This is a genomic window from Gilliamella sp. B3783 (assembly GCF_026536125.1).
GTDB lineage: Bacteria > Pseudomonadota > Gammaproteobacteria > Enterobacterales > Orbaceae > Gilliamella.
Map to the genome: position 1 here is coordinate 1 of NZ_JAFNOU010000012.1, position 57,671 is coordinate 57,671.

Genomic DNA, 57,671 nt, shown 5'->3' on the forward strand with positions numbered 1-57,671 from the left:
AACCGTACAATGTAATTACGCAATTTTCTCCCCATGAAAAATATCAAACATTAAAAGATTTTATTTCATTACCCAAATTTTACCCCGCAGGTCGACTGGATACTGACAGTGAAGGATTATTATTACTGACCAATGATGGTAAGTTGCAGTCAAAAATCAGCTCACCAAAATTTAAATTACCAAAAACTTATTGGGTACAAGTTGAAGGCGTAATTAGTCAACAAGCTATAGATAAACTCGCTCAAGGTGTTCAGTTAAAAGAGTTCTATACTGCCGCAGCTATAGCGACTAAGCTGGAAGCGCCGACTAATCTATGGCAACGCGTTCCCCCTATTCGTGAACGTAAAGCTATTCCTACTTCTTGGCTAAGTTTAACTATTACGGAAGGAAAAAATCGTCAAGTTAGAAGAATGTGTGCTGCGGTTGGTTATCCTTGTTTACGTTTAATACGTGTTCAAATTGGCAATTATAATCTATTTACTCAGCATCTGCCGTTAGGTGAATGGCAATCTATCAGCGTAAATGATCTTTAGGCTTAAATAGATCACATTAATAAATACTAAATCATCACTTATTATCATTATTTTATAATAATATAACTCAATAATATTATTCACATTTATTGAATCATTGGGGTTTATTCTAAAATAAGATAAAATGATTATCAGTTATGCTCATGGGACAATTTATTTATGGTTGAACAAAAAAAAGAAGGTTTCTTTGCTCGTTTAAAAAAAGGTCTTTTCAAGACTAAACAAAATATTGGATCGGGTTTTTTAAATTTATTCAAAGGCAAAAAAATTGACGATGAATTATTTGAAGAACTAGAAGAACAACTGATTATTGCAGATGTAGGATTTGATACTACACAAAAATTAATAAGCTCATTAACACAACAAGCCTCAAGAAAAGAGTTAAAAGATGCAGATGCACTTCATGAAATTTTAAAACATGAAATGAAGTCTATTTTAGACGGGGTTGATCAACCGCTTGATATTGAAAGTCATAAACCATTTGTTATTTTAATGGTAGGGGTAAATGGTGTTGGTAAAACAACGACAATTGGTAAATTAGCTCGTCAATTTCAACAACAAGGTAAATCAGTGATGCTTGCTGCAGGCGATACCTTTCGTGCAGCAGCTGTTGAGCAATTACAAGTTTGGGGTGAGCGAAATAATATCCCCGTTATTGCACAGCATGTTAATGCCGATTCTGCCTCAGTTATTTTTGATGCAATACAAGCAGCAAAGGCAAAAAAAATAGATGTCTTAATTGCCGATACAGCAGGTCGTTTACAAAATAAATCACATCTAATGGATGAATTGAAAAAAATAGTTAGAGTGATTAAAAAACAAGATGAGACAGCTCCACATGAAATCATGTTAACAATAGATGCAGGAACAGGCCAAAATGCTATTAGCCAAACTAAATTATTTAATGAAGCTGTTGGTGTAACAGGAATGACATTAACTAAATTAGATGGTACGGCGAAAGGTGGTATTATATTTAGCATTGCTGATCAATTTAATATTCCAATCCGTTACATCGGTGTTGGTGAAAAAATTGAAGATTTAAGACCTTTTGTTGCTGATGATTTTATTAATGCGCTGTTTGAACAAACAGATGAATAGAGAGAACTCATGATCCAATTCCAGCATGTAAGTAAAGTTTACTCGGGTGGAAAGCCCGCCCTTCAAAATATAAACTTTACATTATTATCCGGAGAAATGGCATTTTTAACAGGTCACTCTGGTGCAGGTAAAAGTACTTTGATGCGTTTAATTTGTGGATTAGAAAAAGCTAATGACGGCAAAGTATTATTAAATGGTATCAATGTATCTAGCTTGAAAAAACAAGATATGCCGTTTTTACGCCGCACAATTGGGATGATTTTTCAAGATCACCAATTATTAATGGATCACACCGTTTATGATAATGTGGCTATTCCATTAATTATTTTAGGAAAACCTATCGAAGAAATTCGTAGGCGTGTTTCGGCCGCGCTCGATAAAGTCGGTTTGATAGATAAAATGAAATTCTATCCTATACAGTTATCAGGTGGTGAACAACAGCGCGTGGGAATAGCGCGTGCCATTGTTAATCGTCCAAGCGTCTTATTAGCCGATGAACCAACCGGTAACCTAGATGATAAACTTTCGAAAGATATTTTAAAGCTATTTGAAGAGTTTAACCAAGCAGGTGTCACCGTATTAATGGCAACCCATAATATGGGGCTTATTCGTCGTAAACACCATCGAATACTAAATTTAAATCAAGGGCGTTTAGAGGAATAACATAATGATAAACGCTAACATTAACACTATTAAGTCAAAATCGAAAAATAAAAATAACTTTTTATCCCGATGGAAAAGACAAATTAGTTATGCATGGCATAACGTATTTAATGATTTTCGTCAGCATATTTTTGCTTCAATATTGACAATTTTTGTCATTGCAATTTCAATAACATTGCCAACGATTAGTTATTTGTTGTGGAAAAATGCAAATCAAGCAGCGCATCAATGGTATCCAACTCCAAACTTAACTGTGTATATCAACAAATCACTTACGGCAGAACAAACTAAAGAATTAATCAGTAAATTTAAAACATACTCGGAAGTTGAGAAAATAGATTATCTTTCACGAGATGATACACGAGAAGAATTTAAAACTTGGTCTGGTTTTGCAACAGCACTTGATCTGTTAGATGAAAACCCTTTACCTGCTGTTGCTATTATTTTTCCTAAAGAAGAGGCTAAGCAAACTAGCATATTACATGGATTACAATCACAAATCATGAAAATAGAAGGGGTTGATGATGTACAACTTGATGATAGCTGGTTTACGCGATTAATGGCATTGACAGACATGGTAAAATCAATAGTCTGGACAATTTCGATTTTCATGATTATTGCTGTATCACTTGTTATTGGCAATAGTATTAGATTAAGTATCTTTTCCCGTAGACAAACGATTTTGGTGATGCAATTAATTGGTGCTACTGAAGGTTTTATATTAAGACCTTTTTTGTATAATGGGATTTTTATTGGGTTTATCAGTGCAGTACTTGCATTAATATTATCCAAAATATTCATTTGGCAAATTGACTCAATTATTTTGCACGTTTCAACTGTTTTTGGAACAAAATTTACTTTAGAAGGACTGTCATGGGATGAAAGTGTATTAATTATTTTGTTCTCAATAATTATTGGATGGCTTTCAGCCTTGATCGCGACTAAAAAATATTTGAAAGTAATGTACATTACTTAATTACAAAAATAAGATAGTTACTTATTGTTAAAAATTTTATTAAAATGTGAACTAATTGACTTTTTTGTAGTCTAATATAACAGTTAGAATTTAAATTGTTGCATACATAAAATTATGCAACAAAATCAGTTTAAATGAAGGAGGGAATTAAATGAGTACTGATTTAAAAATGCCAGTAAGTGCTTTAATCCCACAAGGCAATATAGAATCATACCTTCGTATGATTAACACCTATCCGATGTTAACAGCAGAAGAAGAAAAATCGTTAGGTGAAAAACTTTATTATCATGATGATGTTGATGCTGCACGACAATTAATCTTATCTCATTTGCGCTTTGTTGCGCATATTGCTCGAGGTTATTCTGGGTATGGTTTACCACAAGCAGATTTGATTCAAGAAGGTAATATTGGATTAATGAAAGCTGTACGTCGTTTTAACCCTGAAATGGGGGTTCGATTAGTTTCTTTTGCTGTACACTGGATAAAAGCTGAAATTCATGAGTATGTGCTTAAAAATTGGCGAATTGTTAAAGTTGCAACCACAAAAGCACAAAGAAAATTATTTTTTAATTTAAGAAAGAATAAACAACGCTTAGGTTGGTTTAATAATGCAGAAGTTGATATGGTGGCAGATGAACTTGGCGTAACACCTAAAGATGTCCTTGAAATGGAATCGCGAATGTCTGCTCAAGATATGTCATTTGATGTAGATAGTGATGACGATGATAATTCTATTGTTGCTCCAGCACTTTATCTAGAAGATAGTAATTCTGATTTCTCAAAATCAATTGAAAATGATAATTGGGAAAATGACGCAACAGATAAATTGCATGATGCTTTATCACAATTGGATGAACGAAGTCAGGATATTATTAAAGCACGTTGGTTAGATTCCGACGATAGTAAATCAACTTTGCAAGTTTTAGCTGATAAGTATAGTGTTTCTGCTGAACGTATTCGTCAACTCGAAAAAAATGCAATGAAAAAATTACGAGTTGCAATCGAAGCATAATTTTTTTTCGTTAATGTTAACTTCCTGAACCTTACTTGTAACAAAGTAAGGTTTTTTTATAACTAAATTTTACTCACTATTGATTTTGCTATTTTATTTTAAATAAATATTAAACGATAAAAAATTATCGTTTCACTTTAATTTATTATTGTTATTTCTATTTTTATAGGCTAGACTGTGCTCAATCTTTATAAAAAAGGAAATAAATATGAACACAACATTAGCTCGATCAAACTTACGCTTAAATCAATATTGTCGATTTATGGTACTATTAACAACCCTTATTATCATAGTTATGTTGATTGGTGCATTATCGCCACTACTTTATTACTTTTTTAATATTGAAAATATTGGATTAGCATCAGGAGGATATTCTTTTTTTATATCTAACAGTGTTGATGTTGATCCAACTGAACTCGAGCCTTGGCAGGCTTTTTTAGCAACGTTAATTGATACTGTAGAAATCTTTATTTTAATTTATGCATTTTATCAGTTGCGATTACTTTTTTTAAAATACAGTCAATCTGATTTCTTTTCAGAAAGGTCAGCTAATCACTGCTATATTTTTGGTAAAATGTTAGTCATCTGGTCTATTGTTAGTATTTTATCTGAGCCTTTGTTAACTTTAATTTTAAGTTTCAACCAAGCTGAACGTTATTTTTCTTTTTCGTTTACAAGTGATGATATTATGGTATTGTTCCCAGCTATCAGTATTATGGTTATTGGACAAATATTAAAAAAAGCATGCCAACTAGCGGAAGAAAATCAGCAGTTTGTATAGGGGAATTAAACATGCCAATTACTATAAATCTAGATGTAATGCTCGCTAAACGAAAAGTAAAATCTAAAGATTTAGCTATGGCTATCGGTATTACGGAACAAAATTTATCTTTGCTTAAACAAGGTAAAGTGAAAGGTTTTAGATTAGCCACACTTGAGGCAATCTGTGAATATTTAGATTGCCAACCTGGTGATATTTTGGAATATATTAACGATACTAATGATAATGCTTAGTGACTTATTGCTAGCATAGCGGCGGCTTCTGCATGAATTAAGGCTGTATCAAAAAAAGGGATATTTCGATCTGATTGTGATATTAATAAACCAATTTCTGTGCAGCCTAAAATCACACCTTGTGCTCCGCGTTCAACTAATTTATCAACAATTGTTAAGTAAGCTTGTTTAGATGCAGGTTTAATAATCCCTTTACAAAGTTCATCGTAAATAATTTGGTTAACAACATTTCTATCTTCTTGATCCGGTATTAATACTATTAAGCCTTGGTCAATCAATTTTGATTTATAAAAATCTTGCTCCATTGTGTATTTAGTCCCTAACAATGCTACAGTTTTAATACCTTGTTGAATCAATTTTTTAGCTGTGACATCTGCAATATGAATAATTGGAATAGTAATTGCTGCTTGAATCTGATCTGCGACTTTATGCATAGTATTGGTACAAATGACAATAAAATCTGCACCTGCTATTTGTAATTTTTTGGCTGCATCAATTAAAATCAGTGCACTTTTATCCCACTCACCATTGGCTTGGCATAATTCAATTTCTTGAAAATCTACGCTATATAATAGCGTTTTCGCTGAATGTAACCCCCCTAATGATTTTGCTACCATTTGATTAATTACTTGATAATAGGTAACGGTACTTTCCCAACTCATACCGCCGATTAAGCCAATTGTTTTCATTTAAAAATACCTTATAAAAACTTATGATTTCATTGAAAATTTAGTTAACTAATTGATAATATTATATCATCTGTAAAGTTAATTAATATCAACTTTTGATCGTTAAGCGAGGGTTCACGCTATTTATTTAACATGGTTATTGTTTTTATTTAAAAGTAGATAACATAAAGCAGTTTATTTATTTTTTACATTACAACCATAAAATTTATAAGGAAACCGCTTTCAAGTTATCACATTAAGCTATATGGTTAAGCGTAAACCAATGTTGATTACCTTACTATTTACTTGGTGCTTCTCTTTTTGTCGACTGGTTGGCAAATCAATTCAAAAATGAGGCGTTATTGATCCCATGATGCTTTCATTTGGTGAGGATATTGGTCAATATTAGCTATTTCACATACTAGTTAGCAATCTATTTAGAACTAGACATCATAGCAAGCGCTAACCACAGCTTTGAAACTTTTCCTAATAATGGATATGTTTTACCTTTTGGCTTAAATATGGCTATTTTTTATAATTATGTCAATTGAATGCGCTATAATTTGACTGATAAAATTTTACAAATTGTATGAAATGTCGACTCGCATTAACTTTAAAATAATTATAGTATAATCAAGAAAATCAATGTACTTATTATAATGATGAAAAATACCTTTATTGGTCAAAACGGTGTTACTTAGCGAAAGAATAAAATCTGGAAAGATACATTGATTAAACAGAATGCTGCCGGTATGCTGAAATGTATTTCTTGCAAAGTGATGTATAAAATTTAGTTATAGTTAAATATGAAATTGATGAGGAAAGTATCAATTATGAACAAAATTAGTCCTTATTTATGGTTGATATCATTCTTATCGTTTTTTTTATCTTTTTCATGTTTAGCCGACACAAAAGTTATTCATGTTCTGGTCGCATTATGTGATAACAAATATCAAGGTATAGCGCCAGTTCCAGCTGCGATTGGTAATGGTCAAGATCCCAAAAATAATCTCTATTGGGGCGCGGCTTACGGTTTTAAAACCTATTTTGCTAAGCAAAAAGAGTGGCAAGTTATACAAGTTAATAAGCCTAATGATGGTAAAATATTAGAAGAGATAATATATAAACATCAAAATCAAGATGTTTACCTTATTGCTCAAGCCTATGATGGTAAATATATTGATGATACGGTAAATGATTTTATTGACTATTCTGCGGGAAAAAATTCGCTGTCATTATCAGTAGATAAAAAACAAATCAATGCTGGTGGTAACGCTGATCTTGTTGTTTATATTGGGCATAACGCATTAATGGAAACGCCATCTTGGCGCAGTTATTTACCAGGTAGTTGGCGTTGGAGCACATTATCTAAAACTCAACGAGAAAAGCAAAAATCGCGTTATGCTGCTGTATTTGCTTGTAAAAGTCAGAAATATTTTACTCCACCACTATCTCATTTAGGTATTAATCCATTGATCTTAACCTTGCACCGTATGGCGCCAGAAGCTTATAGTATTCATGCTATGATTAACAGTTGGTTGGATGGTGAATCAAAAGATGAAATAAGGCTTAAAGTAGCAAGTGCTTACAGCCAATATCAAAAATTAAGCCAACCAGCCTTACATATATTTACCACCGAATATAGCCAATAATCTTTTATATCCTAGTAGATTATTTAACTTATCAATAAAAAGGAAAATAGATATGTTAAAAACGCCCAAAATTGTCATTTTAACAGGGGCTGGCATTTCAGCCGAATCGGGGTTATCAACCTTTCGAGCCCAAAATGGATTATGGGAAGGTTATGATGTTAATGATGTTGCCACTTATGAAGGTTACCGTCGTGATCCCATTGCGGTGCATAATTTTTACAATATGTTACGAAGAAAATTGCAAGATCCATCGGTAAAACCGAATCAAGCTCATATTGCACTGGCTGAGTTAGAACAAAAACTCGGTTCAAATAATGTATTGGTTGTAACTCAAAATGTTGATAACTTACATGAACAAGCTGGATCGAAAAATATTATTCATATGCATGGCGAATTATTAAAAGCGCGTAATGAAAAAACCGGAGAAATTATTGACTGTTTCAACGATATTAATTATCAACAAAATAAATTAATACGGCCGCATATTGTTTGGTTTGGTGAAATTCCATTACAGATGGATCAAATTTATGATGCATTATCACAAGCAGATTATTTTATTTCAATTGGCACATCGGGCAATGTCTATCCTGCTGCCGGTTTTGTTCAAATTGCTAATCAATCCGGTGCTAAAACGATTGAACTTAATTTAGAGCCAAGCTTAGGCGAAAGTTTATTTCAAACTAAAATTTATGGCCCAGCAAGTCAGGTGGTACCCGAATTTATTCAGACATTAATTTAAAACAGTTTTTACTCCATCTGTTTTAAATAATTTTTACCACCAAGATTAGCCATTTGCGCTCGAATCCATTCTGCTTTTTTTTGGACATAGTTTGTGGGGGTGGCTGGGCTCCATTTTCTTGGATTAGGTAACGTTGCTGCAAGTAAACTCGCTTGATAAGGCGTTAATTGATTTGCACTGACATTAAAATAATAACGAGATGCTGCTTCAATGCCAAAAATCCCCTCACCCCATTCTACACTATTTAAATAGATTTCAAGGGTTCTTTGTTTTGACCAAATTAACTCAATCCAGATAGTAAACCAAGATTCTATTGCTTTACGTAGCCAACTTCGTGATGGCCATAAAAAAATATTTTTAGCTACTTGTTGGGTAATAGTGCTTGCGCCACGAATTTTTTTTGCATTTTGATTATGTTTCAATGCTCGATTAATTGCATCAAAATCAAAGCCCCAGTGTGTTGCAAAGTTCTGATCTTCTGAAGCAATAACTGCGATTTTAATATTGTCTGAAATTGCATCCCAATTTTTCCATTCCCGCTGTTGTGTGATGCCCCAATTAACAATTTTTCTTTCCACCATTAACATTGAGCCAATCGGATCGATCCAACGCATTATTAAAATGAGAAAAATAGATAACAGCATTAATCCAATAACTACGTTTCTTGTTTTGATTAATATCTTTTTTAATAATGGATGCATATTGCTTAAATCAGGATATAGCTAAAGGTTAGCTATATTAACATATCATTTACATTGTTTTATTTAATGTTTATAAATTTTTGTTTGGAATATCAATCTTTCATTTTTCAATTGGCTATTTATGTTAAACAAGCTAGTAAATGAGTTACATCGCTATAAAAAATTAACTTTACTAAATGAATGCTATTTTATTACCAATAAAAATAATAAGTTATTAACGAATAATCAATTCTTGCCAATAAGAACATCATCATTAGATCAGTTAAATAGGTAATCGAGTATAAACTTCACAACTTGTTGTGGTTGATTGATATCTAGCAATGGAATCGATATATCTAATTGGTTATCACTGGCGATAGCAAGCGTAAAGTCATCGATAAAAACGGGATGACTAATGGTTTGACGATGACAGATAATTTTAGGTATTTTTTCGTGTTTAAATCCTTCAATTAATATGATGTCTACATCTGTAAACTGATTTATCAGTGTAGTCAGATCTGCTGGTTTATTGGGCGTTTCATGAATAATTGCATAACGATTATCGCATACGATGGCTGTTTGTACTGAGCCGGCCTTACGCAATTCATAACTATCTTTACCAGGGATGTCTAACTCGATGTCATGATGGGCATGTTTTAATGAGCCTACATTAACGCCCTGTTTAATAAGTAGTGGAATAACCTGTTTTAACAATGTAGTTTTGCCACTACCGCTATAACCACAAATTCCGATAATCTTTTTTTTATTCATCACTAGTTTATGTTAATGTACCATATTCGATAGATAAACAATATTACATGATTTTTTGCAGCAGATGTTCAAAAAGAGAATAATATGAACGATTTTTTGAATGATTACAATCAAACTGTTCACCCCAGTTTGTTAGAAAGTTTTATTGCTATTAATAATAAGAAATTAGCGGGTTATGGTTTAGATGAATATTGCAAACAAGCTATAACAAATATCCAAAAACGATTACAATCTCCTCATGCTGATGTGCATTTTATGCCTGGTGGCACAATAACCAATCTAACGGTCATTTCACATATTTTAAAACCCTATCAAGCCGTAATTGCCGCGAATACCGGACACATCAACGTGCATGAAACCGGAGCGATTGAAGCGACAGGGCATAAAGTAATCTCGGTGCCAACAGCTGATGGAAAACTTACGCCGGAATTGATAGAACCTGTATTATTTCATCATAGTGATGAACATATGTAAGCTTATTTACATCTCTAATACCACTGAATTAGGCACAATATATAGTCAGCAAGATCTTAAAAATCTTTATCAATATTGCCAAAAAAATCGCCTTTTTCTCTATTTAGATGGTGCCCGCCTAGCGATGGCATTGGCAGCAAAAGATAATGATCTGACTTTGCCTGATTTAGCTAAATACACTGATGTATTTTATATTGGTGGAACCAAAGTCGGGGCGTTTGCTGGTGAAATGGTTATTTTTAATAATCTATCTATTAATCAAGACTTTCGTTTTAGTATGAAGCAAAAAGGTGCAATATTAGCAAAAAGCTGGATTGTTGCTGTACAGATGAATGAGTTGATGCAAAATGATTTGTACTTCCAGTTAGGGCAACACAGTAATAATATGGCCGATAAACTAAAAATTGTTTTTGAAAAAGCTGGATTAACATTTGCCAGCAAACCACAAACTAACCAACTATTTGTTAATTTTCCCAACCAACTGGCTGAAAAGATTATTGCTCATTATGCGGTTGATAATTTAGGTCCTATCGATGACCATAACTGCTGTTTACGTTTTTGTACTTCATGGTCAACTCAAATAGATGAAATTGATAGGTTAGATAGACTATTGCATTCATGGTTATCGTAAAATTTGATTTAGGATAAATGTGCGTTGGCTAATTCGTCATAGGTATTAATATTCACAAAAGATGTTGGCGTATCACTAAAATCTACGGCTTTAGCTTGTACTTGCTGCAAAAATAGCATTAGTTTGCGGTTCCCTAGTGCTAAATATTGTTCTAATTGTACAAGTACACAACGATGTATAAGTAAAATCGTTGGATGAGCGTATTTGCCATCAAAAGGGTAGATAGCGCTATAATTGGTCGTATATTTTGCTAAACGGGCAATTAAATCCTTGGGTAAATAAGGGGTATCACAACTAACAAATAAGTTCCAATCGGTATTGGTCCGACGTAATCCGCTATAGATGCCCGAAAGTGGTCCTAAAAAACCCTCTAAATCATCACTAAATATGGCATAACCTGCTTTTTGATATTGATCTAAATGACGATTGCAATTGATCATTAGTGTGCCGACTTGAGGCGCAATGCGATCAATAACATGTTGATAAAGCGCTTTGTCATTTAATAAGATTAAGCCTTTGTCTTCACCATTCATGCGTGAGCTTTGACCTCCAGCTAAAATGATTGCGGTAATAGCGCTTTTCTGCATAAATTATTTCTCTTTTACATTGCCAAAACACAAAATAACATTACTATATAGCAAAGTTATTTTAAATCGTACAATTTATAACATAGTCTTCATACTTAGATTAAGTAATCAAGTGTTGTAATTGGAAAATGAAATATATCTGTAATGGTTTTTCAGGTATGGAATAATTGATAAATTCAATTAAACATGTTTACATCATTTATTTTGATAAATTGTTTTTATCAATAGTGTTATGCTTAAACTAATGAGTAACACAATATCAAAATAAAATATTAAATCATCATCTTCAATGGGTTTGAAGATTCAAAAAAGGTATAATTTATGAAATGTCATCGTATTGATGAAGTAATGGAATTATTAAAGTCAGCTTGGGAAAATGATTCAGATCTCAGTTTGTTACAATTTTTAGTTAAACTCGGTCAGGAAGCTGGCTTCGAGGGCGATTTAAAAGATCTGGGCGATGAAGTGTTAATCTATCACTTAAAGATGCGCGATGCTGATAAAAGTGAAGTCATTCCCGGACTAAAAAAAGATTATGAAGAAGATTTTAAAACCGCACTATTAAAAGCTCGCGGCATCATTAAAGAATAAGGAGAATTAGTTAAATGAAAAAAACGCTTATTGCTATGGGAGTATTACTGTTTTCGGTAAATTGTTTTGCTGATGAAGCGCCTTCTAATGCAAAAACAGACGCATCGCAAACAGCCGCTCCGGCGACGACTCAAGCTCCGATTGAAGTGGATAAACAATATATTGTATTACCCACTAATCCATCGCCAGACAAAGAAGTGATCGAATTTTTTTCGTTTAATTGTCCTAGTTGCTATAGATTTGAAAACCAATATCATGGTTCACAAGTTATAGCTAAAGCTATCCCTCAAGATATCAAAATTAAACGTTATCATTTATTGGATTTTGGTCCACTTGCTCAAGATTTAGCTCAAGCATGGGCGATTGCTAATGTACTTGGTATTGAAGATAAAGTTTCACCAGCACTGTATAATGCAGTACAAAAAGATCGTAGTATAAAAACGCCAGATGATATTAAAGCTGTATTTGCTGAACTCGGTGTGGATTCTGAAACTTATGATAAAACCAAAGACAGCTTTTTAGTTAAAGCTTTTATGGCGCAACAAGCTAATGCTATTAAAGAAATGCAGCCAACATCCATACCAACTTGGATTGTTAACCGTAAATTCTATATCAATACTAAAGGGTTAGATGTGTCAAGTGATGATGCATTTATTAAAGATTATGCGAGGGTTACAGCCTTTTTAGTTGGTTTAGATCCGAATGTCAAAGCTCATGATAAACAAGCAAACAGTAATGAGTAATTTATTACTGTTTAAATAATTGATAGATACATAGCAAATATTCATTGCATTAATCAATTAGCGAGCTGTAAATTAATCAATCCCTTTGTTTGAGTTATTTCAGCAAAGGGATTTTATTGGAGTATTATTCACGTTCTAGTGCATAAATTGGATCAAGTTTTGCCGCTCGTTTGGCAGGAAAATAACCAAAAATAATACCAATGATACTTGAACAACTAAATGCCGCAATAATTGAAATGATTGAAAAACTCATAGCAAATAAAGAGACAAAATAATTGAAAATCAGCCCAACCACAAATGATAGTATAATTCCCAAAATACCACCAATTAAACAGACTAACACTGCTTCAATTAAAAATTGTTGAAGAATATCACTAGAGCGAGCACCAACCGCCATTCTTACCCCAATTTCTCGCGTTCTTTCTGTGACTGACACCAGCATAATATTCATTACGCCAATACCGCCAACCAACAGTGAAATTAACGCAATAGTTGAGATTAATAATGTTAACACCAATGTTGAAGAATTCACGGTTTCACGAATACTATCGGAATTAAATATAAAAAAGTCTTTAGTGCCATGGCGTTGTAGCATAATCTTATTAATCGCTTGTTCTGCTACGGATAGATCAACATTATCATTTACTCTAACAGTAATGCTTTTTAATGATGTTTGCCCAACCATGCGATTGATCACTGTGGTATAAGGTAACCAAATATTCAGGCTTTCATTACTACCAAAGCCTTGCTGTTGTTTAGTTGCAATACCAATGACTTTAACTGGTAGTTGCCCAACCATAATAATTTTACCAATTGGATCTTGATTATTAAATAAGCGATTAACGGTATTTTCATCGATGACAGCATCTTGCGCGGACGACAGAACACTTGCGTGATCAAACGCTTTACCTTTAGTTATATTATAACCACGTACAGTAAAATACTGTTCACCAACCCCATTAACCGTTCCTGTTACTGCCAAATTATTAACGCGAAAATAGACACTAGTTGAAAGGTTAGGCGTGGTACTATGGACAAAACTTTGTTTGGCTAAAAAGTCAGCATCAGAAGATCGCAATGTTGTGATTTTATCGGCATTACGATCACCAAATCCATTACCAGCATAAATTTCTAAGGTGCTTGTTCCTAATGAATTAATGTCAGACAGAATTTTTTGCTTGGTTCCTTGCCCTAATGCCACCATTGACACAACAGAAGCGATACCAATAATAATACCAAGCATGGTTAAAAAAGTACGTAGTCGCTGCGATAACATAGATAATATTGCCATATTAAATGCATCACGAAAACGATAGTATTTGGCTAACCAGTTATCTTGTGTTTTGGTTGTTTCTATCTGTTTTATTTGTCGATTATCATCATCATCATGATAGTTAGGATTACTAGCATCTGAAATAATATTACCATCACTGATTTCTATAATGCGCTGTGCACTTTGGGCAATATTGCTATCGTGAGTCACAATGATGACAGTATGGCCTTGTTTATGAAGTTCGCGCAATATTGCCATAACTTCTAAACCGCTTTTACGATCTAGCGCGCCGGTTGGTTCGTCGGCTAAAATCACTTGCCCACCATTGATTAACGCTCGCGCAATACTGACTCGTTGCTGCTGACCGCCAGATAATTGATTCGGCTTGTTATTGATTTTATCTTCTAACCCTAATCGCGTTAAAATTTCAACAGCACGTTGTTGCCTAAATTCATTAGATGCGCCAGCATAAATTGCTGGAATTTCGACATTCCCTTGCGCAGTAAGGGCACTTAATAAATGATAACGTTGGAAGATAAAACCAAAATGTTCACGACGTAATTCGGCTAATTCATCGGGGGATAATTGATTAGTGGTTCGACCTCCAATAGTATAAACCCCCGAACTGGGTTTATCTAAACAACCCAAAATATTCATTAAAGTTGATTTGCCCGATCCTGAAGCGCCAATAATGGCAACCATTTCACCAGCATTAATCGACAAATTGATACCTTTAAGCACTTTTATGGTTGAATCGCCAGCAGGGAATTCACGTACTATATTTTCCAGTTTAATCAGCGGGTTATTATTTGTCATATTAGAATCTTATCCTTGGGGTCCGTCCATTAGGATTGAGTTGTGCACCATTGATACTACTTACAATGACGACTTCTCCTTCTTTAAGCCCTGATTTGATTTCAACATTAACATTATTATTGACACCTAAACTGACTTTTCGCTCTTCAATATCATTATGTTGATTAAGTACGTAAACAATAGCTTTATCGTCATCTAAATTCTTTTCAATAGCTTGTGATGGAATCGTAAGCACATCCTTAGCTTGTGATAACACTATATAAACTTGAGCTGTCATCGAAATACGTAAAATGTGATTTGGATTATCAACATCAAACAAACCATTATAGTAGATGGCTGTTTTAGTCGTTGAAGAGGAGGTACTTGAGTTAGATGAACTTTCGGTATTAATTGAGTCTGGTGCAGGCTCGATTGCTCGTAGTGTTAATCCCTCAAAACGTTTATTGGGCTGGCCTAATATTGTAAAATAAACAGGCATGCCTTTTTTTACATTAATCACATCTGCTTCAGAAATTTGTGCCTCAATGGTCATTTTATCCAGTTGTGCAACTTTGACTATTGTTGGCGCACTTTGAACAGAGTTAACAGTTTGCCCTTGATCAACCGGAATTGCCACAATGACACCATCAATTGGCGAACGAATTTTAGTATACCCTAAGTTCACTTTAGCGGTATCAACGGCAACTTGAGCACTGATAATATCTGCATCTAGTGCTGCTATATCGGCTTTAATTCCATCAAGATCAGCTTTAGCGGCATCTAAATCGGATTGAATTCCAACCCCTTTATTGACTAACTTTAATTGACGATCGTAAGTAAGTTGATAGTTAACTAATTTTGCTTTTTTCGATTTACGTTGAGCTTCTAAACTATTTAATGAAGCTTCTGACTGTCTTAAATCATTATTTTGTTTAAGATCATCTATTTCGGCAATCATATCGCCTTGTTTAACTTCATCGCCTAATTCCACATATAATTTTTTGATTTGACCAGAAACCTGAGCACCAACGCTTACTTGCTTAAAAGCACTGATGGTTCCATCGGCAAGAACAGTTTTTTCAATATTACTTTTAGTCACTGGTGCGGTAATATAATTTACTGCTTTTTCAGAAGGGGATAAAATCCAATAAACAAGATAAATAATGGCTAATATAATAAAGGTTATAGCAATATTTTTAATTTTTAAAAACTTTGACAATCTTTTCATCCTATTATTTTTTATAAAATTTTTCGTCATTGTATCGTATAAAATCAAATGCCATTGATAACTAACGATAATAAATTGTAATAATTATGAAAATATTTTAAGCAATTTTAAGTGTGATAAGGCTTTCTTTGGTTGTAGCATGAAAATTTGGAAGATATTTTTGAATTTCAACAAAAATACTCATTTAACTAATCTAATAGTTTATATTATCTTACTTAGATAAAGGTATACTCATACATTACCTTTTTTATAAAACAGACTAATTTTGAATTTGCTTACTGCATCTTATCTTAGGTTTTATGAAGGATTGCGTTATAATGGCGCAAATTTTTTAAGTGGATTAAGAAAAACAAAGTAATGGCGTTAAAAATAACCTCTAAGTGTATTAATTGTGATATGTGTGAACCTGAGTGTCCGAACGAGGCTATCTCGATGGGGTTTGACACCTACGAAATTGATCCCAATAAATGTACTGAATGTGTGGGTTATTATGATCATTCAACCTGTCAACGTGTTTGTCCTATTCAAAATGCGATTATTGCTGATCCTGAGCATATCGAGACCCATGATCAGCTACTGGCAAAATTTGAGCAACTAAAACACTCAAATTAAACAGTTAGTTTGCTTTTACTTCAATTCGAAGTGCTTTAGGTATTTCAAACGTAATATTTTCTAAAATACCGTCGGTTTCGGTGAGTGTTGTACAACCTAAATTTTTTAAGCGATCGATAACTTGTTGGACTAAAATATCGGGTGCAGAAGCGCCTGCCGTCACTCCTATTGTGCGGGCATTGGTTAACCAAGCGGGATCAATATCAGAGGCAAAATCAATTAAATAAGCATGCTTGCTATTGCGTCTAGCGAGTTCAGCTAAACGATTTGAATTAGACGAGTTTTTAGAGCCAACAACTAATACCACATCTGCTTGTGAAGCGAGCTGTTTAACCGCTTGTTGGCGATTAGTTGTGGCGTAACAAATGTCATTTTTACGAGGGCTGCGGATATTTGGGAAACGCTTTTTTAGTGCAGCAATAATTTCAGCTGTATCATCAACTGATAGTGTGGTTTGCGTGGTAAAACAAAGGTGTTGTTCGTTTTTCACTTTTAGTTTTTCAACATCTTCAATGGATTCGATCAGATAAATTCCACCTTCTGGGTTATTGTACTGCCCCATGGTGCCATCGACTTCAATATGTCCAGCATGACCAATTAAAATGACTTCTTCACCTCGATAACTCGATCGAGCCACTTCCATATGCACTTTAGTGACTAATGGACAAGTAGCATCAAATATACGAAGTTGACGTTGTTTGGCTTCTTCACGAACGCTTTTAGACACACCATGTGCTGAAAAAATTAAAATAGCATTGTCTGGCACCTCATTGATCTCTTCAATGAAAATAGCCCCTAACTCTTTAAGGCGATTAACCACATAGCGGTTATGAACAACTTCATGACGGACATAAACTGGCGCACCAAATAACTCTAGTGCTCGTTCAACGATAGTAATAGCACGATCAACACCGGCACAAAAGCCTCGTGGATTCGCTAAAATAATTTGCATGTTAGATGGTCTTCTTGGGTTTTTTTAAGCTGCTAAGAATAAATAATCCAATACCTACGCAAATTGCACAGTCTGCAATATTAAACGTTGGATAGTGCCAATCACCAAAATTGACATCAAGAAAATCGACAACAAAACCATGGTAAAGGCGATCGAATAAATTTCCTAATGCGCCCCCTAAAATTAATGATAATGAAAAGTTTTCTAATTTTTGTCTGCCTGTATTGCGATATAACATATAGATAATTACACCACTAATAATTAATGCAATAGATGCAAGCATCCAACGTTGGCCTTCAAAAATACTAAAGGCTGCACCAATATTACGCACATAAGTGATTGAGAAGAAAGGTAAAAGATTCACTGACTCATATAAAGCAAAGCGATCTAATATCCAGAATTTACTTGCAATATCAACAATAAAAACAACTATTGCTAACAATAGCCAGTAAAGCCCATTGTTTTTTTTCATAGCGTATATGCTCATTATGTTTCCGCCGACAATTGTCGGCGGTAAAGAAATTAAATTGTTATAGTGTGGTTGCCTATAACCCTTGTTTGATGAATTAATGACTATTTATTAAGCAAAATGCCTGATTTCACCATTACCATGGATGTTTTGTTCACAACGTTTGCATAAATGCGTTGTTGGATCATTATCGACAGTATAATGCCAGCAACGAGGACATTTATCACCTTGCGCTTTAGCCAATTCAATTTTCAAACCTTTGATATCGCTTTGTATTGCTGATTTTGGCGCAGACGCTAATGTTTTAACACTAGCTTGTGAAGTTAATAAAACAAAACGTAATTCATTTTCTAATTTTGCTAAAGCATCCGCAATTTTTTCATCAGCGTAAAGTGTCACCGCAGCCTCAAGTGAGCCACCAATCACTTTATCGTTACGACCTTGTTCAAGCACTTTATTGACTTCGCTACGAATAGCTAAAATTTGTGCCCAATATTCGCTATTTAATGCTTCACTATCAGATAAACTAAAGAGTGAACAATACCATTCATCTTCAAACACAAATTCTGATTTTTGTGATGCAGGTAAGTATTGCCAAATTTCATCAGCTGTGAACGATAATACCGGCGCTATCCAACGTACCATGGCTTGCGCAATATGATATAACGCTGTTTGGCAACTATGGCGAGCAATACTGTCGCTTTTTGCTGTATATTGGCGATCTTTAATAATATCTAAATAGAATGAGCCCATTTCGATTGAACAGAACTGCATGATACGTTGAACAACTTTATGGAAGTCATAGTTTTCATAAGCTTGTATGATTTGTTCTTGCGCTTCTTTAGCCATACTAACAGCCCATCGGTCTAGCACCACCATATCTTCCGGTTTTACCATATCCTTAGCTGGGTCAAAGCCATTTAAGTTAGCTAATAAGAAGCGAGCTGTATTACGAATTCGACGATAGCTATCGGCTGAGCGTTTGATAATTTCATCGGAATAGCTCATTTCACCGGAATAATCAGTTGAGGCGATCCATAAACGTAAAATATCTGCACCCAGTTTATTCATTACTTCTTGTGGTGTCACAATGTTACCAAGTGATTTTGACATTTTACGGCCTTGACCATCAACCACAAAGCCATGGGTCAATACTTGCTGATAAGGGGCTTTGTTATTAATCGCGGTTGATAACATTAATGAAGACATAAACCAACCACGGTGCTGATCTGAACCTTCTAGGTACATGTCTGCTTCATGACCTGCAAATTCAGCGCGAACACCAACGACTGAATAGAAAGTTGATCCGGAATCAAACCACACATCTAATGTGTCGGGTACTTTACGGTAATCATCGGCATCAGGACCTAATAGATCTCTAATATCTGCATCCCACCAAGCTTGAATACCATTTTGTTCAACTAATTTAGCGACTTTTTCAACTAATGCTAATGTGTCTGGGTGTAGCGCTTCGGTCTCTTTATGCACAAATAACGTCATTGGTACGCCCCATGTACGTTGACGAGAAATACACCAATCTGGGCGGTTTGCTACCATGGTTTCAATTCGTGCTTGTCCCCAATCTGGGATCCAACGAACTTGTTTGATCTCTTTTAATGATTGCGCACGTAACCCTTGTTTGTCCATGCTGATGAACCATTGTGGTGTTGCTCGGTAAATGACCGGTGTTTTATGTCGCCAACAACATGGGTAACTGTGTTCAATGTTTTCAAAATGCAGTAATGCATTATTTTCTTTTAAAATTTCAATTACAACTTTGTTAGCTTTAAATACAAATAAGCCATCTAAACCTGCACCTGTACCCGGTAAATAGCAGCCATTGCCACCAACAGGGTTAGCCACTTCAAGACCATATTTTTGACCGACAATAAAGTCTTCCGCACCGTGACCTGGTGCGGTGTGCACTGCACCTGTACCGGCATCAACAGTAACATGATCACCGAGTACAATAGGTTCGTCAAAGTCAAGGAAAGGGTGTTTAAAGCGTAATAGCTCAAGCGCATCACCTTTACAGCTGCCAATAATTTTCCACTCTGAAATTTCGGCACGTTTCATGACTGATTCGACAAGGTCAGTGGCTAAAATTAAGCATTCTTTATCATTGATTTGTACCAGTTGATACTCAAAGTCAGCATTTAAGGCAATACCTCGGCTTGCCGGCAATGTCCAAGGTGTTGTTGTCCAAATCACGGCATAGATGGTTAAATCAGTATTGACACCAAATTTATTAGCAACAGCTTGGTTATCCATCGCTTTGAATTTTACGTCAATGGCTGGTGAAGATTTATCGTAGTATTCAACTTCAGCTTCAGCTAACGATGACATACAATCAGTACACCAATAAACAGGTTTAGCACCTTTAACTAAATGACCATTTTGAATGACTTTTCCTAAAGCACGTATAATATTGGCTTCAGTATCATAGTCCATTGTACGGTATGGATTTTGCCAATCACCCAGCACACCCATACGAATAAAATCGGCTTTTTGTAGTTCAACTTGTGAAGCGGCATAATCACGACAAATTTGACGAAACTCAGCAGGTGTTACTTTTACGCCCGGTTTTCCTACTTGTTCTTCAACTTTTTGCTCAATCGGTAAGCCGTGACAGTCCCAACCTGGAATATATGGGGAATCATAACCACTTAACCCTTTTGATTTAATGATAATATCTTTAATTATTTTGTTAACTGCATGACCAATATGAAGTTTGCCATTGGCATATGGAGGTCCATCATGCAAAATAAAGGCTTTTTTACCCTTTTTTACTTGGCGGATTTTACGATAAAGTTCTTTATCGTACCAATTTTGTAACATTGCCGGTTCTCGTTTAGCAAGATCGCCTCGCATTGGAAAGCCCGTTTCCGGTAAGTTTAGTGTATTTTTATAATCTGTCATGCTGATTTATTCCAGTTAATTTGGTTGATACTACTTCTTTTTAATGGGTTAATTGTGCACTGATCTGTTTGGCAGTGCAAACATCTTGTGTAATTTGTTGTTTTAACTCAGCCAATGAGTCAAATTTTTTCTCGTCGCGCAATTTATGGACAAAAGTCACGTCTAAATATTGTCCATAAATGTCACCCGAAAAGTCAAATAGATTCACTTCTAAAACTGCTTTTTTTCCTTGAATAGTCGGTCTTAAGCCAATATTAGCAATGCCAAAATAGTGTTGTTGGTTACAGCAATTTTTAACTTTAACCACATAAACCCCTTGCAATGCAGGCTTTTTTCGATGTAGATGAATATTAGCTGTTGGAAAACCGAGTTGTCTTGCCAACGCATTACCGTGCACCACACGACCTTGGATGGTGTAATCACGCCCTAATAAACTGTGTGCTAATTGAAAATCATTATTCAACAAAGCTTGGCGCACTGCTGTGCTACTAATTCTTAAATGATTCCAAACAAATGTCGGCATATTTTCCACAGCAAAGTCGTGTTGATGTGCATAGTGTTGTAAAAGGTTGATATCACCTTGCCGTTCGAATCCAAATCGAAAGTCATCACCAATAGTGATAAATTTGGCTTTTAGCTTATTGATTAACCAATCTTGAATAAAACAATCAGCTGACATGCGGGCAAAGGTCTGAGTAAATGGAATCGCTATAATATAATCAATCCCAAGCTCTTTAATAAAAATCACCTTTTCTTGAAATGATGTTAACCGTGAAGGCGCATTATTAGGATTAAAAAACTCTAATGGCTGTGGTTCAAATAACATTAACACAGTCGGTAAATTTAATTTTTTACCTTGTTTAATAAGATGATGAATTAATTGCTGGTGACCCAAATGCACACCATCAAAATTTCCTAATGTTAAAACGCATTGAGAAAATTGATTTTTTAAATTAGCGATACCACGGATAATCTTCATGAAAACAATGTTATTTATATTAAGTAGCCGAGAATTATACCAATCTTTCTTGAAGATGCACGTAATATAAAGTTGGATTTGTTATTGTCTTATATCACTTATTTTAATATGTTTTAGACCGATATTTAATGCTAAGTTTGGGTTTAACATCAATATCAATCAAATCGGGTTATTATTGTTAATAATGATTAAGTGCTCGTAAAAATTCTTGTCTGGTACTTGGATTTGTTTTAAACCCGCCGCCCAGCGCTGTTGTCGTTGTTCTACTACTTGAATCTTTAATGCCTCGAGCCTTAACACAATAGTGGGTTGCATCAATTGAGACCGCCACATTGACCGTCCCTAGTAAGGTTTGAAGGGCAACGAGTATTTGTTGAGTTAACCTTTCTTGTACTTGTGGACGTGAGGCAAAAAATTCGACAATTCGGTTAATTTTGGATAAGCCTATCACTTTATCTTTAGGGATATAAGAGACAGTTGCTTTGCCGTCAATGGTGACAAAATGGTGTTCACATACACTGGTTAAAGTGATATCACGAACGGTTATCATCTCGTCAACTTGCATTTTATTTTCAATTAAGGTGATCTTCGGAAAGTTTTCATAGTAAAGCCCCGAAAAAATCTCATCAACGTACATTTTAGAAACTCGATGTGGTGTTTCAGCCAGACTATCATCTGTTAAATCAAGTTCCATTAACTTCATAATTTCACGAAAATGAGCTTCAATTTTAGCCTTACGCTCACTATTATCCATAGCTAGACGACATGATGGCGTTTCAAGATTTTTATCAGCTAAGGCCGCTTTGACTTTTTGCGCAGCTAGACTTAATTGTGTCATTTATCAAATACTCAGGCAAAAAATAGATGTGATATTATATAACAGTCACAGTGTAAGATACAGTTTTTTACGCGTTTTTTATACTAAAGTGTATGACTTACATTAAACATTTTTACGTTATATTATCGGTCATAATAAGAATATTATTGCCAATTAGGTTATACTATTCACTATTATATAGCATAACCTAGGTGATTATGATGCCAAATAACACACCCATTATCTTAATTGATGGTTCTTCTTATCTTTATCGTGCTTTTTTTGCATGTCCTCCGTTAACTAATGCCAAAGGTGAACCAACAGGGGCTATTTTTGGTGTCATTAATATGATTCGTAGTTTAATTAATCAATTTAATCCGACTCATATTGCTGTGGTTTTTGATGCTAAAGGGGGATCTTTCCGTAATGAGATTTATAGCGAATATAAAGCAACCCGCGAAGCGATGCCTGAAAATCTTCGCCCTCAAATTGAGCCTATTCATACTATTTTGAAAGCAATGGGATTACCCTTACTGTGTATTGAAGGTGTTGAAGCTGATGATGTTATTGGTACGTTAGCTAGACAAGCTGAAAGCGAAAATCTGGATGTGCTAATTAGTACTGGTGATAAAGATATGGCTCAGTTAGTGAGTCATAACATTACTTTAATTAACACTATGAATAACACCGTACTTAATCCTCAAGGGGTGATCGAAAAATTTGGTGTTCCACCCGAGAAAATTATTGATTATTTAGCACTGCGTGGCGATTCTTCCGATAATATTCCTGGCGTTCCTGGTGTTGGTGAAAAAACAGCTCAAAGTTTATTAGCTGAATTTAGTGGCATAACAGATATTTATGCTCGTCTTGATGAAATTGAAAAACTTTCAATTCGTGGCGCAAAATCTTTAAAACAAAAACTGATTGATAACCAAAAAGAGGCTGAACTCTCTTATTTACTTGCCACCATTAAAACTGATGTAGAATTGGATTTTACTAGCGAACAACTGATGGTAAGTGATATTGATGTGAATGCATTAAACGAATTATTTGCCTATTATGGTTTTCACCGCTGGCAAAAAGAGTTAATGGCAGGTACTTTCTTAAAACAACAAAAATCATTCCCTAGCGGTGGTGTGCCATTATTTTCCGATAATGAAGACGTTAAACAAAATAAAGAGTCTGATTATCAATGCATTTTAACGTCGGCACAACTCGATGAATGGCTCACAAAGTTAAGTAATAGTAAACAATTTGCTTTTGATACAGAAACAGATAGTGTTGATCATGTGCATGCTAAGCTCGTTGGAATATCGTTAAGTGTGGTTCCTTATCAAGCCGCTTATATTCCTCTAGCTCATCAATACTTAGGGGTTCCAGATCAGTTACCACTTGATGAAGTATTAGCAAAATTAAAACCAATTTTAGAAAATCCTAATATCAAAAAGATCGCGCAAAATGCTAAGTTTGATTATAGTATTTTGGCTAATTATGATATTAAAGTGCAAGGCATTGCTTTTGATACGATGCTTGAGTCTTATGTATTAAATAGTACCGAACGTCATGATATGGATAGTATGGCTCATCGTTACCTAAATCATAAAACTATTACTTATAATGAACTGACTAAGTTAGATAAAAAACAGCTAACTATTGATGCCATTGATATTGAAAAAACCACTCAATATGCCGCTGAAGATGCCGATATTACGTTACAGCTGCATAATAAATTGTGGCCAAGCCTTGAAAAAGATTCAAAATTAATCAAACTCTTTACTGATGTTGAAATGCCGCTTGCTCTGGTACTTGCCGAGATGGAAAGAACAGGGGTATTAGTCGATGCTAAGTTGCTCAATGAATATTCAAAGGAATTGGACAGCAAACTAAGGGAAACCGAGCAACAACTACAATTTTTGGCTGGCGAAAAATTTAATCCTGCTTCGCCAAAACAAATACAAGCCATTTTATTTGATAAGCATCAATTGCCGGTATTGAAAAAAACACCTAAGGGTGATCCATCAACCAGTGAAGAAGTGCTAAGTGAACTTGCTAATGATTATCAATTGCCACGTATGATTCTGTTTTATCGAGGCTTGGCAAAACTTAAAAATACCTATACTGATAAATTACCATTAATGATTAGCCCTATTGATCATCGTATTCATACCAATTATAACCAAATTGGTACAGTGACGGGGCGCTTATCTTCTAATGACCCAAATTTACAAAATATTCCAGTTCGAAATGAAGAAGGTCGCCGCATTCGTCAAGCGTTTATTGCCCCAGAAGGGTATAAGATCATCTCGGCGGATTACTCACAAATTGAGTTACGTATCATGGCGCATTTGTCGCAAGATAAAAGCTTACTTAATGCTTTTGCTCATGACAAAGATATCCACCGCGTAACTGCGGGCGAAATTTTAGGTAAGTCCGAAAGTGAAGTGACATCAGAAGAAAGGCGCCGAGCGAAAGCGGTGAATTTTGGACTGATTTATGGCATGAGTGCTTTTGGTTTGTCTAAACAAATCAATGTAGCTCGCAAAGAAGCACAATTTTATATCGATCGGTATTTTGAACGTTATCCCGGCGTACAAAACTATATGGAACAAACGCGTCAGTTAGCCGCTGAACGTGGTTATGTTGAAACACTTTCGGGTCGACGTTTATATCTACCAAAAATCACCTCAACAAATGGCATTGAGCGCCGCGGAGCGGAACGCGCAGCGATTAATGCACCGATGCAAGGCACTGCTGCTGATATTATCAAAATTGCCATGATTGAGATGAGTAAATGGATTAAAAAACAGTCAGCCGGTAATATAAGAATGGTTATGCAAGTGCACGATGAGTTAGTGTTTGAGGTTAAGCATGAATTAGTTGATGCGTATCGAACTGAAATTAAATCTATTATGGAAAATTGTTACCAATTATCTGTTCCGTTAAAAGTGGATGTCGGTGTGGGTAATAATTGGGATGAAGCACATTAATTTTTAGTTAAAACACGCATAGATTTGTTTGTTCAACGATTTCTATTAAATCGTCTAAATCAACTTAACTGTATTAACGATTGTCGCAATCATGTTGCCGATAGTAATCGGCTATTGCCGAAACCTTTTACCATGCTAGAATAAGCAACTAAACTGAATTTATATCAAAAAGTTATTCTATTGACTGATTGGGTCGAATTAGAGAAAAAAGCGTTGGTTTTGAGTTTTCATGACCAAGCTTACTTTTGTTATTATTAGGATTATTTCATGAAAATTAAAACTCGTTTTGCGCCAAGTCCAACTGGCTATTTACATGTTGGTGGTGCTCGTACTGCACTTTATTCTTGGCTCTATACTCGCCATGCCAAGGGTTCATTTGTCTTACGTATAGAAGACACTGATCTTGAGCGTTCAACACCAGAAGCGATTGATGCTATCATGGATGGTATGAATTGGCTTAAATTGTCATGGGATGAAGGCCCATATTTCCAAACTAAGCGTTTTGATCGCTATAATCAAGTGATTGACGAAATGTTGGCCAAAGGAACGGCTTACCGTTGCTATTGTTCTAAAGAGCGCCTAGAAAAACTGCGCGAAGAGCAAATGGCAAAAGGGGAAAAAGCCCGTTATGATGGGCATTGTCGTTGTGATGCTGTACAAAAACAGCATACTCATGATGAGCCGCATGTTGTGCGTTTTGCTAATCCGGTTGATGGCGTTGTTGTTTTCAACGATTTAATTCGTGGTCCAATTGAAATTGCCAATAAAGAGCTTGATGATTTAATTATTCGCCGAACTGATGGTTCACCTACTTATAATTTTTGCGTTGTCGTTGATGATTGGGATATGCAAATTACACATGTTATACGCGGTGAAGATCATATTAATAATACGCCTCGTCAAATTAATATTCTTAAAGCATTAGATGCACCTCTACCTGAGTATGGGCATGTATCAATGATTTTAGGTGACGACGGACAAAAATTATCAAAACGTCATGGTGCAGTAAGTGTGATGCAGTATCGTGATGATGGCTATTTACCGGAAGCATTACTTAACTATTTGGTGCGTCTTGGTTGGTCACATGGTGATCAAGAGATCTTTTCGATATCTGAAATGATAGATTTATTTTCGTTAAATGCAGTAAGTAAATCTGCAAGTGCGTTTAATACCGAAAAATTACTTTGGTTGAATCATCATTATATTAATCATTTGGATGCCGACTATGTTGCGCAGCATTTAGTTTGGCATATGAACCAACATGGCTATGATTTAAGTCAAGGTCCTGATCTTATAACCATAATTAAATTGTTTGCTGAGCGTTGTAAAACCTTGAAAGAGATGGCTGAGTCATGTGCGTATTGTTATCAAGATTTTGATGATTTTGATGCTGATGCAGCTAAAAAACACCTACGCCCAGTTGCTAAAGCTCCACTATTAGCTATTAAAGCGAAAATTGAGGCGATTGCTGATTTTGATTGGCAAATTGATAAAATTCATCATGCTATTGAAGCAACCGCAACTGAGCTTGAGGTTGGTATGGGTAAAGTGGGTATGCCATTACGCGTTGCTGTAACGGGTATTGGTCAATCTCCATCGGTTGATGCAACCGTTTTTGCTGTAGGTAAAAAGCGGACTTTAGCTCGTATAGATAAAGCGCTTGCTTATATTGATCAACGGGAACAGACATCAGTGTGATTCAATTATCATTGCCGGCAAAACCGGCAATGAATGTAATGGGTCAGGAATATTAAATGGTACGTTTAAAGAAGCGTTATTCGATCCCATCTTTTCTATTACTCATTGTGCTATTATTTAGTTCATTTGGATGGTGGTATTGGCAGAGTTTAAAACAAGAACTCGGTCTTACAGTTGATTGGCGAGGTATGAGCATCGGTTTTAACGGTTTATGTTTTGATGAACTGACCCTATCTAAACAATCTCAACTGACAATTACCGGTAAAAATTTAAAATTTTCTTGGTCGAATTTATCGGCGACAGATTTAGAAATTTACTGGCAAGCAAATCAAAGTAAAATCGATACAGATTCATTGCCAATAGATGATAAAAGTCATATTGAGCAATCAGATAGCTATTTTTCCAATTTCGCTAGTTTTTATGCATGGCTTCCCAAATTAATACATATTGATTCAATACGTTTTTATCAGCAACACAATGAACTTATTGATATTAAAATTAATGTGGAAAAGCAGTTAGATTCATTGCAACTTCGTGCTTCATTCAATAAAAATTATAGTGGTGAACTTTCAGCTAATTTATTGTTAAATCGTGCTGAATCTCGAGTGGATATCACCACTGCTGAATTTAATACAGTCCTAACTCAAGCTGATATAAAAAATGCCAAAATAACGGTTCTTTTTAATGGGTGGCTAAAACATGATCGTCTTTCACTCAATGTCAGTAACTCGACAATAAATGCAGAGCAAGTAAGTATTTCACCCAACCTAATGTTAGCTAATCTTAATGGCACACTAAATTTTGCAATGCAATCTAAAATTCCAGTAACTATTGAAAATGTCATCATTGATGGAAGATTCAATATCCAAAATTTGGATGGTATTTATGATAATGTTGAAATTAAATCAGCATCAAGTGGTGGGCAACTTTTAGTTAAAGATAATAAGTTCTTGATTGAAACATTTAATACAAGAATACGAAATGTGAATGTCGGCATATTATTTGAAAATGTAAAATTTGCCGGAGAATATTTAGCATCTTTTAACGCCATAAGCAAAGGCAAATTAAGTTGGCATCGCTTTGAGTCAACGCTTTTTTCTGGAAAAATTTTGGTTAACAATAGCACAATAAATTTCAATAAACTTAAGCAAAGTATCAAAGTCTATTTAAAAGCAATCCAATTAAAGGATATCTTAACCACTTACCCGGTTGAGGGACTTAATGGTGAAGGATCTATTGATGGTATGTTACCAATCAAAATAACTCAGATTTCAACAGCAAATAATAATAGGTATAATGTCTCAATTGAAAACGGTGAACTTGCTACAACTGCATCAGGGTATTTAGCATTTAATAATTCAGCATTGCAAGATTATGCAAAAAACAATCCTAACATGCAATTAGTCACCAATGTGTTACAGAATTTTGAATATACTAAACTTGCTGCTAGTGTTAATTATGCTGATGAAATAGCAAATTTAGCGATTAACATTCAAGGCAAAAATCCAAAAATAAAAAAAGGTAAAGCCGTTAATTTAAATATTAATCTACAAGAAAATATTGTTAAATTATTGATGAGTTTACAATTATCAGATCACATTAGTGAACCGATTCGTCAACGTATTGAAGCACATTTAAAGAAGGAATCTTTTAAATAAGAGGTTATTTTATGCTACGAAATGTTATTGCAATGGTGATATGTGCCACTATATTAAGTGGATGTTCACCCACAGTTAAAGTAGAAGCACCAAGTGAACCTATTAATATTAATTTAAATGTAAAAATAGATCACCAAATTAATATTAAAGTTGATAAGGCATTAGATAATATTATTAATAAGTCAGGCTTATATTAAATGATTGGATTTTAGTGTTTGATTGGCATTTTTGATATTGATAAATAAAAATCTAATATAGTATATCAATAACTTTTGTTATTTATATTCAATTAAATAAATTATGATGTAATTGTTTAGGGGGTTGTTATGACAATCTATAAAAAAGTATCATGTGTTTTATTGTCGATGGTTTTATCTTTTTCCGTTTTTGCATTAAATTTAGATCAAGCAATGGATGCATTGAGTCAAGCTAAAGCACAAGGTTTTGTGGGTGAGCAAGATGATGGTTATTTAGGTGTAGTTAAAAATGAAGCTAATGCAAGTGAAATTGCTCAATTAATTAACCAGGCTCGTAAAGCACAATATCAAAAAGTCTCAGCTGAAACGAATGTGTCTTTAAGTGAAGTTGAAAAAAGAGCGGGTAGTAAAGCTCAAGAGAAAACCCCAGTAGGGCAATATATCAAGCAACAAGGTCGCTGGTTAAAAAAATAATTTTTAGCTTTTCGCAGTAATAGGAAAAGTATAATCACATTGTACTTTAATTGTGTATGAATAATGTGTATGCTGTTAAAAAGATAGTTTGACATACCTTATTTTACTAATAACAATGGTGTGAATTTTTTAGTTAGTTTTTTATTTTGTAATAGTATCGCGTGTGCGATTTTAAATGGAGAAAATCAATGTGTTCGATTTTAGGTATTCTTGATATTAAATCAGATCCAGAACAACTACGAACAAAAGCACTAGAATTATCAAGTCTACAGCGTCATCGTGGACCTGATTGGTCTGGTATTTTTGCTTCTGATAAAGCAATTCTTGCTCATGAACGTTTATCAATTGTTGATGTTAATACTGGATCTCAGCCACTTTATAATAAAGATAAAACATTAGTTTTAGCAGTTAATGGCGAAATTTATAATCATCAAGAACTCCGAAATCAGTACAAAGATCGTTATGAATTTCAAACAGGATCAGACTGTGAAGTAATCCTTGCTCTGTATCAAGAAAAAGGCATTCATTGCCTTGATGACTTACAAGGTATGTTCGCGTTTGTTCTTTATGATATTAATAAAGATGCTTACTTTATTGGTCGTGACCATATTGGCATTATCCCTATGTATATGGGTTATGACGAAAATGGCACATTTTACGTCGCTTCTGAAATGAAAGCATTAGTGCCAGTTTGTAAAACGATTGAAGCTTTTCCGCCGGGCAGTTATTTGTCAAGCACTGAAGGTGAAATCAAAACTTATTACAAACGCGATTGGATGGATTACGAAAATGTCAAAGATAATAAAACTGACATTAACGAACTTCGTGTAGCATTAGAAGAGTCGGTTAAAAGCCATCTTATGTCTGATGTACCTTATGGCGTACTACTTTCTGGAGGACTTGATTCTTCGGTTATTTCAGCTATTACCAAAAAATTCTCAGCAAGACGGGTTGAAGATCATGAAAAATCTGAAGCTTGGTGGCCACAATTGCATTCATTTGCTGTTGGCTTGAAAGGCGCGCCTGATCTTAAAGCTGCACAGGCTGTTGCTGACCATCTTGGTACCGTTCACCACGAAATTAACTTTACTATTCAAGAAGGTATTGATGCTATTCGTGATGTAATTTATTTTATTGAAACTTACGATGTAACAACCATCCGAGCTTCTACACCAATGTATTTGATGGCGCGAAAAATTAAAGCGATGGGCATTAAAATGGTCTTATCGGGTGAAGGTGCCGATGAAGTATTTGGTGGCTATTTGTATTTCCATAAAGCGCCAAACGCCAAAGAGTTCCATGAAGAAACGGTTCGTAAATTAGCGGCACTTCATATGTATGATTGTGCTCGTGCTAATAAAGCCATGGCAGCATGGGGCGTTGAGGCTCGTGTTCCATTCTTGGATAAAAAATTCTTAGATGTGGCGATGCGCATTAATCCTAAAGATAAAATGTGTGGCAGCAACGGCAAAATGGAAAAACATATTGTCCGTGAAGCATTTGAGTCTTATTTACCCGCATCTGTTGTTTGGCGTCAAAAAGAACAGTTTTCTGATGGTGTAGGTTATAGCTGGATTGACACATTAAAAGAGATTGCTGAAAGTAAAATTACTGACCAGCAATTAGCAAATGCTAAATTCCGTTTTCCATATAACACACCCGCTTCAAAAGAAGCATATATGTATCGTGAAATTTTTGATGAATTATTCCCAGTTGAAAGTGCTGCTCACTGTGTACCGGGTGGTCCAACGGTCGCTTGCTCAACAGCAAAAGCGATTGAGTGGGATGAGTCATTTAAAAATCTCAATGATCCGTCAGGTCGTGCTGCGATAGGCGTGCATAATGATGCTTATAAAAAGTAATATATCAACTTTAAATACTCGCTTATTTATCTGAGTTGATTATAAAAAGGGCTATATGCCCTTTTTTATTGTTCAGTGAAGTCTAAATACTTTCTTTATGGCCCTATCTATACGAGATCTTATCATTCACCATCTGCCTATTGCAGTGCTCAATTTTTTTATTACTGATACTCATTTTAAGTATGATTCAATTGGATTGGTTAATTTGATAATTGATGAACTAAATTGCATTGCGATTTTTTATCAAAAATAGTTTATTGGCTTTCCAATATCTTTCGTTTTTGGGCTCTATTTAATAGAAAAAGTTTTTTATTAAATCTGTGATCTAAATTCACTTTTTTCTAAATCTTATAAATTATACTAAATGTTACCAGTCACATTATGGCTGTCTGGAAAGTAAATTACCTTTATTTTCCGATAATTAATACGTAAGGGTGTATGATTAATTAGGAGCATTGAGTGAAAAATTATAAAATTGCAATAATCAACTCAAGTAGTTTTGGGAAATATTTTCCTGATCATTTAAAACGATTAGAAAAAATTGGTGAAGTAAAACATTTTACTTTTGAAAATAATATTCCCGGAAAAGAACTCGCCGACGCATTGCAAGAATTCAATATTGTTATAGCAAGTGTTAGACCATTTTTTAACAAGGCGTTTTTTGATAATAAAAAACAACCTTTACTCCTACTTTCACGTCATGGTATCGGCTTTAATAATGTTGATGTAGTAGCAGCTAAAGAGCATGGAACTATCGTCACTATTGTGCCGCCTTTAGTGGAGCGTGATGCGGTTGCCGAAAATGCTGTGACTAATTTATTGGCATTAATTAGACAAACTGTTCAATCTCAAGCTGCGGTTAAGGCAAATGAATGGCAAAAAAGAGCCTCTTTTCTAGGCATCAATGTTACGGGTAAAACTGTTGGTGTTATCGGATGTGGGAATATTGGTAGCCGCGTAGCAGAAATATTCAAACACGGTTTTAATGCTCGATTACTGGTTGTTGATCCTAAAGTTAACAAAACATGGGCGAGTAAACACAATATCGAAATTGTTGAGTTAGATTATTTGCTGAAAAATGCTGATATCATCTCTTTAAATGCATCATTAAACGAAACAAGCTACCATATATTAAAACAACCTCAATTTTCTTTGATGAAAAAAGGTGTTTATATTACAAATACCGCACGAGCCGAATTGATTGACGAAAGTGCATTAATTAACGCGCTAGATAGTGGTGTTGTTGCAGGACATGCAACAGATGTAATGTACGTTGAACCTTCATATAACGATAATCCCTTAGTCCAGCATCCAAAAGTGCTTGTCACACCTCATACTTCAGCTTATGCCATTGAATGTTTACAAGGTATGGGTGAAAAATGTGTGCAGGATGTAGAAAATTTTGTCAATAATTTACAATTGCAATCCATTGTTTCTTAATGGTTTATTTTAAAGTTTAATTGATAATAACAATATCAAGGAGTTTAGATATGCAAGATATGCAAGATATGCATGTTACATTTCTACAAGCCGCTATTATTTCAGTATGGGTTGCGATGGTTATGTCTCGGGGGCTAGGTGGGGCAACTTTGACACTCAGATTTACACCGATGATGACGGGGTTAATTGTCGGTATTGTCTTTAATGATATTCATAATGCCATGATAACCACAGCAGCTATTCAGCTAATTTATATGGGCGTTTTTTCGCCAGGCGGCCAAATGCCATCAGAACCTGCCATTGCAACAGCCGTTGCGGTTCCTGTCGCTTTACTGGGTAAAATGGAACCAACCGCTGCAGTTGCCGTTGCAGTGCCTGTTGGATTATTGGGATCTTACCTATATCAGTTAAGATTTTTCTTTAATACGATGATTATGAAATTAACTGAAAAGTATGCACAAGAGGCAAATAGCTCTGGTCTAACTTTATCAATCATCATACTACCAATAATTTGTAGCTTTGTTCTTTTTGTCCCATTTATGTTTGTAGCACTGTATTTTGGTGCGCCAATTATTGCGGATGTTATTAAAACAAATGCAGGGGGATTAGTTTTCCACATCCTTAATGTTATTGGTGGCGGACTTGCTGCTGTTGGTATTGCATTAACTATCTATGTTATTGGTAAAAAAAGTTACATTATTTTCTTCTTACTTGCGTATTTTATGGCTGTTATGGCAAAACCACTTAATATCACCATGGTCACTTACGCGATTGTTGGCGCTATCATTGCATTTATTTTTGTTCTAGCAAAAAGTGAAGCAGTTAATTCTGTCGCAGATCAACCAAGAAGTAATTCAAATAATAACAATCAAATTGATGATGATGATTATTAATCTGTAACTATTTGATTAATAGATTAGAAAGAGGAATTTTATAATGACACAAATAGTACAAGAAAGTATCGATCTAAAGCCAGAGGCAATTACTAAACGAGATATCACTTTTGCTTGGTTACGGTGGTATTATGCTAATGAGATCCCACACTCATTTGACCGTTATCTAGCTGCTTCGTTAATGTGGGGGTTAATGCCAATTCTTAAAAAATTATATAAATCAAAAAGTGAGTTAGCTGCTGCTTACCAAAGACATTTACTGTTTTTTAATACCCAGATAACTTGGGGCGGCGGTACTATCTCAGGCATTATGGCTTCATTAGAATCTGTAAGAGCAGATGAAGTTTATCAGAAAAAACCGATCAGTATTGATAATGATGTGCTTTATAATACCAAAGCGGGTTTAATGGGGGCCTTGGCGGGAATTGGTGACGCGATTGACTCAGGAACCATTCAGTATATCTTCATAGCCATTGCGCTACCTTGGGCTCAAGATGGTCTAGCAATCGGTGCTTTATTTCCTTTCTTTGCTTTTGTCATTTATCAACTTTTTGTGGGGTACTATTTTGCTCAGTTAGGCTTTAAATTAGGTCGAAATGCGGCAACTGAAGTTGTTGGTAATAAAATGCAGATGATTATTGAAGCACTATCCATTTTAGGGTTGTTTATGATGGGTATTTTAGCTGCTAGTTATATTAAAGTGTCATCAAGTTTAAAATTTACTTTATCAGGCAAAGATTTCGTTATCCAAGACACACTGGACAAAATTTTACCTGGTGTTTTGCCACTTATGGTTGTGATGGGATTATATTTCTATTTTTATAAGAAAGGATTAAAGGTAACTCAAGCATTAGTTGGATTAACAATAATACTCGGTGTATTAGCAGCTATTGGCATTTTATAAAGTTAAAAAATATAGAGGTTAAATTATGGGAAAAGTCGTTTTAGCGCGTGTAGATAGTCGCCTTATTCATGGTCAAGTTGCCACTAATGTGTCTAAAGCAGCAGGAGCAAATGCGTTGTTTGTAGCCGATGATTACTCTGCAAATGATGAATTTACTAAAAATATTATTTTAGGTGCTGGTGCCAGCACAGGGCATAAAATAAGAGTATTAAAAGAAGATGGTGCAGTAAGATATTGGAATGATCGCCAGTATGATGATTTTAATGTTATTTTGATTACTAAAAATATTGAAGTTATGTATAAAATTATTAAAGCGGGCGTGCCAATAACCAATCTTAATATTGGTGGTTTACCACTTGTACCGGGAGCAACGTCAATAATTAAAGAAGTATCAATTAATAAACAACAACTTGATTTGCTAATCGATTTACAAAACAGCTATCCCAATATGGATATCTATTTTCAAGCAACCCCTTCTTTGAAAAAAGTAACGTTAAATGAAGCGATTAAAATGTTTGAATAATCGAGGAAAATAATATGATAGGTGTATTATTAGTGAGTCATGGCAAGATGGCTGAAGGGATTAAAGATAGTGTTACAATGATTGTTGGTGAACAAGATAAATTTGCATCATTATCGCTTAATCCAGGACAAGATATTAATCAATTAAAAACCGATTTGTTTAATTGTTCAAAGTCGCTTAATAGTAGTAAAGGTGTATTAATTTTTGTCGATTTGTTTGGTGCCTCGCCTTATAACGCATCAATGCGATGTTTGCCTGAGTGGGAAAAATTAGGTATGAATGTCCGGATAATTACCGGTATGAACTTGCCAATGGTCATTAATGCTGTATGTAATAGGGATTCATTATCACTACTGGATTTAGCAAAAGAGTGTATTGAGGCAGGACAAGAAAATATTCAAGAAGCTATTGGCAATATGGCTAATTTTGCCCAATCTCAAAACGAAGATGATTATTGATTAAACTCACATCTTCAATAGATAATCATCATTTTAATATTATCTATTTGTTTCGCTGTTAGTGTGAATGATAAATCGCACTAACAGTTTTTCTAAATTTAAATAATGATTAAAAATGGATAAATTTAAAGACCTTGTACTAAGATACTGTGTCATTTTTGGTAAACGATTTACGTCTAAAGAGAAAATTACTTTTTTAAGAGTAATATCGAAAGAACTGATTCAATTAGGTTATGGTGTTGAAGCTAAATTAGCAAAATTAAAGTTAGCAACAAGACGATATGAAAATTATTACAATGCTTATATTGGCGATTTAGATAAAGCTCAATTAATTATTTGTACTTATTATGATACCGGTATTAAAAATTTTAATCTTCAGAAAAAATACGCATTCACGCCTCAATTTAGTAAATTAGGTTATTTAGTAGGTATTTTACCTATTATTATCTTATTTATCGCGTCACTGATATTAAATTACTTTGTTTTTATTCCTAAAATTCAAGTTGAGGGGTTTTTTAGTATTTCCGGAATATTGTCGATTATTTCGACCATTTTGTTATTTTTTATTGTTTTAAAATACAAAAATGGCATTCCCAATCAAAAGAATTTTGTTTGTAATACTTCAAGTATTATTACAATTATTAATTTAATTCATCAGCTTGATAAAAAAGAAAAGAAAAAAATTGCGTTTGTTTTATACGACGATGGTAATGGTGGCCAATATGGTTTAAAAATGTTAGAAAGCTATTCGGAACAAATGAAAGAAAAAAAATTTATTTTTATCGATAGTATTGGTAATGGGGAGGATTTAATTTTTTTAAAACCGAAAACATCAATGCTAACTTTAGATGGTGTGACTTTTCATTCTGGTGAAATGGCAACACAATTAACCAACTACTTAATGATTACATCTGGTAATATCGATCAAGATAGTAAAATTCTTATCAAGAATGCTGGCTCTTCAAAAGATAATTATCTATCAGAGCAAATAATTACCAAGCATACTCAATCTCTTGTAAATGTATACAAGGCTTTACTCACCAAACACACTAAATAATTCATTAATTGAGTAATTTTTTATAAAAAAAACGGGGTATCCCCCGTTTTTATTACTCGCTTATTCGTCATTGCATGACGACTTAATATTATTAATGTGCAGCACCTTTAGGCGCGCCAATTGGTAAAATTGTACGGCCATATTGTTCATTAAGTACTTCGGCCATGGCAAGGTAAATAGCGCTAGCTCCGCAGATAATACCTTCAAAACCAGCTATATGAATAATGTCATGGTTGCCACAAATGTTACCAATTGCTAATAAAGCAAATAAAATCGTTAAACTAGCAAAAACGAATTGTAATGCACGATTAGCTTTTAAGGTACCAATAAACATAAAAGCGGTAAAAATCCCCCATAACGCAAGGAAAATACCGACAAAAGTTGCATCAGTTGGTGCAGTTGCTGGTGAGGTTGGTAAATACCAAATTCCTACTAATGCAATCCAAAAGAAACCATAAGAGGTGAATGCAGTTGTACCAAACGTGTTACCTTTGCGAAATTCTAAAATTCCAGCAATGACTTGCGCAAGCCCTCCATAAAAAATACCCATAGAAACGATTGCTGTCATCACAGGGAAAAATCCTGCATTATGAATATTTAATAAAATGGTGGTCATGCCAAATCCCATCAAGCCAAGTGGACCTGGGTTTGCAAGTTTAGTTTGTTCCATAAGGATCCTATAAATAATTATCATAATAAAAAAGAGCGGCAATAATAAGTGTAGAAAAGCTGATAATCAAGATTTAAGAAAAAATAATTTTTTTGCCCCCTTGATATTGATAATAATGTTCCCATTTATGTGGAAACAATAACATTTCTTTGTGAAAAATAAGCTCTTGAAAATAAATATTTAAGACTTATATACAAGAAATAAAATACAGGTTTTGAGGAGAAAAGATTATGGGTAAAATTATTGGTATTGATTTAGGTACAACAAATTCATGTGTTGCAGTAATGGACAATGGTCAAGCAAAAGTATTAGAAAATGCTGAAGGCGATCGTACAACCCCGTCAATTATTGCATATACACAAGATGGTGAAATTTTAGTTGGTCAACCCGCTAAACGCCAAGCAGTAACCAATCCACAAAATACACTATTTGCCATTAAACGTTTAATTGGTCGTCGTTATGATGATGCCGAAGTACAACGTGATGTTGCTATTATGCCTTATAAAATTGTTAAAGCTGATAATGGCGATGCATGGGTAGATGTCAAAGGTCAAAAAATTGCGCCACCGCAAATCTCTGCTGAAGTATTGAAGAAAATGAAAAAAACCGCAGAAGATTATCTTGGTGAGCCAGTCACTGAAGCAGTTATCACTGTTCCAGCGTATTTTAATGATGCTCAGCGTCAAGCAACTAAAGATGCGGGTCGTATTGCTGGTTTAGATGTTAAACGTATTATTAACGAACCAACAGCCGCTGCACTTGCTTACGGTTTAGATAAAGATGTGGGTAACCGCACTATCGCTGTATACGACCTTGGTGGTGGTACATTTGATATCTCAATTATCGAAATTGACGATGTTGATGGCGAGAAAACATTCGAAGTATTAGCAACTAATGGTGATACTCATTTAGGTGGTGAAGACTTTGACTCACGCTTAATTAACTATTTAGTTGATGAATTTAAACGTGAACAAGGATTCGATCTGAAAAATGATCCACTTGCAATGCAACGTTTAAAAGAAGCGGCAGAAAAAGCGAAAATTGAATTATCATCAGCACAACAAACTGATATCAACTTACCATATATCACGGCTGATGCATCAGGTCCAAAACACTTAAATATTAAAGTGACACGCGCTAAACTTGAATCATTAGTCGAAGATTTAGTTAAACGCTCAATGGATCCGGTTAAAACTGCACTACAAGATGCTGGTTTATCTGTATCTGATATTAAAGATGTTATTTTAGTCGGTGGTCAAACTCGTATGCCTATGGTGCAAAAAGCGGTTGCTGACTTCTTTGGTAAAGAACCACGTAAAGACGTTAACCCTGATGAAGCTGTAGCAGTGGGCGCAGCAGTACAAGGTGGGGTACTTGGTGGTGATGTTAAAGATGTGTTATTACTTGATGTAACACCATTATCTTTAGGTATTGAAACAATGGGTGGTGTGATGACTACCTTGATTGAGAAAAACACAACTATCCCAACTAAACATAGTCAAGTGTTCTCAACAGCTGAAGATAATCAATCAGCGGTAACCATTCATGTGTTACAAGGTGAACGTAAACGTGCAAGTGATAACAAATCATTAGGTCAGTTTAATCTTGATGGTATTCAAGCTGCACCGCGTGGTATGCCACAAATTGAAGTAACATTTGATATTGATGCTGACGGTATCTTACATGTATCAGCAAAAGATAAAAATACTGGACGTGAACAAAATATTACTATTAAAGCTTCTTCAGGTTTAAGTGAAGAAGAGATTCAAAAAATGGTAAATGATGCTGAGGCGAATGCAGAAGCTGACCGTAAGTTTGAAGAGTTAGCTCAAATTCGTAACCAAGCAGATCACCTTGTTCACTCAACGCGTAAACAAGTGTCTGATGCAGGCGATAAATTACCAGCTGCTGATAAAACAGCCATTGAAGATGCAGTGAGTGCATTAGAAGTTGCAGCGCGTGGTGAAGATAAAGCTGAAATCGAAGCGAAAATTAATGCATTAATGGAAGCATCTAAAAAATTGCTTGAACTAGCGCAGCAACAAGGTCAGGCAGAACAGTCAGCTCAAGCAGGTAGTAGCTCTACAGCGCAAGACGATGTTGTTGATGCAGACTTTAAAGAAGTTGATGATGATAAAAAATAAGCATTAACCGCTGTGTTTTTTAATGAGTTATTTCAACGAGTTTTAAACATGTAACACATTAAACGGGCGCGAGGTAACTCAAGCCCGTTTAGTTGTTTATGTAATAAATAAAAATAAAGGTAAATTATGGCGAAGAAAGATTATTATGAAACATTAGGCGTAAGTAAAAGTGCTACTGAAGCTGAAATAAAAAAAGCCTATAAACGCCTTGCCATGAAATATCATCCTGATAAAAATCAGGATAATAAAGCTGAAGCAGAAGCAAAATTTAAAGAAGTAAAAGAAGCTTATGAAGTTTTGACCGATGCGCAGAAAAAAGCAGCTTATGATCAATATGGGCATGCTGCTTTCGAGCAAGGTTTTGGCGGTGGTGCCGGAGCAGGTGCCGGTGGATTTGGTGGCTTCGGCGGCTTTAGTGGTGGTTCAGCATTTGATGATATATTCAGTGATTTCTTTGGTGGTGGTCGTGGCGGACGAGCGCAAAGCGCATCACGAGGTGCCGATCTGCAATACAATATTACCTTAACACTTGAAGAAGCCGCTGCGGGTGTCAGCAAAGAAATAAAAGTACCAACATGGGTTACTTGTGATACTTGTCATGGTCAAGGTACAGAAAAAGCATCAGATGTTGTTACCTGTGAAACTTGCCATGGTGCAGGGGTTGTGCAAATGCGCCAAGGTTTCTTTGCCGTACAGCAAGAATGCCCAACTTGTCATGGACGAGGCAAAGTAGTTAAAAATCCTTGTAAAAAGTGTCATGGCGAAGGTCGTATCCAAAAAACAAAAACACTTTCTGTAACTATTCCTGCGGGGGTGGATACGGGTAATCGTATTCGACTTTCCGGTGAAGGTGAAGCAGGCTTAAACGGTGCACCAGCTGGTGATTTATATGTGCAAGTGCAAGTTAAACCACATGGTATTTTTGAACGTGATGGTAATAATTTACATTGTGAAATTCCAATTAATATTGCATTGGCATCACTAGGTGGCGAAGTTGAAGTACCAACACTTAATGGTAAAGTCAGTTTAACGATACCGGCCGAAACACAAACAGGGAAAATGTTTAGATTACGAGGTAAAGGTGTCAAATCATTACGCGGTAGTACAATGGGTGATTTGTATTGTCATGTTGTGGTTGAAACTCCAGTCAATTTAACGGGTAAACAAAAAGAGTTGTTAAAAGAATTAGGCGAAAGTTTTAAAGCCGATAAAAGTTCTAAGCATAGTCCAAAAGAAAAAAGCTTTTTTGATAAAGTGAAAAAGTTTTTTGGCTAATAATTTTCAATAATGTACAAATGGCGAGGCAGAAAAACTACCTCGCCATTTTTATTTATCTAGTTCATATCAATAAACCCTCATTTTTAAATGTTTTTTTGTTAATTCTTGATAGCTAAATTTTGTGCAATATTTTGTATCAAACGTAGATAATCGATGTTGTTCAAAATTAAATTGATGTAGTATATTGAATTACATATTATTTTTATTTGTATATAATTTTAATCACTTTTATCTATAGGATTTTTTTATGTTTTTAAAAAAACTTTGGCAAAAATTGCGACCACAAAATGTAGTCATTGCTCAACAATCAACACCAGATGATAACCTCAAAATAGCTATCCAATCCTTTTGGAATAAAGTTAAACAGTCAGAACAGTCTCTTAGTGAATTGCAACCTTTAGATTTAATGGAAAAGCTCAATAACTTGTTAAGTGAAAACCAATTAGACGTTATTGCCGAAATTATGGGGGGAGAGGTAAAAAAACATAAAATTATTTTTACTGCTGAAGGTAAAATTGAACGTTTTGAACTAGTAGTAGAAATTGTTAAATTAGCACCTAGTTTAGATCTATTTGAAATCGAGGCATTTCGTCAACGAGCTAATAAAATTTCTGATTTTGAAATAAATTTTAATGGTACCTCTTTTTCATTGGGGGCATCTGATTTATTGATTCAATATCATGAAGATCATCGTAAAATTGCTTTGGATTTAATGTTTGCTAAACCAATCGCCAAAGATCAAATAAATTATGCACAAACATTAGCTTTAGTTATTTTGGATCATCTTTTAGGGGAGTACGACTTAGCTATAAAAGTGCAATCAATTAATTTTGTCGACACAATGCCTGATTCTAATAGTATTACGGCTGAAGAGTTTGCTAAACGATTTGATGATATCTGGAAAAATGATTTAAAACACACCGGTATTTTTCCTATTTCTGAAAGTGAAGATCAATTGTTTGTATTTGAATTAGCAAGTAAAGATGATCCTGATGATACGACCTTAGTGCAGCGTAACGAAACGGCTAATGCATTGGCTTGTGATATTAATTATGGTTATGGACTTAATCTAAGTATAGAGCTAGATTGTAAAGAGACCTTATCGTTAGTTTACGATATAGAAGATGCCATTAGCGCCGCTTTCCGTGAAAATAGGAAAGGCATTCATGCCCAAAATTCTTTACACCAAGCAACAAGAACTATGCTTTGGTATGTAGAAGATAAACATTTTGCTACTCAAATAATTCAAAATATATTAAATCAATATCAAGATCTATCAGTAAAAATTGACTGTGAGTTTGATCCTGCTTGGATGGAGTATTTAGCTTGGGTAGACTAGTTTAGAACAAAGAAATTTGTTTTTTCATAAAAATAAACCCAGCATAAGCTGGGTTTTAATCATTCGATAATAAACTAAAATTACATTTTAGTTGTGAATGTACGAGCAATAACGTCGCGTTGTTGTTCAGCAGTTAATGAGTTGAAACGAACTGCATAACCAGAAACACGAATAGTTAATTGTGGATATTTTTCTGGATGTTGAACAGCATCTTCTAAAGTTTCACGACGAAGAACATTCACATTTAAGTGTTGACCACCTTCAACTTTGATAGTTGGAGCAACATCTAATGGAACTTCACGATATTCGAATTGACCAAGTTCTGCAGTTGGGATAACTTGATCTTCTTTATAAACTGATTTTGCAGCGACACAACGAGCTTCTTTTGTAGAGTCGTCCAATAACCAGAAAGAGTTAAGAAGTGCTGCATTGTCTGCTTTAGTAATTTGGATACCTGTAATCATTTTTAAATCCTCCTAACGGGGCCTTATTGCCCTAAAATAATTAAGGTTAATATAGCACTTTCAAGTTTTGATTAAAGTCAAAAAAAGCTATTAATTCGATAAGTAATACCTTTGATAAAAATTGATTAATATTTTTTTTAAACTAATCAACTGATTGATATGTAAGATATTATTATTCAATTGTATTAAAATACTTTACAAGTAATAAAACGACGATTAATAAGTTAGGTAAATCAAGTTGCCTTAAAAACGGTATTTTTTACATCAATTTTAAGCGGTTCACTTAAGGTAAAAGTAAATTTTAATGCCACACCTAGCCTATTATCATTTAATAACTTTTTATCAATAGCAATACGATTATCAATACAAATATGATCTTATGCATATTTTATATTATTCATCTAAGTATACGCATTGCCAATAACCATAAATATCATTAATCCCTTTGGGATGATTACTTTGATGATGAGTATGTTACTCATTAATAAAATTAATTAGATTATTAATCAATCCAAATTTCAGATCTTAATTCATAAACTTGGATTATTACAAAAATGATCGTTAAATATTGATGCTGAACGAGCAAGTTATGTCTAATTTATGTTTAATTGAATTTTTAAGCGTGTTTATTTAGATTAAACGTACTTGATTACTGTTAGGTTTATTATTATTTTTAGGTATAATTAATGTTATCGGCTGATAATGTTGTTGAGCCATATGAAATAATAATATAGGTATTGTATGAGTAATCAATTAACATGGCATGATGTCATTGGATCGGAAAAAGATAAACCTTATTTTCAACAAATATTGCAATTTGTCGCATCAGAACGAGCTAAAGGTAAAGTGATTTATCCTCCACAGCATGATGTGTTTAATGCATTCCGCTTTACGCCTTTTAATGACATTAAAGTCGTGATATTAGGACAAGATCCATATCATGGACCTAATCAAGCTCACGGTTTGTCGTTTTCAGTACTACCTGGCGTTAAACCACCACCATCGTTACTTAATATCTATAAAGAGCTTTCGACGGATATTGAGGGTTTCAAAATTCCTTCTTATGGTTATTTAGGTTCTTGGGCAAATCAAGGTGTTCTTTTATTAAATACGGTATTAACTGTTCAAGCAGGGCAAGCTCATTCCCACGCTAAAATAGGTTGGGAAACGTTTACTGACCATGTTATTGCGGCAATTGATAAATATCTTGAAGGTGTTGTATTTTTATTGTGGGGCTCACCCGCTCAAAAAAAAGGGCAATTTATCGATCGGCAAAAACATCATGTTTTAACGTCTGTGCATCCATCACCATTATCTGCACATCGTGGCTTTTTGGGTTGTAAGCATTTCTCAAAGGCAAACGATCTTATTATAAAACAGGGTAAAACACCGATTGATTGGCAGCCACAACTTCCGGAAAAACAGTGATGAGTTATAGTAAAAAACGGCGAACTGGTTTGCAAGAAATTGCTAATTTAATTGGCATAAGTAAAATGACAGTGAGTCGATATTTACGCGATCCTAATTTAGTGTCTAAACCACTACAGTCTCAAATTTCAGCGGCAATCGAGCAGCTTGGTTATATCCCTAATAAAGCGCCTGATATGTTATCAAATGCAAAAAGTAATGCGATTGGGGTTGTGTTTCCATCGTTAACCAACCAAGTTTTTGCGGATATTTTAAAAGGAATTGAGATGGTAACTGATGCCAAAGGATATCAGACCATGATTACTCATACAGGATACAATGCCGATAAAGAAGAGCAACGGGTTCGTTCATTACTTTCTTATAATATTGATGGATTAATCTTAACTGAAAGAATCCATAATCCTGCTACATTAAAAATGATCGAAATTTCGGGCGTTCCTGTGGTTGAAATTATGGATAGTGTGTCGCCGTGTATTGATATGGCCGTCGGATTTGATAATTTTACTGCAACCCGAAATATGATTCATCGTATGATCGAAAAAGGGCGTCGCAATATTGTTTATTTTAGCGCAAGGCAAGATCAACGTAGCATTATTCGTCAACAAGGCTATGAAAAAGCGATGCAAGAAGCAGGCTTAACGCCGCGTACGTTAGCGACTAAAGAAGCTTCATCTTATGAACTTGGCGCACGTTTTTTACACCAAATTTTAAAAGAGTTTCCTGCCGTTGATGGGATTTTTAGTACTAACGATGATTTGGCTTTAGGCGTACTGCTTGAATGCCAACGAATGGGCATTGAAATTCCTAAACAAATCGCTATTGTCGGTTTTCATGGGCATCAAATAGGTCAATATATGAATCCAAAATTAGCATCGATACATACTCCAAGAATTGAAATGGGTAAAATAGCTGCAGAACTATTATTAAAAAGAATTAATGGGGAAAGGATAGATCAAAAAGTGGTGGATTTGTCTGTTGAATATCTAGATGGAGAAAGTATTTAATTGCATAAAAATAATGTTGGAATAATAGAACCTCATCAATAAAATTGATGAGGTAAACAAGCAATTATAATCCTTTCGGATTATCACCATACTCGTTACTACCCGGTGTAGAATTTATACACATGAAAACAAGCAGTACAATACCACCAAATGGGATGAAACTAATTAAATACCACCAGCCTGATTTGTCGGTATCATGCAAACGACGTACCGTCACTGCTAAACTTGGAATAAAAAATGCCAATACTGCAACTACTCCAACTAAAAGCATTAATGATGACATAGCTTGGCTAAGCGAACTTAAAAACATTAATACGAAAAAAATATGATTACAAATAAGTTGAAAAGCCAATACTCTTTACGACGAGCTCGACCACTAAAGTTTGCATAATTTTTTGTCATACAACTGATAAACCAATTCATTGTTATAATTCCTTTTTTTTATTTATATTTGACTTTTGCTATTTAAAGCGGCGACTTTTCTAATAAAAAAACATAAATAAAACAAAATATTTACACAAAGTAACAATATATTAACAAACAATATGTTATTTTTATGTTTGCTATGTTTTGCTCACGATTATAGGTTTTCAGTTACAATGATCTATGTTAACATTATCGCTCAGTGGTTATTTATACCTACTAATAGATGATAAAAAGTAACACTGAGGCCCTCCCATGAAAATAGTTGAAGTAAAACATCCTCTAGTACGCCATAAAATTGGTTTAATGCGCGAACATGATATTAGCACTAAAGATTTTCGCGATCTTGCTAGTGAAGTTGGCAGTTTATTAACCTATGAAGCTACTGCTGACTTACCCACTGAAAAAGTGACCATTGAAGGCTGGTGTGGACCAGTACAAGTTGAACGAATTAAAGGTAAAAAAATTACCGTAGTACCTATTTTACGTGCCGGCTTAGGCATGATGGATGGTGTACTTGAGCATATACCTAGTGCACGTATAAGCGTTGTTGGTTTTTATCGTAATGAGGAAACGCTTGAACCTGTTCCTTATTTCCAAAAATTAACTTCTGACATTGATGAACGTATGGCTTTAGTTGTTGATCCGATGTTAGCAACGGGTGGTTCTATGGTTGCAACAATTGATCTACTAAAAAAAGCAGGTTGTAAAAATATTAAAGTGCTTGTTTTAGTGGCCGCACCAGAAGGTATTAAAGTATTGGAACAAGCTCATCCTGATGTTGAACTTTATACCGCTTCAATCGATGATAAATTGAACGATAAAGGTTATATATTACCAGGGCTTGGCGATGCTGGAGATAAGATATTCGGCACAAAATAAAATCTCAAATTTTAGACCGGTTTATCCGGTTTTTTTATGTCCGCTATTTAGTAAAGAAATAAATATCAATTAATAGAGTAATTAAGAGAGGACCACGTGACTAAAAATGCTCTTGATCAAATAAACAATAATATCTCGCCACTTAAACATGCTTGGCAAGATATTTTTACCGGTGCGCAAATGTTATTTGTTGCCTTTGGTGCATTGGTTTTAGTGCCACTTTTAACTGGATTAAATCCAAATGTTGCAATGTTTACAGCGGGTGTGGGTACGTTATTATTTCAATTAACCACTAAAGGAAAAGTGCCTGTATTTTTAGCTTCTTCATTTGCATTTATTGCACCTATCTCTTTTGGGGTTGCACAGTGGGGAATTCCAGCTACGTTAGGTGGATTAGTTGCGGCAGGTTTGGTTTTTATGTTTTTTGCTTTTTTAGTCAAAATTAATGGCAGCCATATTATTGATCGCATTTTACCTCCAGTTGTAACAGGGCCAATTATTATGGTTATTGGTTTATCTTTAGCGCCGGTAGCGGTTGGCATGGCAATGGGTAAAAATAGCGGTTTATCAGCAGAAAACTATCAATTGATTATTATTTCAATGGCTTCTTTATTAACGACGTTGATTGTAGCAATCTGGGCAAAAGGTTTTTTTAAATTAGTGCCAATTATTGCTGGAATTATTGTTGGTTACATGTTTTCTTGTATTTTTGGTATTGTCAACTTTCAACAAGTCATCGAAGCACCTTGGTTTAAAATTCCCGATTTCACTTTTCCTGAGTTTCAATGGCAAGCCATTTTATATATGATTCCGATCGTTATAGCACCAACAATCGAGCATGTTGGTGATATTATGGCCATTAGTTCTGTCACCGGTAAAGATTACACTAAAGAACCAGGATTACAGCGCACGTTACTAGGGGATGGGTTAGCAACATCTGCTGCTGGTTTCTTTGGTGGCCCGCCATGTATTACCTATGCAGAAGTTATTGGCGCAGTCACATTAACGCGTAATTTTAGAACTAGAGTAATGACCTGGGCAGCTATTTGGGCTATTTTAATGTCATTTATTGGTAAGATTGGTGCTTTTTTAAGCTCTATTCCGACAGTTGTAATGGGCGGAATTATGGTATTACTTTTTGGCTCGATAGCTTCGGTTGGCATTAATATTTTAGTCAAACATAAAGTTGATCTTTCTGTATCACGTAATATGTGTATCGTCTCGTTAGTACTTGTATTTGGTATTGGCGGCATGATTTTTGATTTTGGATCTTATGCTTTGCAAGGAATCAGTTTATGTGGAATTTTAGCGATTGTACTAAATTTAATTTTACCTCATAAATCAGCTGACTAATAAATAGCCGTTAATTATTAAGTTGATTAACGGCTAAAAATGTCGCTTATTTTTTCGAAAAGAGCGAGTGATATATTTTCGAATAAAAAAATAATCCGCTATATTTTAACTATATTTGACTATTTAAAGGCTATTAGCGTTTGTTATTTATGGTGTTATTTACATTTCTTTGCAAATAATTCGGCTGAATGAGTGGCTTTTTTTTGTCATAGCCTTATAATTCCGAAAATTAAGCTTATTTAAGCTTGATTTATAGCCATTTAACATAAAAAAGCGAAATAAAATAACAGATTAGTTGACGGGTGGAACGCCATGCAGTATAATTATAGACACCAGACACCAGACACCAGCGCTGGCAAAACAATGTTTTAAAAACTCCCCAATCTCTCTTTAGGCTAAAATTTAATTCAATTCTGAATTCTACACTTACCTTATTTCATCGAAGCAAGGTAACTCACCCTCGTTTTTCAGCAATCAAAGTAAGCAAAAGATGCACATTTAGTTTAGCGTTATGCTATCGCTTAATTAAAGCGATAAATTTAAGGTTAATCTTACGTCCAACCTTGTTTTTTACGCAAACTCAAGCATCAGGCTCGTTATCTAAACTGGCTTTAGCATCGATACCATGGTTATTATTGCTGTACGCCGCTACGACTCAAGCATTGTCGGCAACGACGGCGCAAGTCATTCATGGTAGTCAGCCCTATTTAACCTCTGATAATGGGGTAACTAAAATTACCACGACTGAGGGGCTGTTAGGTATTACGTTATCCGATGGTACCCGCATTACACCTTCCAATAATACTTCAACCTTAGATAATCCAATAGTGTTACCTAAAGAAAACCAAAGCTTTATTGATATTGCTATGTTGGTGCCACCCACTGCTGATGCTATCGCTTTGAACACCTTAATTGGTGAGCCTTACAATTATTGGGGGGATGATGATGGTGATGGTCAAGGCACTAATGGTATTACCGCTACCGGTAATTTAAGCGTGCGCATTATCGATAAAGCCAATCAAGTAGTGAGTCGTAGTGCTACTTTAGATATTTGTCAAGCGCCTTATAAATTGGAATTAACCACTACTGCTGGTAGTTTAACCACCCAGTATGGGCTACCAAATAGTCGTAATTTCAGCAGTGGTACTGCCACCTATTATATCAATCCTAAAGCCGCACCAAAAATCTGTTATGCCCAACCGACGCTGTCTTGGGGTGGCGGCGACAGTGCCGGTCCCGCTGATATCTGGACTCCAGGTAAAGGCTTCCTGGTGCAGTCCTCTGAGCCATCAAGTTACAGTCGTAACTTCCCGACTACTGGTGCTAATAATCTGTATTTTGATTTAGACATAGCTGGTGTTAAAGGTTCAGCATTGACATGGCCAACAGTCAGCCAAGGCGGTATTACCGCCACCGTGACGCCATCGCCCGATAATGCTAATAACATTCGCGTCACCCTCACAGGTCCGGTGGCAACAGCATCCCAACGGAGTTCAGCCACACCGGGTAGTCTTGCTACTCCTACCTTGCCGCAGACTTTTGTGTTAGTCGGTAAAGATAGTAGTAATAGTGAAGTCGTAAGTTATGGTTTTGAGTTAAAGCAGTGGTTCGTCAACCGCGGAGATAAATTTGATACTTATGTTAACACCTCATCCTGGTGTAGCAATTTAGGCGGCGGTTACCGCCTGCCACAGGTCAAAGACTTAACTAACGCGAAATGTGGCATCGATAATAGCAACTTTCCATGCGTTAATGGCATAGATGGCGCCACGCCGGCATCAACTCAAGATAATTACCAGCGTAATATTGGTGCGGGTTTGTTTACCGAATGGGGCATCATGAACCGTTATACCGCTGCCGGCTTCGCTGACAGCATCGTCTGGACAAGTGACGGTGGCGGTTCGCGCCCGTTCCTTGTCACCACTGACGACGGCTTCGTTTACACCTTCCTCCCCGGCTACACCTACCACGGGGTTTGCGCCTATCCTTAGTTCTTAATCCTTAAGTCGCGGGCGTTTAATAAGGCGTAATAAAGGTTAAGCAACAACAGGACAGTTTCAGCGGCAGGGGTAAGCCGAGCCGTCAGAGTTGGTAAGCAAAAATGAACGATACGAGTAATTTGGGGAAGATCATATAATCCCCTCTTTACTCGGGCATCGGGCGTTTTCTCCAAAGAGAAAACGTCATAAAACAAGCAACATCCGAAATTTTAACCCATCTAAATTCCAAAACATCTATTCAGAACTTTAATAAACAAGCGGGTGATATATTTTTGAATAAAAAAATAATCCGCTATATTTTAACTATATTTGACTATTTAAAGGCTATTAACATTTCTTATTTATGGTGTTATTTACATTTCTTTACAAATAATTCGGCTTAATGAGTGACTTTTTTTTATCATAGCCTTATAATTTTAAAAATTAAGCTTATTTAAGCTTGATTTATAGCCATTTAACATGAAAAAATCAAATAAAATAACAGATTAGTTGACGGGTGGAACGCCATGAAGTATAATTATAGACACCAGACACCAGACACCAGCGCTGGCAAAACAATGTTTTAAAAACTCACCAATCTCTCTTTAGGCTAAAATTTAATTCAACTCTTACTTCTACACCTAACTTATTTCATCAAAGCAAGGTAACTCACCCTCGTTTTTTAGCAATCAGTGTAAGCAAAAGATGCACATTTAATTTAGCGTTATGCTATCGCTTACTTAAAGCGATAAATTTAAGGTTAATCTTACGTGCAACCTTGTTTTTTACGCAAACTCAAGCATCAGGTCAATTATCTAAACTGGCTTTAGCATCGATACCATGGTTATTATTGCTGTATGCCACTACGACTCAAGCATTGTCGGCAACGACGGCGCAAGTCATTCATGGTAGTGCACCCTATTTAACCTTTGATAATGGGGTCACTAAGGTCACCACGACTGAGGGGTTGTTAGGTATTACCGTTTCTGACGGCACGACTCAAACCACCTACACACCGGACAATAATACTTCAACCGCAGATAATCCAATCGTTCTCCCAGAAGCCAATGAACACTTTAGCGATATTGGAATGCTGGTCCCTGCCACTGTTAACGCTATCGCCTTAAACGACTTAATTGGTGAGCCTTACAATTATTGGGGGGATGATGATGGTGATGGTCAGGGTACTAATGGAATTACCGCGACCGGTAATTTAAGCGTGAGCATTACCGATAAATTGAATCGAGCCGTGACGCATAGTGCCAACATAGATAGCTGTATGGCACCTTATAAAGTAGAATTAACCAGTACTGATGGTAGTTTAACCACCCAGTATGGGGTGCCAAATAGTGGTAATTTTAGTGGTAGCACAGCTGCCTATTATATCAGCAGACCCAAATCCGTGCCTAAAATCTGTTACGCATGGCCGGGTCGGGGGGGGCCCGTTTATTCCAAACCTTCCGATATTTGGAATCGACAACGAGGTTTTGTAAAGCAAGCAGCTGAGCCATCACAGTACAAGCTTAACTTCCCGACTACCGGTGCTAATAATCTGTATTTTGATTTAGACATAGAAAATATTGATAGCTCTACATTAACCTGGCCAACTGTCACTCAAGGTGGTATTACCGCTACCATGACACCATCACCCACTAATCCAAATTTCATACGTGTCACGCTTACTGGTCCTGCAGCAACAAAAGCCCTACAGGATTCAGCATTACCGGGTAGTGTGGCTCCAGCTAGCTTGCCGCAGACTTTTGTGATAGAGGGTAAAGATAGTCGTAATAAAACGGTATTAAGCTATGGTTTTGAGTTAAAGCAATGGTTCGTTGCCCGCCCACTAGGCGTAGGCGATGTTACTGTTGATAGCGCCTCATCCTGGTGTAGTAGTTTAGGCGGTGGTTATCGTTTGCCACAGGTAAAAGACTTAACTAACGCAGTTAACAGGCGTTGGGGATGGGGACCATCATGGACACCTGCCACACCACCATCCAGTGATAATTATGCCGATGCTAATATCGGCGCAGGTTTCCTTTCTGAATGGGGCAATGTGCACTTTTATATCTCATCCATTTTTGTCGGCAGCACCGCTATTGCCATCGGTGATGATTCGACACTGTTCATTGTTTTTTTCGACGTAGGCGCCGTTCACAACTACTCCTCGTCCCGGAACGATCTGGTTTGCGTCTATCCTTAGTGCTTATTTCTTGAGCACGAAAGTTGAGGGTTAGCAAAAATAGTGTTTATTCGTTAAATATTCGTTAACTTAAATGGTTTTGTGAGCGATAAATAGCAATTTTGTGGTGTCTAAGCCTGTACCGATATAGTTGAGTAAATTGCAGTAACATCACGTTGGCTAAATTTATAGCCAACGTTGCTTGCGAATCCAAAATCTACATAAAGGCTAAGTTATTGTATTAATGAACAATCGGTTATGATTTAAAGTGATTAAGTACTTACTTTCTAGGTTAAACTATATGTGATTGATTATCATATTATGGTTATTTATGTAATTAAGTGAACCTAATGCTAAATAATAGTGAGCATTAAAAATGCAAAGATTGCTGATTTGCTTTAGCGTAAGTTAATAACTTATTTGAGTATGAATCAAATAAATATACTCTATGATTGCTAAGTTATGTTTATGTAAAATTCACTTTTCAGTATTTAGTTTAATGAAAAGTCCTGATAAAACCTTTATATATTCGTAATCCACGTTTAGTGGTCATGTTTATAGTGAGTAATAACTTACTATATTATTTATCTGTTACTAATTAAGTTATAGGCTACATGTGTGGCGTTAAGCATGATGCTAAATTATATTAATGTTAATTGAACTTGATTGGCAATTGGAAAAGCCTAATTAGATATATATTGCATATATAATATGCTTATTGTGAGTAAAATAATTTTAGAAAAGTTAAAGAAGATATAAGTGTTTACTGACAAAACTCACCTATTTTTTAATAGATGAGTTTTTTTGTGGTATTTGGTTTATTTAATTGGACGCATAGTTGGGAATAAAATGACGTCCCGAATGGTATGGCTATTGGTAAATAGCATTACGGTTCGGTCAATCCCAATTCCTAGCCCTGCTGTTGGCGGTAAGCCGTGCTCTAATGCGGTGATATAATCTTCATCATAGAACATTGCTTCGTCATCACCCGCATCTTTTTGCGATACCTGATCGGCAAAACGTTGTGCTTGGTCTTCAGCATCGTTAAGTTCTGAGAAGCCGTTACCAATTTCACGTCCACCAATAAAGAACTCAAAGCGGTCTGTTACAAATGGATTTTCGTCGTTACGGCGAGCAAGTGGCGATACTTCAGCCGGATATTCAGTAATAAACGTTGGTTGAATTAAGTTAGCCTCGGCAACTTCTTCAAAAATTTCAGTCACTACTCGACCGAGTCCCCAACTTTTTTCAATTTTAATACCGACAGCTTTGGCAATTGCACACGCTTTATCAAAATCATCTAAATCAGCATTATCGGTTTCTGGGCGGTAATGACAAATTGCCTCACGCATAGTCATTTTGATAAATGGTTTGCCAAAATCGAAAGTATGCTCGCCATATTGTACAACTGGATTACCCGTTACGGCGATTGCAAGGCGGCGGAATAATGCTTCAGTTAAAACAATCAGGTCTTTGTAATCGGCATAAGCCATGTACATTTCCATCATGGTAAACTCTGGATTATGTCTTGGTGATACGCCTTCATTACGGAAGTTTCGATTAATTTCAAATACTCGTTCAAAACCACCTACAACTAAACGTTTTAAATAAAGTTCAGGGGCAATACGTAGATACATATCTAAATCAAGCGCATTGTGGTGAGTAATAAATGGTTTGGCTGATGCACCACCTGGGATGACTTGCATCATTGGGGTTTCGACTTCCATAAAGTGATTTTCTAACATAAAGTTACGAATTTCAGTTACCACTTTTGAGCGAGCAATAAAGGTGTCACGTGATTGTTGATTAGTAATTAAATCAAGGTAACGTTGACGATAGCGCATTTCTTGATCTGCTAAGCCGTGGAATTTATCTGGTAATGGGCGTAATGCTTTAGTTAGTAGGCGGATTTCTTCACAATGAATTGATAGTTCACCTGTTTTGGTTTTGAATAAGTAACCTTTAGCACCGACGATGTCACCAAGATCCCATTTTTTGAATTGTTCGTTGTAGTAATTTTCGGGTAGATCATCACGAGTGACATAGAGCTGGATTTGCCCTGCAACATCTTGTAATGATACAAATGAGGCTTTACCCATAATACGGCGCATCATCATTCGACCGGCAACAGTGACAGTAATTTTATTTTCAATTAACTCTTCGTTAGTTTTATCATCATACAATTTATGAAGATCGCTTGAAATTGCGTCACGACGAAAATCATTCGGGAAAGCAATGCCTTGTTTGCGAATTGCAGCTAGCTTTTCACGACGTATTGTAAGCTCGTTATTTAACTCTTCAATATGGTTTTGTTGCTCTTGCTGTGTTGACATAATTTTACCTTTTATTTATTACCAGTTATAAACCGGCTTTTAAGCTTTCTTCAATAAATTGATCTAAATCACCGTCTAAAACGGCTTGCGTATTGCGTGTTTCAACGCCTGTGCGTAAGTCTTTGATTCGTGAATCATCAAGTACATACGAACGAATTTGGCTGCCCCAACCAATGTCGGATTTGTTTTCTTCCATTTGTTGTTTTTCGGCATTCTTTTTGTGCATTTCAAGCTCATACAGTTTTGCTTTTAACTGTTTCATGGCCTGATCTTTATTACTATGTTGCGAACGGTTATTTTGACATTGTGTCACAATTCCCGTTGGTACGTGGGTAATACGTACAGCAGATTCGGTTTTATTGACATGCTGACCACCCGCGCCCGATGCACGATAAACGTCGATGCGCAGATCGGCTGGATTGATGTCGATATCAATATTGTCATCAACTTCTGGATAGACAAATACCGATGCAAATGAGGTATGACGGCGGTTTCCTGAGTCAAATGGGCTTTTTCGTACTAAGCGGTGGACACCGGTTTCAGTGCGTAACCAACCATAAGCATAATCGCCGGTTACTTTGATTGTGGCTGATTTTATGCCAGCTACATCACCGTCTGATACTTCCATCACTTCGGTTGTAAAACCTTTCGATTCAGCCCAGCGTAAATACATTCTCAGTAACATTTCCGCCCAATCTTGGGCTTCAGTACCACCTGAGCCTGATTGGATATCTAAGTAACAGTCAGCACTGTCATAATCACCCGAGAACATTCGGCGAAATTCAAGACCAGCTAGCTTTTTTTCGAGTTGTTCAAGTTCTTGATTGGCTTCGTCAAAAGTGTCTTGATCTTCTGCTTCAATAGCAAGTTCAAGTAGACCTTCGACGTCGTCCAGACCTTGTTCTAAGGTATTGATGGTATTGATGATCTCTTCTAGCGCAACGCGTTCTTTGCCTAATGCTTGTGCTTTTTCTGGATCGGCCCAAACTTCGGATTGTTCTAATTCAGCATTGACTTCCTCAAGACGTTCTTTCTTGAGATCATAGTCAAAGATACCCCCGAATGAGATTTGTGCGCTCAGTAAGTTCAGCTATTTTGGATTTTATTGGATTAATTTCAAACATGTTTTATTTTTGTTGGTTTTTACAATTTTGGCATAATCGCACATTGTAGCGGATTTATACATAAATTAGCAATTAGCAATTTTATGTCTTATCCTTGCTTTGATACATTATTGTTGAAAATAAAAATGACGCATCATGCGTCATTTTTAACTCAAAATAGAACTATTTAAATTAATTATTTTTTAGCTTGAGCATAAAGTTCAGCCACTTTGTCCCAGTTAATGACATTCCAAAATGCACCAATGTAATCAGCACGACGATTTTGGTATTTTAGATAATAAGCATGCTCCCAAACATCAAGTGCTAAAATTGGTGTACCAGAAACACCTGAATATTTTTCACCCATTAGCGGAGAATCTTGGTTTGCTGTTGATACAACTGCAAGTTTACCATTTTGTAATACTAACCATGCCCAACCTGAGCCAAAACGACTTGCCGCTGCTGCTGAAAATTTTTCTTTAAATGCATCAACTGTACCAAAATCTTTTTCAATTGCGGCTTTTAGTTCACCTTTAAGTTCAGTTCCCACTTTTAGTAGTTCCCAAAATAAAGTGTGATTAACATGCCCACCCACATTATTTTTAATTCCGGTAACTTTATCGCTTGGCACTTTGTCCAAATTAGCTAATAAAGCTTCAGGGCTTAATTGTTTGATTTCATCAGATAGTGTTTCTAAAATGCCGTTGGCATTATTGACATAAGTTTGATGGTGTTTGTCATGATGTAGATGCATAGTTTGTTCATCAATATAAGGTTCTAATGCATCATACGCATAAGGTAGCGCTGGTAAAGTGTAGGCCATGAAGTTGCTCCTTTCATATATATTATTATTAACTACTTAATTTAAGCAGTATACGAGTTATTAATATGGCTCACAAACTATTATTTAGATAGTTGATGACTATTTGTTTGTGAAAATTACTATTTTCTTATGGTTGTTAATTAATCTTCACTATTTTTTAAATAGGGTACGTACATCATAATGGCATGATTTTCACAAATCAGCTTTTCTTGCTGATAATGATCTATTAAATGGGTTTTTTGTTGCCATATTTTATTGTGCCTTGTGTAACCTCCCCACCATTGTTGCTCAATGCGATGCTCCGTTTCGAAAACTTCATATTGATAACATAACGGAGTATCAGCAAGTAGTTCCCCATGTAAATATTTATCATCAAGCCAAAGATTAAGGCGGTATGTTGTATTGGTTTTGTTGAGTAACTGCAAATCAACATAGTTATAAGATAAGGTCGCGCCACAAGCAAAAGGGATAGTGCGGTTTACATCAGGAAAAACATCAAAACTATGTCGCCAGCGTTCTATAACCGTTAATTCAGAATGCAAAACCATCCAATAAATTATTGCCTAACTGACAGAGTCCCCCACCAATATCTTTACCAATTTTGCCATTGTGCAGTGAAAGACCTTCTAAAAAACCACGCTTTTTCATTGGGCGCCCGATGTTATGCCAGATCGAAAAACGTTGATTCGGTTTTATGATTGAACCATTGAGTTTTTCTACCGCTAAGCGTAGATTGGTGATTTTGTTGTATTGCAGATACATATCCACATCCACATCTTTTAACTGCCTTAATAAAACCGATTGATGTTTTTTATGGGAATAACGGCACGCGTGATCATTGATGTCGACAGTACTATATAGCTTACGATTTTTCCACCAATCTAGTTTACGTTTTAAAATAAAGTATTCTTTTCCTAATTTTAACCTTAAAGGGCTGCGTTTTTCCGGTTTATCTACTACAATTTTTTGCATAATTGACAGTTTTTATATCGAATAATGGATCAATTTTTACAGGTGGAGTGATAATACTTGTTAAGTTTATCGAGAAAAATAAACAACTTTAAGTTCATTTGGCTATAATCGTGCGCGCGTAATTTGTCTTCTGTATCGACAAAGCGATAATTTGCAGCTTGACTAATATCATCTTGAGAATGTGCAATGAGCTTAGCAACCACTTCATGGGTTAACTCCATATGACATTGGAAACCATACACGAATGGACCATAGGCAATGATTTGCCGT

At 35.4% G+C, this 57,671-nt stretch carries 51 protein-coding genes and 3 pseudogenes (1 of these 54 running past the window's edge); 35 read left to right on the plus strand and 19 right to left on the minus strand.

What is annotated here, in order from left to right; translation table 11 throughout:
• The 7 genes and pseudogenes from J3U59_RS11170 to J3U59_RS11200 form a co-directional block, all read left to right on the plus strand.
• Positions 1–533: pseudouridine synthase (locus J3U59_RS11170; protein WP_267334426.1), on the plus strand; the 533-nt coding region annotated here is incomplete at its 5' end.
• 174 nt (positions 534–707) lie between these two features.
• Positions 708–1,631: pseudogene (gene ftsY / locus J3U59_RS11175) on the plus strand (signal recognition particle-docking protein FtsY); the annotation flags it as partial.
• 9 nt (positions 1,632–1,640) lie between these two features.
• Positions 1,641–2,294 (plus strand): cell division ATP-binding protein FtsE, encoded by a 654-nt coding sequence (gene ftsE / locus J3U59_RS11180; protein ID WP_065633227.1) that lies wholly within the window; start codon positions 1,641–1,643, stop codon positions 2,292–2,294.
• A 4-nt stretch (positions 2,295–2,298) separates the two neighbouring features.
• Entirely contained in the window at positions 2,299–3,270 is a 972-nt protein-coding gene (gene ftsX, locus J3U59_RS11185) for a permease-like cell division protein FtsX (RefSeq protein WP_267334422.1), read from the plus strand.
• A 151-nt stretch (positions 3,271–3,421) separates the two neighbouring features.
• Positions 3,422–4,282 carry an RNA polymerase sigma factor RpoH gene (gene rpoH / locus J3U59_RS11190; protein ID WP_065633225.1) on the plus strand — a complete coding sequence of 287 codons (861 nt, stop codon included), beginning with the start codon at positions 3,422–3,424 and terminating at the stop codon, positions 4,280–4,282.
• Between the two features lie 208 nt (positions 4,283–4,490).
• Positions 4,491–5,063 (plus strand): DUF2975 domain-containing protein, encoded by a 573-nt coding sequence (locus tag J3U59_RS11195; RefSeq protein ID WP_267334420.1) that lies wholly within the window; start codon positions 4,491–4,493, stop codon positions 5,061–5,063.
• Between the two features lie 11 nt (positions 5,064–5,074).
• Positions 5,075–5,296 carry a helix-turn-helix domain-containing protein gene (locus J3U59_RS11200; protein WP_267334418.1) on the plus strand — a complete coding sequence of 74 codons (222 nt, stop codon included), beginning with the start codon at positions 5,075–5,077 and terminating at the stop codon, positions 5,294–5,296.
• On the opposite strand, the gene J3U59_RS11205 is transcribed toward J3U59_RS11200, so the two are convergent.
• Positions 5,293–5,985: an aspartate/glutamate racemase family protein gene (locus J3U59_RS11205; protein WP_267334416.1), complete on the minus strand. Its 693-nt coding sequence runs from the start codon at positions 5,983–5,985 to the stop codon at positions 5,293–5,295. The genes J3U59_RS11200 and J3U59_RS11205 overlap by 4 nt on opposite strands.
• 812 nt (positions 5,986–6,797) lie before the next feature.
• Here J3U59_RS11205 and J3U59_RS11210 point away from each other — a divergent pair.
• Together J3U59_RS11210 and cobB are read left to right on the plus strand one after the other, a co-directional pair.
• Positions 6,798–7,616 carry a hypothetical protein gene (locus J3U59_RS11210; RefSeq protein ID WP_267334414.1) on the plus strand — a complete coding sequence of 273 codons (819 nt, stop codon included), beginning with the start codon at positions 6,798–6,800 and terminating at the stop codon, positions 7,614–7,616.
• A gap of 52 nt (positions 7,617–7,668) precedes the next feature.
• A complete protein-coding gene (gene cobB / locus J3U59_RS11215; RefSeq protein ID WP_065633219.1) occupies positions 7,669–8,355 on the plus strand; it encodes a Sir2 family NAD+-dependent deacetylase in 687 nt (228 codons plus the stop codon).
• An 8-nt stretch (positions 8,356–8,363) separates the two neighbouring features.
• On the opposite strand, the gene mtgA is transcribed toward cobB, so the two are convergent.
• Positions 8,364–9,056 carry a monofunctional biosynthetic peptidoglycan transglycosylase gene (gene mtgA, locus J3U59_RS11220; RefSeq protein ID WP_267334412.1) on the minus strand — a complete coding sequence of 231 codons (693 nt, stop codon included), beginning with the start codon at positions 9,054–9,056 and terminating at the stop codon, positions 8,364–8,366.
• A gap of 258 nt (positions 9,057–9,314) precedes the next feature.
• Complete coding sequence (gene mobB, locus J3U59_RS11225) at positions 9,315–9,806, minus strand: molybdopterin-guanine dinucleotide biosynthesis protein B (RefSeq protein WP_267334410.1); 492 nt, start codon at positions 9,804–9,806, stop codon at positions 9,315–9,317.
• Positions 9,807–9,890: 84 nt separating this feature from the next.
• Between mobB and J3U59_RS11230 the strand changes: the two genes are divergently transcribed.
• Together J3U59_RS11230 and J3U59_RS11235 are read left to right on the plus strand one after the other, a co-directional pair.
• Positions 9,891–10,280, plus strand: a complete 390-nt coding sequence (locus J3U59_RS11230) for a beta-eliminating lyase-related protein (RefSeq protein ID WP_267334408.1) — start codon at positions 9,891–9,893, stop codon at positions 10,278–10,280.
• On the plus strand, positions 10,267–10,911 hold the full coding sequence (locus J3U59_RS11235) for a threonine aldolase family protein (protein ID WP_267334406.1): 645 nt from the start codon (positions 10,267–10,269) through the stop codon (positions 10,909–10,911). Before J3U59_RS11230 ends, J3U59_RS11235 begins: the two co-directional genes overlap by 14 nt.
• Before the next feature lie 8 nt (positions 10,912–10,919).
• Here J3U59_RS11235 and mobA read toward each other — a convergent pair whose 3' ends face one another.
• Positions 10,920–11,498, minus strand: a complete 579-nt coding sequence (mobA, locus tag J3U59_RS11240) for a molybdenum cofactor guanylyltransferase MobA (protein WP_267334404.1) — start codon at positions 11,496–11,498, stop codon at positions 10,920–10,922.
• A 321-nt stretch (positions 11,499–11,819) separates the two neighbouring features.
• On the opposite strand from mobA, the gene J3U59_RS11245 reads away from it, so the two are divergent.
• Entirely contained in the window at positions 11,820–12,089 is a 270-nt protein-coding gene (locus J3U59_RS11245) for a YihD family protein (protein WP_065633215.1), read from the plus strand.
• 14 nt (positions 12,090–12,103) lie between these two features.
• Positions 12,104–12,832 carry a DsbA family protein gene (locus J3U59_RS11250; RefSeq protein ID WP_267334401.1) on the plus strand — a complete coding sequence of 243 codons (729 nt, stop codon included), beginning with the start codon at positions 12,104–12,106 and terminating at the stop codon, positions 12,830–12,832.
• Between the two features lie 124 nt (positions 12,833–12,956).
• On the opposite strand, the gene J3U59_RS11255 is transcribed toward J3U59_RS11250, so the two are convergent.
• Positions 12,957–14,921 (minus strand): MacB family efflux pump subunit, encoded by a 1,965-nt coding sequence (locus J3U59_RS11255; RefSeq protein ID WP_267334399.1) that lies wholly within the window; start codon positions 14,919–14,921, stop codon positions 12,957–12,959.
• Between the two features lies 1 nt (position 14,922).
• Complete coding sequence (locus J3U59_RS11260) at positions 14,923–16,128, minus strand: efflux RND transporter periplasmic adaptor subunit (protein ID WP_416379613.1); 1,206 nt, start codon at positions 16,126–16,128, stop codon at positions 14,923–14,925.
• Between the two features lie 357 nt (positions 16,129–16,485).
• Here J3U59_RS11260 and J3U59_RS11265 point away from each other — a divergent pair, with 357 nt between their 5' ends.
• Positions 16,486–16,740 carry a YfhL family 4Fe-4S dicluster ferredoxin gene (locus tag J3U59_RS11265; RefSeq protein ID WP_267334395.1) on the plus strand — a complete coding sequence of 85 codons (255 nt, stop codon included), beginning with the start codon at positions 16,486–16,488 and terminating at the stop codon, positions 16,738–16,740.
• Between the two features lie 4 nt (positions 16,741–16,744).
• Here J3U59_RS11265 and ispH read toward each other — a convergent pair whose 3' ends face one another.
• The 5 genes from ispH to folE form a co-directional block, all read right to left on the minus strand.
• Positions 16,745–17,692, minus strand: a complete 948-nt coding sequence (gene ispH / locus J3U59_RS11270) for a 4-hydroxy-3-methylbut-2-enyl diphosphate reductase (RefSeq protein ID WP_267334393.1) — start codon at positions 17,690–17,692, stop codon at positions 16,745–16,747.
• 1 nt (position 17,693) lies between these two features.
• Positions 17,694–18,164 (minus strand): signal peptidase II, encoded by a 471-nt coding sequence (gene lspA / locus J3U59_RS11275; protein ID WP_267334391.1) that lies wholly within the window; start codon positions 18,162–18,164, stop codon positions 17,694–17,696.
• 108 nt (positions 18,165–18,272) lie between these two features.
• Positions 18,273–21,080: an isoleucine--tRNA ligase gene (ileS, locus tag J3U59_RS11280; RefSeq protein WP_267334389.1), complete on the minus strand. Its 2,808-nt coding sequence runs from the start codon at positions 21,078–21,080 to the stop codon at positions 18,273–18,275.
• Positions 21,081–21,120: 40 nt separating this feature from the next.
• Entirely contained in the window at positions 21,121–22,059 is a 939-nt protein-coding gene (gene ribF / locus J3U59_RS11285; RefSeq protein WP_267334387.1) for a bifunctional riboflavin kinase/FAD synthetase, read from the minus strand.
• 178 nt (positions 22,060–22,237) lie between these two features.
• Complete coding sequence (gene folE, locus J3U59_RS11290; protein ID WP_267334385.1) at positions 22,238–22,897, minus strand: GTP cyclohydrolase I FolE; 660 nt, start codon at positions 22,895–22,897, stop codon at positions 22,238–22,240.
• 197 nt (positions 22,898–23,094) lie between these two features.
• Between folE and polA the strand changes: the two genes are divergently transcribed.
• The 12 genes from polA to J3U59_RS11350 all read left to right on the plus strand — a co-directional run bounded on the left by polA (position 23,095) and on the right by J3U59_RS11350 (position 37,027).
• On the plus strand, positions 23,095–25,863 hold the full coding sequence (gene polA / locus J3U59_RS11295; RefSeq protein WP_267334384.1) for a DNA polymerase I: 2,769 nt from the start codon (positions 23,095–23,097) through the stop codon (positions 25,861–25,863).
• Between the two features lie 267 nt (positions 25,864–26,130).
• Positions 26,131–27,561 carry a glutamate--tRNA ligase gene (gene gltX / locus J3U59_RS11300; protein WP_267334382.1) on the plus strand — a complete coding sequence of 477 codons (1,431 nt, stop codon included), beginning with the start codon at positions 26,131–26,133 and terminating at the stop codon, positions 27,559–27,561.
• A gap of 56 nt (positions 27,562–27,617) precedes the next feature.
• Positions 27,618–29,219 carry an intermembrane phospholipid transport protein YdbH family protein gene (locus J3U59_RS11305; protein ID WP_267334380.1) on the plus strand — a complete coding sequence of 534 codons (1,602 nt, stop codon included), beginning with the start codon at positions 27,618–27,620 and terminating at the stop codon, positions 29,217–29,219.
• An 11-nt stretch (positions 29,220–29,230) separates the two neighbouring features.
• Positions 29,231–29,416, plus strand: a complete 186-nt coding sequence (locus J3U59_RS11310; protein WP_267334378.1) for a YnbE family lipoprotein — start codon at positions 29,231–29,233, stop codon at positions 29,414–29,416.
• A 129-nt stretch (positions 29,417–29,545) separates the two neighbouring features.
• A complete protein-coding gene (locus J3U59_RS11315) occupies positions 29,546–29,890 on the plus strand; it encodes a YdbL family protein (RefSeq protein ID WP_267334376.1) in 345 nt (114 codons plus the stop codon).
• 188 nt (positions 29,891–30,078) lie between these two features.
• Positions 30,079–31,752 (plus strand): asparagine synthase B, encoded by a 1,674-nt coding sequence (asnB, locus tag J3U59_RS11320; RefSeq protein ID WP_065633200.1) that lies wholly within the window; start codon positions 30,079–30,081, stop codon positions 31,750–31,752.
• A 459-nt stretch (positions 31,753–32,211) separates the two neighbouring features.
• Positions 32,212–33,192, plus strand: a complete 981-nt coding sequence (locus tag J3U59_RS11325) for a D-isomer specific 2-hydroxyacid dehydrogenase family protein (RefSeq protein WP_267334373.1) — start codon at positions 32,212–32,214, stop codon at positions 33,190–33,192.
• A gap of 68 nt (positions 33,193–33,260) precedes the next feature.
• Positions 33,261–34,085: a PTS mannose/fructose/sorbose/N-acetylgalactosamine transporter subunit IIC gene (locus J3U59_RS11330; RefSeq protein WP_416379615.1), complete on the plus strand. Its 825-nt coding sequence runs from the start codon at positions 33,261–33,263 to the stop codon at positions 34,083–34,085.
• A 43-nt stretch (positions 34,086–34,128) separates the two neighbouring features.
• Positions 34,129–34,989, plus strand: a complete 861-nt coding sequence (locus J3U59_RS11335) for a PTS system mannose/fructose/sorbose family transporter subunit IID (RefSeq protein WP_267334369.1) — start codon at positions 34,129–34,131, stop codon at positions 34,987–34,989.
• Positions 34,990–35,014: 25 nt separating this feature from the next.
• Positions 35,015–35,512 (plus strand): PTS system mannose/fructose/N-acetylgalactosamine-transporter subunit IIB, encoded by a 498-nt coding sequence (locus tag J3U59_RS11340; protein ID WP_267334367.1) that lies wholly within the window; start codon positions 35,015–35,017, stop codon positions 35,510–35,512.
• Positions 35,513–35,526: 14 nt separating this feature from the next.
• Positions 35,527–35,970 carry a PTS sugar transporter subunit IIA gene (locus J3U59_RS11345; protein ID WP_267334365.1) on the plus strand — a complete coding sequence of 148 codons (444 nt, stop codon included), beginning with the start codon at positions 35,527–35,529 and terminating at the stop codon, positions 35,968–35,970.
• 115 nt (positions 35,971–36,085) lie between these two features.
• The gene (locus J3U59_RS11350; protein ID WP_267334363.1) at positions 36,086–37,027 is read left to right on the plus strand and encodes a hypothetical protein; all 942 of its coding nucleotides are present in this window, start codon (positions 36,086–36,088) and stop codon (positions 37,025–37,027) included.
• 91 nt (positions 37,028–37,118) lie between these two features.
• Here J3U59_RS11350 and satP read toward each other — a convergent pair whose 3' ends face one another.
• Positions 37,119–37,697: an acetate uptake transporter gene (satP, locus tag J3U59_RS11355; protein WP_065633193.1), complete on the minus strand. Its 579-nt coding sequence runs from the start codon at positions 37,695–37,697 to the stop codon at positions 37,119–37,121.
• 230 nt (positions 37,698–37,927) lie between these two features.
• Here satP and dnaK point away from each other — a divergent pair, with 230 nt between their 5' ends.
• From dnaK to J3U59_RS11370, 3 genes are all read left to right on the plus strand, one after another.
• Complete coding sequence (gene dnaK / locus J3U59_RS11360; protein ID WP_267334361.1) at positions 37,928–39,841, plus strand: molecular chaperone DnaK; 1,914 nt, start codon at positions 37,928–37,930, stop codon at positions 39,839–39,841.
• Between the two features lie 126 nt (positions 39,842–39,967).
• Positions 39,968–41,116 (plus strand): molecular chaperone DnaJ, encoded by a 1,149-nt coding sequence (gene dnaJ, locus J3U59_RS11365; protein WP_065633191.1) that lies wholly within the window; start codon positions 39,968–39,970, stop codon positions 41,114–41,116.
• Positions 41,117–41,366: 250 nt separating this feature from the next.
• The gene (locus J3U59_RS11370; protein WP_267334358.1) at positions 41,367–42,458 is read left to right on the plus strand and encodes a DUF695 domain-containing protein; all 1,092 of its coding nucleotides are present in this window, start codon (positions 41,367–41,369) and stop codon (positions 42,456–42,458) included.
• A gap of 80 nt (positions 42,459–42,538) precedes the next feature.
• Here the strand turns inward: J3U59_RS11370 and grcA are convergent, their stop codons facing one another.
• Complete coding sequence (grcA, locus tag J3U59_RS11375) at positions 42,539–42,922, minus strand: autonomous glycyl radical cofactor GrcA (RefSeq protein ID WP_065633189.1); 384 nt, start codon at positions 42,920–42,922, stop codon at positions 42,539–42,541.
• Between the two features lie 741 nt (positions 42,923–43,663).
• Between grcA and ung the strand changes: the two genes are divergently transcribed.
• Both ung and gntR read left to right on the plus strand, forming a co-directional pair.
• A complete protein-coding gene (gene ung / locus J3U59_RS11380) occupies positions 43,664–44,350 on the plus strand; it encodes a uracil-DNA glycosylase (RefSeq protein WP_267334356.1) in 687 nt (228 codons plus the stop codon).
• Entirely contained in the window at positions 44,350–45,354 is a 1,005-nt protein-coding gene (gntR, locus tag J3U59_RS11385) for a gluconate operon transcriptional repressor GntR (protein WP_267334354.1), read from the plus strand. The genes ung and gntR overlap by 1 nt, the downstream gene beginning before the upstream one ends.
• A gap of 64 nt (positions 45,355–45,418) precedes the next feature.
• Here the strand turns inward: gntR and J3U59_RS11390 are convergent.
• Positions 45,419–45,777, minus strand: a pseudogene (locus tag J3U59_RS11390) (DUF805 domain-containing protein).
• Between the two features lie 255 nt (positions 45,778–46,032).
• On the opposite strand from J3U59_RS11390, the gene upp reads away from it, so the two are divergent.
• The 4 genes from upp (at position 46,033) to J3U59_RS11410 (ending at position 52,191) form a co-directional block, all read left to right on the plus strand.
• A complete protein-coding gene (gene upp, locus J3U59_RS11395; protein ID WP_065633185.1) occupies positions 46,033–46,659 on the plus strand; it encodes a uracil phosphoribosyltransferase in 627 nt (208 codons plus the stop codon).
• 96 nt (positions 46,660–46,755) lie between these two features.
• On the plus strand, positions 46,756–48,012 hold the full coding sequence (locus J3U59_RS11400) for a uracil-xanthine permease family protein (protein WP_267334350.1): 1,257 nt from the start codon (positions 46,756–46,758) through the stop codon (positions 48,010–48,012).
• A gap of 563 nt (positions 48,013–48,575) precedes the next feature.
• Positions 48,576–50,003 (plus strand): hypothetical protein, encoded by a 1,428-nt coding sequence (locus J3U59_RS11405; RefSeq protein WP_267334348.1) that lies wholly within the window; start codon positions 48,576–48,578, stop codon positions 50,001–50,003.
• A gap of 766 nt (positions 50,004–50,769) precedes the next feature.
• A complete protein-coding gene (locus J3U59_RS11410; protein WP_267334346.1) occupies positions 50,770–52,191 on the plus strand; it encodes a hypothetical protein in 1,422 nt (473 codons plus the stop codon).
• A gap of 797 nt (positions 52,192–52,988) precedes the next feature.
• On the opposite strand, the gene lysS is transcribed toward J3U59_RS11410, so the two are convergent.
• From lysS to J3U59_RS11440, 5 genes and pseudogenes are all read right to left on the minus strand, one after another.
• On the minus strand, positions 52,989–54,503 hold the full coding sequence (gene lysS / locus J3U59_RS11415; RefSeq protein WP_267334344.1) for a lysine--tRNA ligase: 1,515 nt from the start codon (positions 54,501–54,503) through the stop codon (positions 52,989–52,991).
• Between the two features lie 25 nt (positions 54,504–54,528).
• Positions 54,529–55,627 (minus strand): peptide chain release factor 2 gene (gene prfB, locus J3U59_RS11420; RefSeq protein ID WP_323849504.1). Its coding sequence is split into 2 segments (ribosomal slippage): positions 54,529–55,551 and positions 55,553–55,627, totalling 1,098 coding nucleotides; the frame shifts between segments, so codons are not numbered across the junction.
• Between the two features lie 175 nt (positions 55,628–55,802).
• Positions 55,803–56,429: a Fe-Mn family superoxide dismutase gene (locus J3U59_RS11425; protein WP_267334342.1), complete on the minus strand. Its 627-nt coding sequence runs from the start codon at positions 56,427–56,429 to the stop codon at positions 55,803–55,805.
• A gap of 140 nt (positions 56,430–56,569) precedes the next feature.
• A pseudogene (locus tag J3U59_RS12060) lies at positions 56,570–57,401 on the minus strand (VanW family protein).
• A gap of 29 nt (positions 57,402–57,430) precedes the next feature.
• Positions 57,431–57,671 carry the 3' portion of a type 1 glutamine amidotransferase gene (locus J3U59_RS11440; RefSeq protein WP_267334340.1) on the minus strand. The gene runs 488 nt beyond the window's last position, so only the last 241 of its 729 coding nucleotides appear in the window; the start codon falls outside the window, past its right edge; the stop codon is at positions 57,431–57,433.

Bases quoted from the DNA above. Each gene is read 5' to 3' on its own strand.
- J3U59_RS11330 (WP_416379615.1), top strand. From the start codon at position 33,261: ATGCATGTTACATTTCTACAAGCCGCTATTATTTCAGTATGGGTTGCG.
- J3U59_RS11210 (WP_267334414.1), top strand. From the start codon at position 6,798: ATGAACAAAATTAGTCCTTATTTATGGTTGATATCATTCTTATCGTTT.
- mobA (WP_267334404.1), bottom strand. From the start codon at position 11,498: ATGCAGAAAAGCGCTATTACCGCAATCATTTTAGCTGGAGGTCAAAGC.
- polA (WP_267334384.1), top strand. From the start codon at position 23,095: ATGATGCCAAATAACACACCCATTATCTTAATTGATGGTTCTTCTTAT.
- J3U59_RS11265 (WP_267334395.1), top strand. From the start codon at position 16,486: ATGGCGTTAAAAATAACCTCTAAGTGTATTAATTGTGATATGTGTGAA.
- ribF (WP_267334387.1), bottom strand. From the start codon at position 22,059: ATGAAGATTATCCGTGGTATCGCTAATTTAAAAAATCAATTTTCTCAA.
- J3U59_RS11425 (WP_267334342.1), bottom strand. From the start codon at position 56,429: ATGGCCTACACTTTACCAGCGCTACCTTATGCGTATGATGCATTAGAA.
- J3U59_RS11200 (WP_267334418.1), top strand. From the start codon at position 5,075: ATGCCAATTACTATAAATCTAGATGTAATGCTCGCTAAACGAAAAGTA.
- J3U59_RS11305 (WP_267334380.1), top strand. From the start codon at position 27,618: ATGGTACGTTTAAAGAAGCGTTATTCGATCCCATCTTTTCTATTACTC.
- J3U59_RS11230 (WP_267334408.1), top strand. From the start codon at position 9,891: ATGAACGATTTTTTGAATGATTACAATCAAACTGTTCACCCCAGTTTG.
- J3U59_RS11205 (WP_267334416.1), bottom strand. From the start codon at position 5,985: ATGAAAACAATTGGCTTAATCGGCGGTATGAGTTGGGAAAGTACCGTT.
- grcA (WP_065633189.1), bottom strand. From the start codon at position 42,922: ATGATTACAGGTATCCAAATTACTAAAGCAGACAATGCAGCACTTCTT.
- cobB (WP_065633219.1), top strand. From the start codon at position 7,669: ATGTTAAAAACGCCCAAAATTGTCATTTTAACAGGGGCTGGCATTTCA.
- J3U59_RS11335 (WP_267334369.1), top strand. From the start codon at position 34,129: ATGACACAAATAGTACAAGAAAGTATCGATCTAAAGCCAGAGGCAATT.
- J3U59_RS11195 (WP_267334420.1), top strand. From the start codon at position 4,491: ATGAACACAACATTAGCTCGATCAAACTTACGCTTAAATCAATATTGT.
- ftsX (WP_267334422.1), top strand. From the start codon at position 2,299: ATGATAAACGCTAACATTAACACTATTAAGTCAAAATCGAAAAATAAA.
- rpoH (WP_065633225.1), top strand. From the start codon at position 3,422: ATGAGTACTGATTTAAAAATGCCAGTAAGTGCTTTAATCCCACAAGGC.
- J3U59_RS11255 (WP_267334399.1), bottom strand. From the start codon at position 14,921: ATGACAAATAATAACCCGCTGATTAAACTGGAAAATATAGTACGTGAA.
- J3U59_RS11350 (WP_267334363.1), top strand. From the start codon at position 36,086: ATGGATAAATTTAAAGACCTTGTACTAAGATACTGTGTCATTTTTGGT.
- gntR (WP_267334354.1), top strand. From the start codon at position 44,350: ATGAGTTATAGTAAAAAACGGCGAACTGGTTTGCAAGAAATTGCTAAT.
- ung (WP_267334356.1), top strand. From the start codon at position 43,664: ATGAGTAATCAATTAACATGGCATGATGTCATTGGATCGGAAAAAGAT.
- J3U59_RS11345 (WP_267334365.1), top strand. From the start codon at position 35,527: ATGATAGGTGTATTATTAGTGAGTCATGGCAAGATGGCTGAAGGGATT.
- J3U59_RS11315 (WP_267334376.1), top strand. From the start codon at position 29,546: ATGACAATCTATAAAAAAGTATCATGTGTTTTATTGTCGATGGTTTTA.
- lspA (WP_267334391.1), bottom strand. From the start codon at position 18,164: ATGAAAAAAAACAATGGGCTTTACTGGCTATTGTTAGCAATAGTTGTT.
- J3U59_RS11370 (WP_267334358.1), top strand. From the start codon at position 41,367: ATGTTTTTAAAAAAACTTTGGCAAAAATTGCGACCACAAAATGTAGTC.
- lysS (WP_267334344.1), bottom strand. From the start codon at position 54,503: ATGTCAACACAGCAAGAGCAACAAAACCATATTGAAGAGTTAAATAAC.
- mtgA (WP_267334412.1), bottom strand. From the start codon at position 9,056: ATGCATCCATTATTAAAAAAGATATTAATCAAAACAAGAAACGTAGTT.
- mobB (WP_267334410.1), bottom strand. From the start codon at position 9,806: ATGAATAAAAAAAAGATTATCGGAATTTGTGGTTATAGCGGTAGTGGC.
- J3U59_RS11310 (WP_267334378.1), top strand. From the start codon at position 29,231: ATGCTACGAAATGTTATTGCAATGGTGATATGTGCCACTATATTAAGT.
- gltX (WP_267334382.1), top strand. From the start codon at position 26,131: ATGAAAATTAAAACTCGTTTTGCGCCAAGTCCAACTGGCTATTTACAT.
- asnB (WP_065633200.1), top strand. From the start codon at position 30,079: ATGTGTTCGATTTTAGGTATTCTTGATATTAAATCAGATCCAGAACAA.
- J3U59_RS11340 (WP_267334367.1), top strand. From the start codon at position 35,015: ATGGGAAAAGTCGTTTTAGCGCGTGTAGATAGTCGCCTTATTCATGGT.
- J3U59_RS11245 (WP_065633215.1), top strand. From the start codon at position 11,820: ATGAAATGTCATCGTATTGATGAAGTAATGGAATTATTAAAGTCAGCT.
- upp (WP_065633185.1), top strand. From the start codon at position 46,033: ATGAAAATAGTTGAAGTAAAACATCCTCTAGTACGCCATAAAATTGGT.
- folE (WP_267334385.1), bottom strand. From the start codon at position 22,897: ATGACACAATTAAGTCTAGCTGCGCAAAAAGTCAAAGCGGCCTTAGCT.
- satP (WP_065633193.1), bottom strand. From the start codon at position 37,697: ATGGAACAAACTAAACTTGCAAACCCAGGTCCACTTGGCTTGATGGGA.
- J3U59_RS11235 (WP_267334406.1), top strand. From the start codon at position 10,267: ATGAACATATGTAAGCTTATTTACATCTCTAATACCACTGAATTAGGC.
- dnaJ (WP_065633191.1), top strand. From the start codon at position 39,968: ATGGCGAAGAAAGATTATTATGAAACATTAGGCGTAAGTAAAAGTGCT.
- J3U59_RS11250 (WP_267334401.1), top strand. From the start codon at position 12,104: ATGAAAAAAACGCTTATTGCTATGGGAGTATTACTGTTTTCGGTAAAT.
- J3U59_RS11260 (WP_416379613.1), bottom strand. From the start codon at position 16,128: ATGAAAAGATTGTCAAAGTTTTTAAAAATTAAAAATATTGCTATAACC.
- ftsE (WP_065633227.1), top strand. From the start codon at position 1,641: ATGATCCAATTCCAGCATGTAAGTAAAGTTTACTCGGGTGGAAAGCCC.
- ispH (WP_267334393.1), bottom strand. From the start codon at position 17,692: ATGCAAATTATTTTAGCGAATCCACGAGGCTTTTGTGCCGGTGTTGAT.
- ileS (WP_267334389.1), bottom strand. From the start codon at position 21,080: ATGACAGATTATAAAAATACACTAAACTTACCGGAAACGGGCTTTCCA.
- dnaK (WP_267334361.1), top strand. From the start codon at position 37,928: ATGGGTAAAATTATTGGTATTGATTTAGGTACAACAAATTCATGTGTT.